The 57,375-nt window shown below is 64.4% G+C and carries 51 protein-coding genes (1 of these 51 only partly in view); 19 read left to right on the forward strand and 32 right to left on the reverse strand.

Annotation, left to right across the window (positions count from 1 at the left end):
- Positions 1-123 precede the first annotated feature (123 nt).
- The 14 genes from GWC77_RS17775 to GWC77_RS17840 all read right to left on the reverse strand — a co-directional run bounded on the left by GWC77_RS17775 (position 124) and on the right by GWC77_RS17840 (position 14,493).
- On the reverse strand, positions 124-480 hold the full coding sequence (locus GWC77_RS17775) for a DUF1493 family protein (protein WP_173259110.1): 357 nt from the start codon (positions 478-480) through the stop codon (positions 124-126).
- Positions 481-912, reverse strand: a complete 432-nt coding sequence (locus tag GWC77_RS17780; protein WP_173259112.1) for an STM2901 family protein — start codon at positions 910-912, stop codon at positions 481-483. It abuts the gene before it with no gap.
- 109 nt (positions 913-1,021) lie between these two features.
- On the reverse strand, positions 1,022-3,385 hold the full coding sequence (locus tag GWC77_RS17785; RefSeq protein WP_173259114.1) for a PAS domain-containing protein: 2,364 nt from the start codon (positions 3,383-3,385) through the stop codon (positions 1,022-1,024).
- A 30-nt stretch (positions 3,386-3,415) separates the two neighbouring features.
- On the reverse strand, positions 3,416-5,053 hold the full coding sequence (locus GWC77_RS17790; protein ID WP_173259116.1) for a hypothetical protein: 1,638 nt from the start codon (positions 5,051-5,053) through the stop codon (positions 3,416-3,418).
- A gap of 213 nt (positions 5,054-5,266) precedes the next feature.
- Entirely contained in the window at positions 5,267-6,211 is a 945-nt protein-coding gene (locus tag GWC77_RS17795; protein WP_254367021.1) for a sensor domain-containing diguanylate cyclase, read from the reverse strand.
- 32 nt (positions 6,212-6,243) lie between these two features.
- Positions 6,244-6,876 (reverse strand): chemotaxis protein CheC, encoded by a 633-nt coding sequence (locus GWC77_RS17800; RefSeq protein WP_173259120.1) that lies wholly within the window; start codon positions 6,874-6,876, stop codon positions 6,244-6,246.
- Entirely contained in the window at positions 6,869-7,237 is a 369-nt protein-coding gene (locus tag GWC77_RS17805; RefSeq protein WP_173259122.1) for a response regulator, read from the reverse strand. Before GWC77_RS17805 ends, GWC77_RS17800 begins: the two co-directional genes overlap by 8 nt.
- Positions 7,238-7,417: 180 nt before the next feature.
- Entirely contained in the window at positions 7,418-8,395 is a 978-nt protein-coding gene (denD, locus tag GWC77_RS17810; RefSeq protein WP_173259124.1) for a D-erythronate dehydrogenase, read from the reverse strand.
- A 72-nt stretch (positions 8,396-8,467) separates the two neighbouring features.
- Positions 8,468-9,247, reverse strand: coding sequence for a 2-oxo-tetronate isomerase (gene otnI / locus GWC77_RS17815; RefSeq protein ID WP_173259126.1), 780 nt, complete (start codon positions 9,245-9,247; stop codon positions 8,468-8,470).
- Positions 9,248-9,330: 83 nt separating this feature from the next.
- The gene (locus tag GWC77_RS17820) at positions 9,331-10,698 is read right to left on the reverse strand and encodes an MFS transporter (protein WP_173259127.1); all 1,368 of its coding nucleotides are present in this window, start codon (positions 10,696-10,698) and stop codon (positions 9,331-9,333) included.
- Positions 10,699-10,795: 97 nt separating this feature from the next.
- Complete coding sequence (locus GWC77_RS17825; protein ID WP_173259129.1) at positions 10,796-11,470, reverse strand: aldolase; 675 nt, start codon at positions 11,468-11,470, stop codon at positions 10,796-10,798.
- Complete coding sequence (gene otnK, locus GWC77_RS17830) at positions 11,467-12,795, reverse strand: 3-oxo-tetronate kinase (RefSeq protein ID WP_173259131.1); 1,329 nt, start codon at positions 12,793-12,795, stop codon at positions 11,467-11,469. Before otnK ends, GWC77_RS17825 begins: the two co-directional genes overlap by 4 nt.
- The gene (gene ltnD / locus GWC77_RS17835; protein ID WP_367949058.1) at positions 12,792-13,901 is read right to left on the reverse strand and encodes an L-threonate dehydrogenase; all 1,110 of its coding nucleotides are present in this window, start codon (positions 13,899-13,901) and stop codon (positions 12,792-12,794) included. Before ltnD ends, otnK begins: the two co-directional genes overlap by 4 nt.
- Positions 13,786-14,493 (reverse strand): FadR/GntR family transcriptional regulator, encoded by a 708-nt coding sequence (locus GWC77_RS17840; protein WP_173259218.1) that lies wholly within the window; start codon positions 14,491-14,493, stop codon positions 13,786-13,788. Before GWC77_RS17840 ends, ltnD begins: the two co-directional genes overlap by 116 nt.
- 646 nt (positions 14,494-15,139) lie before the next feature.
- On the opposite strand from GWC77_RS17840, the gene GWC77_RS17845 reads away from it, so the two are divergent.
- The 3 genes from GWC77_RS17845 (at position 15,140) to GWC77_RS17855 (ending at position 19,647) form a co-directional block, all read left to right on the forward strand.
- Positions 15,140-15,544, forward strand: a complete 405-nt coding sequence (locus GWC77_RS17845; protein WP_173259135.1) for a heme-binding protein — start codon at positions 15,140-15,142, stop codon at positions 15,542-15,544.
- 56 nt (positions 15,545-15,600) lie between these two features.
- Positions 15,601-17,781 carry a malate synthase G gene (locus GWC77_RS17850; RefSeq protein WP_173259137.1) on the forward strand — a complete coding sequence of 727 codons (2,181 nt, stop codon included), beginning with the start codon at positions 15,601-15,603 and terminating at the stop codon, positions 17,779-17,781.
- Positions 17,782-17,994: 213 nt separating this feature from the next.
- Positions 17,995-19,647, forward strand: coding sequence for an L-lactate permease (locus GWC77_RS17855; RefSeq protein ID WP_173259138.1), 1,653 nt, complete (start codon positions 17,995-17,997; stop codon positions 19,645-19,647).
- A gap of 131 nt (positions 19,648-19,778) precedes the next feature.
- Here the strand turns inward: GWC77_RS17855 and GWC77_RS17860 are convergent, their stop codons facing one another.
- Positions 19,779-20,060 carry a hypothetical protein gene (locus tag GWC77_RS17860; protein ID WP_173259140.1) on the reverse strand — a complete coding sequence of 94 codons (282 nt, stop codon included), beginning with the start codon at positions 20,058-20,060 and terminating at the stop codon, positions 19,779-19,781.
- Here GWC77_RS17860 and GWC77_RS17865 point away from each other — a divergent pair.
- The gene (locus tag GWC77_RS17865; protein ID WP_173259142.1) at positions 20,059-21,507 is read left to right on the forward strand and encodes a sialidase family protein; all 1,449 of its coding nucleotides are present in this window, start codon (positions 20,059-20,061) and stop codon (positions 21,505-21,507) included. The genes GWC77_RS17860 and GWC77_RS17865 overlap by 2 nt on opposite strands.
- Before the next feature lie 189 nt (positions 21,508-21,696).
- The gene (locus GWC77_RS17870; RefSeq protein ID WP_173259143.1) at positions 21,697-22,425 is read left to right on the forward strand and encodes a DeoR/GlpR family DNA-binding transcription regulator; all 729 of its coding nucleotides are present in this window, start codon (positions 21,697-21,699) and stop codon (positions 22,423-22,425) included.
- 41 nt (positions 22,426-22,466) lie between these two features.
- Here the strand turns inward: GWC77_RS17870 and GWC77_RS17875 are convergent, their stop codons facing one another.
- The 11 genes from GWC77_RS17875 to GWC77_RS17925 form a co-directional block, all read right to left on the reverse strand.
- Entirely contained in the window at positions 22,467-23,513 is a 1,047-nt protein-coding gene (locus GWC77_RS17875) for an ABC transporter permease (RefSeq protein ID WP_173259145.1), read from the reverse strand.
- Entirely contained in the window at positions 23,510-25,066 is a 1,557-nt protein-coding gene (locus tag GWC77_RS17880; protein ID WP_173259147.1) for a sugar ABC transporter ATP-binding protein, read from the reverse strand. Before GWC77_RS17880 ends, GWC77_RS17875 begins: the two co-directional genes overlap by 4 nt.
- 73 nt (positions 25,067-25,139) lie before the next feature.
- Positions 25,140-26,147 (reverse strand): autoinducer 2 ABC transporter substrate-binding protein, encoded by a 1,008-nt coding sequence (locus GWC77_RS17885; RefSeq protein ID WP_173259149.1) that lies wholly within the window; start codon positions 26,145-26,147, stop codon positions 25,140-25,142.
- A 107-nt stretch (positions 26,148-26,254) separates the two neighbouring features.
- A complete protein-coding gene (locus GWC77_RS17890; RefSeq protein WP_173259151.1) occupies positions 26,255-27,298 on the reverse strand; it encodes an ABC transporter permease in 1,044 nt (347 codons plus the stop codon).
- 92 nt (positions 27,299-27,390) lie between these two features.
- Positions 27,391-28,326, reverse strand: a complete 936-nt coding sequence (rbsK, locus tag GWC77_RS17895) for a ribokinase (RefSeq protein WP_173259153.1) — start codon at positions 28,324-28,326, stop codon at positions 27,391-27,393.
- A complete protein-coding gene (locus tag GWC77_RS17900) occupies positions 28,326-28,793 on the reverse strand; it encodes an RbsD/FucU family protein (protein WP_173259155.1) in 468 nt (155 codons plus the stop codon). The genes rbsK and GWC77_RS17900 overlap by 1 nt, the downstream gene beginning before the upstream one ends.
- Before the next feature lie 81 nt (positions 28,794-28,874).
- On the reverse strand, positions 28,875-31,271 hold the full coding sequence (locus tag GWC77_RS17905; RefSeq protein ID WP_173259157.1) for an aldehyde dehydrogenase family protein: 2,397 nt from the start codon (positions 31,269-31,271) through the stop codon (positions 28,875-28,877).
- Positions 31,272-31,285: 14 nt separating this feature from the next.
- On the reverse strand, positions 31,286-32,290 hold the full coding sequence (gene deoC, locus GWC77_RS17910) for a deoxyribose-phosphate aldolase (protein WP_173259159.1): 1,005 nt from the start codon (positions 32,288-32,290) through the stop codon (positions 31,286-31,288).
- A gap of 105 nt (positions 32,291-32,395) precedes the next feature.
- On the reverse strand, positions 32,396-33,952 hold the full coding sequence (locus tag GWC77_RS17915) for an FGGY-family carbohydrate kinase (RefSeq protein ID WP_173259161.1): 1,557 nt from the start codon (positions 33,950-33,952) through the stop codon (positions 32,396-32,398).
- A gap of 186 nt (positions 33,953-34,138) precedes the next feature.
- Positions 34,139-34,291 carry a DUF6496 domain-containing protein gene (locus tag GWC77_RS17920; RefSeq protein WP_173259163.1) on the reverse strand — a complete coding sequence of 51 codons (153 nt, stop codon included), beginning with the start codon at positions 34,289-34,291 and terminating at the stop codon, positions 34,139-34,141.
- A 120-nt stretch (positions 34,292-34,411) separates the two neighbouring features.
- Positions 34,412-35,092, reverse strand: coding sequence for a FadR/GntR family transcriptional regulator (locus GWC77_RS17925; protein ID WP_173259219.1), 681 nt, complete (start codon positions 35,090-35,092; stop codon positions 34,412-34,414).
- A 244-nt stretch (positions 35,093-35,336) separates the two neighbouring features.
- On the opposite strand from GWC77_RS17925, the gene dgoD reads away from it, so the two are divergent.
- Together dgoD and GWC77_RS17935 are read left to right on the forward strand one after the other, a co-directional pair.
- Complete coding sequence (gene dgoD, locus GWC77_RS17930) at positions 35,337-36,485, forward strand: galactonate dehydratase (protein WP_173259165.1); 1,149 nt, start codon at positions 35,337-35,339, stop codon at positions 36,483-36,485.
- Between the two features lie 244 nt (positions 36,486-36,729).
- Positions 36,730-37,032 (forward strand): hypothetical protein, encoded by a 303-nt coding sequence (locus GWC77_RS17935; RefSeq protein ID WP_173259167.1) that lies wholly within the window; start codon positions 36,730-36,732, stop codon positions 37,030-37,032.
- A 56-nt stretch (positions 37,033-37,088) separates the two neighbouring features.
- Here GWC77_RS17935 and GWC77_RS17940 read toward each other — a convergent pair whose 3' ends face one another.
- Complete coding sequence (locus GWC77_RS17940) at positions 37,089-38,012, reverse strand: CopD family protein (RefSeq protein ID WP_173259169.1); 924 nt, start codon at positions 38,010-38,012, stop codon at positions 37,089-37,091.
- 514 nt (positions 38,013-38,526) lie between these two features.
- On the opposite strand from GWC77_RS17940, the gene GWC77_RS17945 reads away from it, so the two are divergent.
- From GWC77_RS17945 to GWC77_RS17955, 3 genes are all read left to right on the forward strand, one after another.
- Positions 38,527-39,258 carry a cytochrome c gene (locus GWC77_RS17945; RefSeq protein WP_173259170.1) on the forward strand — a complete coding sequence of 244 codons (732 nt, stop codon included), beginning with the start codon at positions 38,527-38,529 and terminating at the stop codon, positions 39,256-39,258.
- Positions 39,259-39,278: 20 nt separating this feature from the next.
- The gene (locus GWC77_RS17950) at positions 39,279-40,574 is read left to right on the forward strand and encodes a cytochrome c (RefSeq protein ID WP_173259172.1); all 1,296 of its coding nucleotides are present in this window, start codon (positions 39,279-39,281) and stop codon (positions 40,572-40,574) included.
- 200 nt (positions 40,575-40,774) lie between these two features.
- Complete coding sequence (locus tag GWC77_RS17955; protein WP_173259174.1) at positions 40,775-42,445, forward strand: DEAD/DEAH box helicase; 1,671 nt, start codon at positions 40,775-40,777, stop codon at positions 42,443-42,445.
- A 28-nt stretch (positions 42,446-42,473) separates the two neighbouring features.
- On the opposite strand, the gene GWC77_RS17960 is transcribed toward GWC77_RS17955, so the two are convergent.
- The 3 genes from GWC77_RS17960 to GWC77_RS17970 all read right to left on the reverse strand — a co-directional run bounded on the left by GWC77_RS17960 (position 42,474) and on the right by GWC77_RS17970 (position 45,795).
- On the reverse strand, positions 42,474-43,040 hold the full coding sequence (locus GWC77_RS17960; protein WP_173259176.1) for a hypothetical protein: 567 nt from the start codon (positions 43,038-43,040) through the stop codon (positions 42,474-42,476).
- Positions 43,041-43,058: 18 nt separating this feature from the next.
- Complete coding sequence (locus GWC77_RS17965) at positions 43,059-43,886, reverse strand: ferritin-like domain-containing protein (protein WP_173259178.1); 828 nt, start codon at positions 43,884-43,886, stop codon at positions 43,059-43,061.
- Positions 43,887-44,154: 268 nt separating this feature from the next.
- Positions 44,155-45,795 carry a gamma-glutamyltransferase family protein gene (locus GWC77_RS17970; protein WP_173259221.1) on the reverse strand — a complete coding sequence of 547 codons (1,641 nt, stop codon included), beginning with the start codon at positions 45,793-45,795 and terminating at the stop codon, positions 44,155-44,157.
- 132 nt (positions 45,796-45,927) lie between these two features.
- Between GWC77_RS17970 and GWC77_RS17975 the strand changes: the two genes are divergently transcribed.
- Positions 45,928-46,713 (forward strand): DeoR/GlpR family DNA-binding transcription regulator, encoded by a 786-nt coding sequence (locus tag GWC77_RS17975; protein ID WP_173259180.1) that lies wholly within the window; start codon positions 45,928-45,930, stop codon positions 46,711-46,713.
- 343 nt (positions 46,714-47,056) lie between these two features.
- Positions 47,057-47,254, forward strand: coding sequence for a hypothetical protein (locus tag GWC77_RS17980; RefSeq protein WP_173259182.1), 198 nt, complete (start codon positions 47,057-47,059; stop codon positions 47,252-47,254).
- Positions 47,255-47,312: 58 nt separating this feature from the next.
- Here GWC77_RS17980 and GWC77_RS17985 read toward each other — a convergent pair whose 3' ends face one another.
- Entirely contained in the window at positions 47,313-47,675 is a 363-nt protein-coding gene (locus tag GWC77_RS17985) for a hypothetical protein (protein ID WP_173259184.1), read from the reverse strand.
- A 202-nt stretch (positions 47,676-47,877) separates the two neighbouring features.
- Here GWC77_RS17985 and glpD point away from each other — a divergent pair, with 202 nt between their 5' ends.
- From glpD to GWC77_RS18000, 3 genes are all read left to right on the forward strand, one after another.
- Positions 47,878-49,431 carry a glycerol-3-phosphate dehydrogenase gene (glpD, locus tag GWC77_RS17990; protein WP_173259223.1) on the forward strand — a complete coding sequence of 518 codons (1,554 nt, stop codon included), beginning with the start codon at positions 47,878-47,880 and terminating at the stop codon, positions 49,429-49,431.
- 124 nt (positions 49,432-49,555) lie between these two features.
- Positions 49,556-51,055 carry a glycerol kinase GlpK gene (gene glpK / locus GWC77_RS17995; protein ID WP_173259185.1) on the forward strand — a complete coding sequence of 500 codons (1,500 nt, stop codon included), beginning with the start codon at positions 49,556-49,558 and terminating at the stop codon, positions 51,053-51,055.
- A 142-nt stretch (positions 51,056-51,197) separates the two neighbouring features.
- Positions 51,198-51,905 (forward strand): MIP/aquaporin family protein, encoded by a 708-nt coding sequence (locus tag GWC77_RS18000; protein ID WP_173259187.1) that lies wholly within the window; start codon positions 51,198-51,200, stop codon positions 51,903-51,905.
- Positions 51,906-51,977: 72 nt separating this feature from the next.
- On the opposite strand, the gene GWC77_RS18005 is transcribed toward GWC77_RS18000, so the two are convergent.
- Positions 51,978-53,159: an MFS transporter gene (locus GWC77_RS18005; RefSeq protein ID WP_173259189.1), complete on the reverse strand. Its 1,182-nt coding sequence runs from the start codon at positions 53,157-53,159 to the stop codon at positions 51,978-51,980.
- Positions 53,160-53,276: 117 nt separating this feature from the next.
- Between GWC77_RS18005 and GWC77_RS18010 the strand changes: the two genes are divergently transcribed.
- The 4 genes from GWC77_RS18010 to ybeY all read left to right on the forward strand — a co-directional run.
- Entirely contained in the window at positions 53,277-54,281 is a 1,005-nt protein-coding gene (locus GWC77_RS18010) for a LysR family transcriptional regulator (RefSeq protein ID WP_173259191.1), read from the forward strand.
- 132 nt (positions 54,282-54,413) lie between these two features.
- The gene (gene miaB / locus GWC77_RS18015) at positions 54,414-55,775 is read left to right on the forward strand and encodes a tRNA (N6-isopentenyl adenosine(37)-C2)-methylthiotransferase MiaB (protein ID WP_173259193.1); all 1,362 of its coding nucleotides are present in this window, start codon (positions 54,414-54,416) and stop codon (positions 55,773-55,775) included.
- 32 nt (positions 55,776-55,807) lie between these two features.
- Entirely contained in the window at positions 55,808-56,872 is a 1,065-nt protein-coding gene (locus tag GWC77_RS18020; RefSeq protein WP_173259195.1) for a PhoH family protein, read from the forward strand.
- Between the two features lie 82 nt (positions 56,873-56,954).
- A protein-coding gene (gene ybeY, locus GWC77_RS18025; protein ID WP_173259197.1) for an rRNA maturation RNase YbeY crosses the window boundary here: on the forward strand, positions 56,955-57,375 show its 5' portion. It continues 47 nt past the right edge of the window; only the first 421 of its 468 coding nucleotides appear in the window; its start codon is at positions 56,955-56,957; its stop codon lies beyond the right edge, outside the window.

Genomic DNA, 57,375 nt, shown 5'->3' on the forward strand with positions numbered 1-57,375 from the left:
GTGAACAACTTCTCGGTGAATGTGTCGCTACCGCGCATGATCTTCAGGAGGCAGACAGGGCTTTCTTATCAACGCTTCGGCCACCTCGTCCGATGACCAGGCGAGTGGTATTTCAGCAAGCTGCTAGGTCACCAGCTTTCCCTTCAGCATTGCCTCCTCCAGCATTCCCATCGTCAACTGCCAGCCACCTAGCGTCTCACGCGCTTCTCGACTAAACGGAGCCTTGAGCACTGTCAAGAAGAACTCCTTCCTATTCAGCTTGCTCGCGGGGTAATAGTGGCCGAGATCAAAGTCACGGGTATCAACGTTGAACTCAGCAGACCATTCACGCAGAACCCGCTCTATCTCGTCAGGCTCCATATCGAGATCATGATAAAGATCTGTATCGCGCGTAAATCGGTTTTTACCGATAACCGGTTTCTCGACTCGCAACTCGAAAAACTCAACGAGCTTCGTCCATGCGTCGTTTTGCTCGAACATTTACAGGCGATCCTCTGCTTTCACGATGCTGTTATAAACGTTGATAGAGCGGAAAACGATTATCGAAACATCGGACGCGAGCAGAACCCATCCGATGCCCGGAATTGCTCGCCCAACGAATACCCCAAGGTTCTGGGTGAACTTTATCCTAAGCAGAACCAAGCTCGTGAATGAAGTAACCGTAGGCAATACTTTGTGTTTGATTTCATAGGGGAGCAACCTCCGCGAAACGACGGACGCAACTGATGTTCCCTTTACCGCACCGTTGAATTTTCCGCGTGTAGGAATGAAGCGCTGCCCGAGCAAGACCATGGAGACACTTACCACGTCCTCGACGCCGGCTTGTTTGCAAGTTTCGTCGAGCACTATCAAGAAAAACAGTTCGGCAGGCGTGAGCCCGTCATGTATGCCATATCGATAAGCGTTGTCCATTTTGGCCCGGTATTTATATGAATAATGTGCCGAAGGATAACGAGAGAGCCGCCTGCGTGCAAGCTCACATGCGAACGGCGCCAACGGGTGTCGAAATGGTAATCGCCCCTCACCGCTCCGCATTGACACTACGCGGTACCACCACCCGTCCGCTCGAGCGCGGTTGGAGCGGCACCATCGCCTCGATCGCCGTCCCTTCCCCCGGCGCACTGACGATAGAGAGCGTGCCGCCCAGCATCGACACGCGCTCCCTCATCCCCGCCAATCCGAAAGACCGTTTGCGGATCGCCACCGGATCGAAGCCGCGCCCGTCATCGCGGACGCGCAACGTGCACGAGCTTGCGTCATGCTCGAGCGTGACGACGACATGTTGCGCGCGTGCGTGCCGGCGAACGTTGGTCAACGCTTCCTGGGCGATGCGAAACAGGGCAACGGCGTGATCCTCGGCCAGCGGCGGCACCTCTTCCGGCATCTGGAGCCTGCACGTCGGCGGTTCGTTGTGCCCGAACTCCGCAACGAGCCATTCGAGCGCCGCCGCGATACCCGCATCGAGCACCGCCGGCCGCAACGACGAAACTACATCGCGAACCACGCGCATCGTCTGATCCGCCAGCGTCACGAGCTTTCGAACATGCTCGGCGAGTTCGGGGTTATCGGTGCCGAAGCGCAGCCGAAGCGTCGACGCGCCCATGCGAAGCGCCGTCAAATGCTGTCCCAGTTCGTCATGCATCTCGCGCGCGATGCGCTTGCGCTCCTCCTCGACCGCCGTTTCGCGCTTGGAGGTCAGCTCGCGCAACAATTCATAGGACTCATGCACACGATGCTCTGCGTCCTTGCGCTCGGTAATGTCTCGCCAAATCGTCAGTACGCCCTGGACCGCACCCGCGGTATCGTACTCGGGCACCGCGTGCACGTACCAACATTCATGTCGGCCATCGTGATCACCCGAAAGCTCGAACTTCGCAGGCCGGCCGTTCACCATGATCTGCTTCAACCTCGCCTTGAACTCGCGCGCGGCGCCGCGCGGAGCGCGCGGCAAGCTCCCGGCGCTGCCGCCAAGCAGCTCGGCGGCTCTGATGCCGCTCGCGCGCTCGAACTCGGGGTTGACATACGTGCGCCGGCAGTTGCGGTCATACCGGGCGATCGGGTCGGGCGCATTTTCGGCGAGCGTCCGAAATGCGCGTTCACTGTCCCGCAGCGCCCGCTCCATGAGGCGCAAACGGGTGATGTCCCGGGCGAGACCCAGCACACTGATGACCTCTCCTCCGGCGCTTTTCTCGGGAATGTAGCGCACCTCGAAAATGCGCTCCCCTTGGAGCGTCGCCCATTGGACTTCGGCCTCGTTCGGCTCTTTGCTGATGAAAGCGTGGTGGACCGCGGCAATGTGGCGCTGCTTCAAGTCCGCGTCGTCGTTCGCGGCGAACTCGAACGGACGCCCGCCGGCCGCTTGCCGCTGCGCACTCCCGAATGCGGCCGAGACGGCCGGATTGGCGTAGATCACTTGCCCGGCGCTGTCGAAGCGCGCAATGAAATCGGGCAGATTCTCGGTCAGCGTGCGAAACAATTGTTCGTTGCGTTTGAGCTCGTCGATATCGCGGCAGATGGCAAGAACGCTTGCCACCGTCCCGTCAGGCGCCAGCTCCGGCACCACGCGCATATGCCCCCAGCGAAGCGCGCCCGAACCGTCGCGAAACCGCATTTCGTCGGTGATCTCGTTTCCTGTTTCGAGAACATATCGGAGCTGCGCCATATATCGGCCGGTATCGACGATGGGCGACAGCTCCGCGGGAGATCGACCGATCACGTTCGGCGCAAAGTTGAGCAACGCCGGGTTGACGTAGGTACGGCGCAAGGCGCGGTCGTAGCGGGCGATATAGTCGGGTGAATGTTCGACGACGGCGCGAAACGCCTGTTCGCTCGCATGCAGTCTTTCTTCGGCATTGCGCCATTCGGTGATATCGCGCCCGAGCGCCAGCGCGCCAATGACCTCTTTCGCGGGCCCGCGCTCGGGAACGATGCGGATATGGTGATGGCGGACGGTCCCGCTCGGATCCGCCAACGACATCCCTAGTTCCTGCGGCGAGCCCGATGCAATTACTTCGGCGAGCCGTTGATGAAGCACCGCGAGCGTTTCTCCCGGATGATGCTCGCTCGGGGTTTTTCCGAGCAGCGTCTCCAGCGGGCGGCCAAGCGTGGCCTGCAAAGCGGAGTTCGCGTAGACGAGGCGGCACTGGAGATCGTAACGGCAGATGACGTCCGGGCTGCACTCGGCGAGCCGGCCAAATTGCGCATCGAGGTCGAGCTGAGTCGAGAGCAGCGATTGCGTCTGCTCCCGCGCCCTCAGTTGCAAGCGCCCATCGAGACTCGTCAGCTGCCGTTCGAGACGATCGGCCCGCTCTTGCAGGGCGGCATTATTTCGTTTCAATTCCTCGAGCAGGTTCGAAACGGGCGAATGGGTGGGGGTTCGGCTCATGCGTCGCTTTCTCCGCGTCCCGACGGATCGCTAACGCATGCAACGGGGAGGCGAGACTGTCTCGATTGAAAGACCCGAGCGCCGGGCCAAGCACCCCTGCGTCCCGCCTACGGCCCGCTTGTACTTTGCGCCGATCGTCGTCATAGCGGAGTGTACACGCGTCGTTAAAACGGGCCGATCCCTCGCGTGAACGTCCGGTTTGCGGCTCGTGCATCTGAACGCCGCGGCACCAGGGCGCTCACGCTTTGGCGCTGACGGCTCCTTCCCCACCCAGTCCTCATACTTCACCGGCATGATCGCTTCGTCGCCAAGCATGGCCGCCATCGATACCTGCATTTGCAAACGCGCTTCCGAAAGCGGTTCGGCGTCAGCGCGCTGCATTGCTTCGAGCAGCAACACCAAGCCTTCCCGCTGCGGATCCTCCGGGGACATCTGCGCGAGCCGCTCGGTCCCGCGGCCGATCAAATTCGCATCGACCGCCCGCGTGCCGATCTCGATCAGTTGTTCGTGCGTCAGCGTGGCGTCCGCCTCGAACGCATTGAATACTGCGATGTTCCCCGCGTAGATTGCGCGGTAGCCCGGCCCTTCGGTCGGGATACGGTCGCGTATGGTCTGGACATCGGGCAGTTTGAATTTTGCCAACGTCGGTTCATCGACCAGCTTGTCTTTCAAAAGGTACTGAATCCCCTCGTCCCAAAACCTTGCATGCCAAGCCGCCGAGCCAATGTCATCGTAATACTCGGGGCCGCACATCTGCGCGGACGTTGCGGGATCGATTCTGGCGAGCGGGGTGTCGTCGCGCTCACCCCATTCCCCCACCAGTAGCGAGAGGCGGACGTAGCTCTGGTGAAACGAGCGAGCGGTAGCAAGAATTTCGTTCTGATCGACGACGGCAAACATCTGACACTGCAAGAGCATTGCGGCTGCCTCCTCGCGGTTCACGTCACCCGCTTTCACGGCATCGCCGAGCAACTTGTACCACTTGGCCCGCACGCGCTCCGACTCATGATGAGCTGTCGCAGCCGTATATATCTTCGCGACCAGACGTTCGAACGGGTCGAAATGCGCATTGCGCGCCGCATGTTCGTAGTGTTGCAGGGTGTGCGGTAAGAACGGAGGTTTGCGGTCGCTGCCCACGTTCCAATCGTGGCGATAGCCCACCGCCTCATAGAAGTCGAGGCCCAAGCGCCCCAGTCGCCCCGGGAAAGGCTCGCCCAGCGCGGCGCAATAAGCCAGGAAATTCGCGCCGGCCCCACGGCCAACCCCCGCATAGTGTTGCGGGTCATGCTGAAAGCCGGGGCCTTCGTACCTCACATCGCTCATGAACGACGCTGCGCATTCCGGTGCCCGCGCAGCAAATCCCGTTGCCCAATGGGCGTCGCCGGTCGTCTTGCGGCCGGTGGATTCGAGCGGCGCCCTGGAGAGCGAAACCTTCGAAGCATAGGCGGCAGGCAGCGGCGGCCGGCCCCCACTCGCAGGAAAAAGATCGATGCGTACCGGTCCCGTAAGCTGGGCACGCCTCGCCAACGCCCCTTGGCTCATACCCCGAAAATGCGGAAGCTCGCTCAGCGCAGCCGGTCGCCCGGCCGGCGATCCCGGTTTGATGACCTCTTTCGAGGCCGTATCGCCGGGAGGCCGATTGACGTTGTTTTCCGGAGTGCCCCCCAAGCCCCGTATCGAAGAGCTCATGTGCCAGATATACCCGTGACGAAGGGAAATCGATGCTATGAGAACGCCGCCGCACGTTTGCGTCGAGAGGCGAAGCAGCGAGAGGCAATACGAAAAAGGGGTTAGTCGCGGCCGACCGTTCGAACGCCGCAGCGCTTATCGGCAACCGGCCGCGTCGAGAGATTTCGCGCCGCGGCAGCGGCCGCGGCTGCGTCAAGCATGCGCCACGGCCACCGCGACACGATTGCGCCCGCCGCGTTTGGCATCGTAGAGCGCGTGATCGGCCTCGTCGACGAGCAGCTCGACGCTCGCCGCGCCCTCGCGCACCGTCGCGCAGCCGACGCTGACGCTCACACTCAGCCGCACATCCGGCAGCACGATCCCATCGCCGGCAATCGCTTGACGAATGCGCTCGCCGGCCGCTCGCGAGCCGGCCGGATCGCAATGCGGAAGGATCACCATGAACTCCTCGCCGCCGAAGCGCGCGAGTACGCCCGTGTCGCCGATCTCATCCGCGACGGTCGCGGCGATCCGCCGCAATACGGCGTCGCCGGCCGGATGGCCGTACGTATCGTTGACGTGTTTGAAGTGGTCGATGTCGAACAGCAACACGGAAAACACCTCGCCGCTCGCCTGCCAGGCGCGATACTCGCCTTCGAGGCGCCGTGTGATGTAGCGCCGATTGAACAGGCCCGTGAGCGCATCGCGCTCGGACGAATCGCGCAGCGCTTCCAGCGCCGCCTCTTTTTCGCGCCAGGCGGCGGCAAGCTCCGTCACATCGGCAATCGTCACGCAGACAGCCACGACCTGGCCGTCTTCCATGAGCGGCATGAACGCGCAATCCTGCTGCATGCGGTCGAACGATCCGGTGATCGGGCAATCGTGTTCGAACGGCAGCAGCCACGGCCTGTGTTGCCACGACGAGAACGAGCCGCTGTGCAGCAGGAACACGGTATCGAACTTGCGCTTGAGCCACGCATGCGGCAGATCGGGAAAGCATTCGAAGATGCTGCGTCCGCGCGCGGCCTCGGCGCAAACGCCGCTGTGCTCGGACATGAAGCGATTCCACATCACGATGCGATAGTCGCGATCGACCGCGAAAATCCCCAGTTGAACCCGCTCGAGCGCTAGCTCGGCAAGCCGGGCGGTATCGGGCATTTCCATTGACTGCCTCTGCCTCGTCTACTTCGTCAGAGATTGGCGAGGAATCCGTCGAGCGCGGCGACCAGCGCCTCGACCGCCTTCGCCGTCATCAGCGTCAGCAGATGCGATCCGAACACGCCATCTTCCGTCTGCAAGGTCACCTCGAGCAGCAACGCCCTGTCCCACGGCAATTTCGACGGGTTGAGGATGTCTTCGAGATCGAGATGCGCGCCCATCACGCGCGGCGGCGTAAATGTCGGCACCTGCCCGATCTGCTCGAACAGGCCCGTCAGGCAGGCCCCTGCGATGAGATTGGCGACATCGGACAACGCTTCGATATCCTGCTCGTCGGCCTCCTCGGGCGACGCGAGTTCAGACTCGTCGGTCCGGAAGACGAACTTCATGTGCGCCGCGCCTCGGCTATCGAACAACGATATGGCTTCACCGGCTATATCGCAGCGAAAGCTTTGACGCAGCGCCGTGACAGGCTCGGTAAAGTCGAGCATGTCGCGCACGGCGGACGGTAACGAAACCGTGTCCACCATGCGGATGCGCGGCACGGAAAGATGAATGAACCGGCCCAGCAATGCCGCCAGTCTCGCCCCGGCCTGCCCCATCCCGATGTTGGCGATCTCCTGAAGCGCGTCGCGCCGGTCGCCGCTCAAGATCGCGTCACTCATAGAGTCCATACTCTTTCAGGATGGGCAACAGCTTTTCACTGGAAACGGGTTTTTCGACGAAGGCGACGGCACCCAGTGCTTTCACACGCACTCGCGCCTCGGGTTGGATATCGGCGGATACGACGATGACGAAGCTGTCGAGTCCTTCTGCACGCACCGTTTCGAGGACATCGAAACCCGTCATGCCCGGCATCGTCAGGTCCAGAAACATGATCGAAGCGCGCCCTTCGCGGTATGCCGCGATGGCGTCGGAGCCGTTCGACGCCTGAGACACATCGATATCCCACGCGTCCGGTAACGCGTTGATCAGCAAACGGCGGGCGAGCGTCGAGTCGTCCACCACGAGTACAGGCAATCCCATGGCCGTCATTCCTTTGTAACTGAAGGCAATAACGGCGGGGTAAATTACTTTCTGAAGTGCTCCATAACCCGATGGCAATAAAAATAATCCGCAAACGATTGCGGCCGTTATCTTCCAACCGTTTAAAACGCACCCCGTTTTTTAATTGATTTAAATCAAATGGGGCCGGCGTTTCGGGTGCTAGGCGCGTGGCGCATCGTCCGCAAGGTATGCCCGGATCACATCGACGAAGTCACGGTCGCCGATAAACCCAAGCGATTCCGCACGTCTCGTGTCCCACCGTCCCGGCCAACTGCCGACGATGCGCTCGATACGTTCGTCACGTCGATAAACGACGCGCCCGGCAGCGGCGTCGCCTGCCACCTCGCGCAGCGCATCGACCATCTGCGCGGCGCTGACGGACAAGCCCGGCAAATTGACGATCGGCCTTTCACCAAGCAGCGACGCATCGAGCGCATAACCGTGCACCAAGGCTTCGATCGCGGCCCGCGGCGAAAGCAGCCACAGGCGCGTTGCCGGGTCGACCGGCAACACGGCGGTCTCGCCGGCCAACGGCTCGCGCACGATACCGCTCGCAAACGAGGACGCTGCGGCATTGGGCCGCCCCGGCCGCACGCTGATGGTCGGCAACCGCAGGACGCGGCCGTCGACGAAGCCGCGGCGGGTGTAATCGGCGAGCAGCAGCTCGGCGACCGCCTTTTGCATTCCGTACGAAGAGCGCGGATCGAGCGCGGTGTCGTCGCGCACGATCTCGGGCAGGGCTCCGCCGTAGACCGCGACCGAGCTCGTGAACACGACGCGCGGACGATGTCCCCGTGCGCGGCAGACCTCGAGCAATTGGCGCGACGCGGCGAGGTTGATCCGCATGCCGAGATCGAAGTCCGCTTCCGCCTGACCGCTCACGATCGCCGCCAGATGAAAAATCGCGCAAGTGTCCGGATCGATCGCGTCTTCGAGCACGTGCCGCTCGGCAATATCGCCGACTACGCTGCGCACGCGCGTATCGCCCGCGCTCGGAGCGGGCACGACATCGAGCAACGTCAATTCGTCGATGGGTTGGGTGCGGCCCTGCGAATCGGGCAGTGCGCCCTCATCGAGCAGCCTGCGCGCGAGCCGCTGACCGAGAAAGCCCGCACCTCCGGTGATCAGTACCTTCATCTGGAATATCCCTCGTCGTCCACTTTCAGTTCGTTTGGCATCCTGACGATTCGTGCCGCTGGGCGATGGCGCCTAGCGCTTGTATGGAGCGAACCAGCCGAGCCCCTCGGACGTGCCCGCGCGCGGCCGATATTCGCAGCCGATCCAGCCGTCGTAACCCAATGCGTCGATGAGCGAAAACAGATACGGATAGTTGAGCTCGCCGATATCCGGCTCGTGCCGCTCGGGAACGCCCGCGATCTGGATATGTCCGATGCCCGCGATGTCGCGCTCGAGCTTGGTTGCGAGGTCGCCCTCGACGATCTGGCAGTGATAGCAATCGAACTGCACCTTCAGATTCGGCGCTCCGATCTCGCGGCAGATCGCCTGGGCGTCGTCTTGCCGGATAAGGAAATAGCCGGGCATATCGCGTGTATTGATCGGCTCGATCAAGATCGTGATGCCGGCGCTGCGCGCCCTGTCAGCGGCGAGCGCGAGATTGCTCAAATAGGTGTCGCGATGACGCGCACGATCGTCCCCGGGGCCGGCTAGCCCGGCCATCACATGGATCTTGTCGTTGCCTAGCACGGCAGCGTACTCGAGCGCACGATCGACGCCCCGGGCGAAGGCTTCCTCCCGCCCGGGCAACGATGCCAAACCGCGCTCGCCCGCTGCCCAGTCGCCGGGCGGCGCATTGAAAAGCGCCTGCACGAGACCGTTGGCGTCGAGCCGGGCTTTCAACTCCTGCGCGGAAAAATCGTAGGGAAACAGGTACTCGACGGCCGCGAACCCGTCCCTCGCCGCGGCGGCGAAGCGATCGGGGAACGCATACTCGTTGTACATCATCGTCAGATTCGCGGCGAAGCGCGGCATGATAGGACTCCTTTCAGTGTCGAGGGGCGCATCGCGTGCAACGTCGCGGCGCTCGCCCGAGCGCGCGCCGCACGCTGCCCGACTCAGCGATTCACGAGCCTCGCGGGCGTCAGCCAGACGGCTAGCGCGCCGAGCACGAGTGTCGCTGCCAGCACATACATGCCCGAGCTCGTGCTGTGCGTGAGATCTTTGAGATAGCCGATCATATAGGGGCTCGCGAATCCGGCCAGATTGCCGACGGAATTGATGATCGCGATACCGGCCGCGGCGGCGGTGCCCGAGAGGAACGCGGTGGGCAGCGACCAGAAAAGCGGCGCGCAGGTCAGCACGCCGCCCGCGGCAAGTGCGAGGAACGTGACGGCCACGACGGTGTTCTGCACATACGAGGCTGCGATGACGAAACCGATAGCGGCCGCCAATGCGGGGACGATCAGATGCCAGCGGCGCTCGCGGCGCTTGTCCGCACTATGCCCGAATACATTCATCACGACGATCGCGAACAGGAAGGGAACCGCGCTGATGAGCCCGATATTGAATGCGCCCGATACGCCGGTCGCCTTCACGAGCGTCGGCATCCAGAACGTCAGACCGTATTGCCCGGTGACGAAGCAGAAGTAGATCAACGACATCCACCACAGACGCGCGTCGCGAAAAACGGCACCGAGCCGATGCGCGCCCGCGTCGCGATGCTGCTGCGGCTGCGCGGCAATTTCGGCTTCGAGCAACGATTTCTCGCGCGCCGAGAGCCATTTTGCATGAGCGATGCCGTTGTCGAGGTACAGGATCGTCGCGACACCGATCGCGAGTGCCGGCAACGCTTCGATGATGAACATCCACTGCCAGCCGCCGAAGCCGTGGGTTCCGTGAAACGTCTGCATGATCCAACCGGACAGCGGATTTCCGAAGATGCCCGACAGCGGGATCGCGGACATGAACACCGCGATGATCCTGGCGCGCCGGTGCGACGGAAACCAGTAGGTCAGGTAAAGGATCACGCCCGGATAAAAGCCGGCCTCGGCCAATCCCAGCGCAAAGCGCAATACATAGAACTGCATCGGCGTCTTCACGAATATGAAGAGACCCGACAGGATCCCCCATGTAATCATGATTCGAGCGATCCAGATTCGTGCGCCGAGCTTATGCATCAGCAAGTTGCTCGGCAGTTCGAAAAGAAAGTAACCGAAGAAAAAGATCCCGGCGCCGAGGCCGAACACGGTCTCGCTGAAACCAAGATCCTGAGACATCTGCAGCTTGGCGAAACCGACATTGACGCGATCGAGATAGGCGACCACGTAGCAAAGCATGAGAAACGGAACGATGCGCCAGAACACGCGGCGGTATGCGCCCTCGAGTTCAGCGCTGGCAGGCGGCAGCGGAGCGGCGAGCGCGCCGGGCGGGACGGCCGGGCTGGCGCCGGATAGCGCCGCATGCGGGGCTTGGGTGATTCCCATCGAATGTCTCCTATATTTGCCTTCGCGGGTCGCGCGGATGCGGGCCGCCGGCTTCGTTGGATCTGTGGTGCTGCACTGCTACGCCGGGTCTGCCGCGCTACCAGCGGGCGCCGAACGTCTGCCGCAATTCGTCGAGCGCCGTTTCGTCGAGCGGTTCCGGGCGCGGCGTCGTCATGAGCCACAGCCGCGCTGTCTCTTCGAATTCCTCGAGCGCATACGAAGCGTGCGAAACGGAACGCTCCCAGACCACGGGCCCCAACCGTTCGAGCAGGACGGCTCGCACGGTTGCCGCCAGCGCGGCGACTTCTCGTGCAACTTCGCTGTCGCCAGGTCGGCGGTAACGGATCAGCGGCGCATGGCCCACTTTCATCACGTAGTACGGCGTGATCGGCGGCAGTACGTCGTCCTCGCGCCATACACCGCCCGCCTCGGGCCGGGCGAGCGTGAGTGCCACGAGCTGCGTCGAATGCGTATGGACGATGCCGCGCGACGCGGGACTCGCCTCATAGATCGCACGATGCAGCGCAAGCGTTTTCGACGGCTTGTCCCCCGAAACGGGGTGCCCGTCCAGATCGACCTTGGCAATGCGCGCCGGATCGAGCCGACCGAGGCATGCGTCGGTCGGCGTGATGAGCCAGCCGTCGTCCAGTCGCGCACTGATGTTCCCCGCCGTGCCGACCGTATAGCCTCGCGCGTAGAGGCTCGCACCGGTCGCGCAAATCTCTTCGCGCGCCGCGGATTCAGCCTGCCGCAAATTGAGCAAGACCGTCATGACGCCGCTCCGCCGAGTTGACGCAGCGCCTTCTCGAAAAAGTCGACGCCGCCGAAGTTGCCCGACTTGAGCGCCAGCGCGAGCGGGGTCGGTCCGATACTCACCGTTGCGGGCACACCCGGATCGATTTGTGCGCCGATGCGCAGCGCGCGCACGCCGAGCGCTTGCACGACGGCGCCGGATGTCTCGCCGCCTGCGACGACGAACCTGCGTACGCCCAGCGCATGAAGCGCGCGGGCGATCGATGCAAGCGCGGCTTCGACGAGTGCTCCGGCGCGCTCGACGCCGAGCTCGTGTTGGGCGGCCCGCACCTCGTCAGGTGTGGCCGTGGCATAGACGAGTACCGGCTCGGGTGCCGATGCATCGAAGTGCTCTCGTGCGAAAGCCACTGCCCGTTCGACGAGCGGCTCGCCGTGGGCCAGCGCGAGCGGATCGATGCGAAAAGCGGGGCGAGACGCCCGCCACGCCGCCACTTGCGCAAGCGTCGCTCTCGATGCACTGCCGGCCAGCACGGCCGCACCGCCATCGACGCGCGGCAATGCCCCCGCATCGCGCGCCGCTGACAGCAACCCCGCGCGACGAAAGTTCTCCGGCAGACCGAGCGCGAGACCCGAGCCGCCCGTCAGGAGCGCCATATCGGCGCATGCCGCGCCCAGCGTGTGCAGATCGCTGTCGGATATCGCATCGGCAATCGCAATGCGCACGCCTTTGGCCTGTTCGGCCGCCAAAGCGGCGCGCACCGCATCGCTGCCGCGCGCAACCGCGTCATAGCGCACGAGCCCGACTGCGCCCTGGGTTTGCCGTTCGAGCACGCGCACGAGATTGGGATCGCGCATCGGCGTGAGCGGATGGTTCTCCATACCCGACTCGTTCAGGAGCGCATCGGCGACGAACAGATGTCCTCGATAAACGGTGCGTCCGTTTTCCGGAAAAGCGGGACAGGCAATGGTCAAACCGCTGCCGGGCAGATCGGCGAGGGCATCGAGGAGCGCCTCGGCCACCGGGCCGATGTTGCCTGCATCGGTCGAATCGAAAGTCGAACAATATTTGAAGAAGAACTGACGGCAACCTTGCGCGCGCAGCCATTCGAGCGCGGCGAGCGACTGAGAGATCGCATCGGCCGCATCGATCGTGCGCGACTTGAGTGCAACCACGAGTGCGTCGTCACCACGTGCGGCCGCGGCAACTTCAGGGGTCTCGGGTACACCGATCGTTTGAACCGTGCGCATGCCGCCGCGCACAAGCATGTTCGCAAGATCGGTCGCACCGGTGAAATCGTCGGCGATGCATCCCAGCAGCGCACGCCCTGGCTGTGCCCCGCTCATTGCGCGGCCTCTTTGTCGTTATTGCGGCCGCCCGCCGGCAGGTCGATGCCTGGGAACACCTTGATCACGGCCGAATCGTCCTCGCCGCCGTGGCCAGCGCTCGATGCCGTCATGAACATCTGATGCGCCGCAGCCGAGAGCGGCAATGGGAATTTGCTCCGCCGCGCGGTGTCGAGCACGAGGCCGAGATCCTTCACGAAGATGTCGACGGCCGACAACGGTGTGAAATCGCCCGCAAGGATGTGCGGCACCCGGTTTTCGAACATCCAGGAGTTGCCGGCGCTATGCGTGATGACCTCGTAGAGCGCCTCGGGGTCCACGCCCTCGCGCAGACCCAGTGCCATGGCCTCGGCCGCCGCGGCAATGTGGACGCCCGCCAGCAACTGATTGACGATCTTGATTTTCGAGCCGATACCGTGCGCCGCGCCCAGCCGATACACTTTTGCGGCGATCGCTTCGAGCACGTCGTTGCAGCCCTCGTACGCGGCGGCCGGCCCCGACGTCATCATCGTCATCTCGCCCGATGCGGCCCGCGCGGCGCCGCCTGACACGGGCGCGTCCAGCATTTGCAGCCCCGCCGCCTCGATACGCTTGCCGAGCGCAACGGCATACTCGGGTGCCACGGTCGCACTCGCGATGACGACACCGCCGCGCGACATCGCCGGTACGGCGCCGTTCTCACCGAAGAGCACTGCATCGGTCTGCGCGGCATTGACGACGAGCGTCAAAACCACCTCGCAACGGCGTCCGAGTTCCGCCGGGTCGGCGCAGGCGACGCCGCCCTGTGCGGCGAACGCATCGAGCACGTCGCGGCGCACGTCGCACCCATGCACGGTGAACCCGGCGCGCAATAACGATCGGGCCACGCCGAGGCCCATGGCACCCAGCCCAATAACACCGACATTTCTCGACATGCTCGACCTCTGCAGATAATAAGGAGTCCTACTGAATTGAAGCGCACGCCGCCCGCTCGACGACGCGCGATGAAGCTCAGCGGCAGATTCCGGCTTCTGCCAGCCGCCGAGCGGCGTTGTACATGTGCGTGCAGGCGGCATTGCGCGCGGCCATCGGGTCGCCAGCACGAATCGCGGCCACGATCGCGGCATGTTCTTCGCGCACCTGGCGCGCAAAGTCGCCGCGCAGCGCCTCGTTGCGACGCGTCACCACAGTGCCCGCTTCCAGGTATTGATTGAGGAACGTCAGCGTCTTGAGGAAGTACGGATTGCCCGTCGCCACGGCGATGGCACGGTGAAACGCAACGTCTTCGGCGACGCCGTCGTCTCCCTCCGCCACCGCCGCGTCGATCTTGGCGAGGGCTGCATCGATAGCCGCCATATCGGCCGCGGTACGGCGCATCGCAGCCTCGGAGGCGACTTCCGCTTCGATCGCGCGCCTCAGTGCGAGGATTTGCACGACGGCGCTCGGCTCCACCGCCTCCGCATAATCGATCCGCAACGGCCGGATGCCGGCCCGCTCGACGATGAACACGCCACTGCCCTGGCGTGGCTCGACCACGCCTTCGTTCTTCAGACGCGACACGGCCTCGCGAATAACGGTTCGGCTCACGCCGAACTCTTGCGCCAGCACGGCTTCCGTCGGAAGTTTCCCGGTTCGCGCGAACGTGCCCTTTTCGATCTGCTTGAGCAATTGCTGCGCGACCGTGTCGCTCAGGGCACGCACGGGAATCTTCTCGAACATGGGGCGGGACATAACAGGCGTCGCTCATCATCAGGTGATGAGGTCATCATACAAGTTTGCCCTGCAGCTCCTAATCAGGACAAACCCGGAGGAGCACTCGCGCATCGATTGGTCGAATTGGGCGCGATTGAGCGCTCGTTTCGACCAATTGAATTGCCGCGCCGGGGCCTACACTTTTTTCCATGGGGCGAGACGTTGGCTCCATCCACACGCTCCCCTCGTGTGGCGATTCAAAGTACCTGAAGGCCAGTTGCACCAACGAAGTTCGTCCGATGTAGTGGTATCGCCGCAGTCGCATCACCGGCAGTTGGCAGTACGCAGTCGCATCACCGTAGCTCGCAGTTCGGATCATCGCAATCAGCAGCACGGGGTTACATCCTGGAACCGGGGGAACGGCGCGGGCACCTGAGTTTCCGCCCAAGGCCGCTTGGCAGCACGCAGTATCTGTACGTAGCAGGTGGTTGAGGCCGCTGACGCTGGAAACAGCATCAGCGGCCTTTGTTCGTCTGCCGCCGCACGAGACGGCGGAGCCGCAACGCACCGGCGCGGGCCGGATCGCGGTACATTGTTCTCTGCACGTTCCAGCGGCACGCCTCTCGCACCGCGAAAACTAGGCTGAACGACGAACCACCAGAGAGCACACGACATGCAAACCAAACCGGTACTCGGTCTTGCCGAAATCGACGACATCCTCGCCGCGGCCCGCAGCGAAGCGCAACGTCACGGCTGGGCCGTCAGCATCGCGCTCGTCGACGACGGCGGCCATCCGCTCGGCCTCGTACGGCTCGACGGCGCATCGCCATCGAGCGCTTACCTCGCCACCGAAAAGGCCCGCACCGCGGCGCTCGGGCGGCGCGAATCGAAGCTCTACGAGGACATGATCAATGGCGGACGCGTCGCTTTTCTCAGCGCGCCGATCAGCGCGACGCTCGAAGGCGGCGTGCCCATCCTCGTGAATGGGCAATGCGTCGGCGCGCTCGGCGTGTCGGGCGTCAAGTCCGACCAGGACGCGCAAGTCGCCAAGGCCGGCGCCGCGCGCGTCGCAGTCTGAGCCGTTTCCTCTTCTCAACGTATCAGCAAGTCAACCCGCATACTGACTGACCGACCATGGACAATCCGATCGACCATCACGGGCTGCGCGTCGCCCCAGCGCTCAGCCGCTTCATCGAAGACGAGGCGATGCCCGGCACGGACCTCGATGCCGCCGCGTTCTGGCAAGGCTTTTCGGCGCTCGTGCACGAGTTGGCGCCGACAAACCGCGCGCTCGTCGCCGAGCGCGAACGCCTTCAGACGGCGCTCGACGAATGGCACCGCACCCACCCGGGCCCCGTGCGCGATCTCGCGGGCTACCGCGCGTTTCTCGAGCAGATCGGCTATCTCGCGCCGCTGCCGCCGCGTTTTCAGATCGGCACAGCAGACGTGGACGCCGAAATCTCGGAACAGGCCGGGCCGCAACTGGTCGTACCCCTCTCGAACGCGCGTTACGCACTGAACGCGGCAAACGCTCGCTGGGGCAGCCTCTACGATGCCCTCTACGGCACCGATGCGCTGCCCGAAGACGGCGGCGCGACGCGCTCGGGTGCTTACAACGCCGTGCGCGGCGCAAAGGTGATCGCGTACGCTCGCACGTTTCTCGATCAAGTGGCGCCGCTCGCGAACGGCTCGCACCGCGATGTGACGCGCTATGCCGTACGGGACGGCCAATTGAGCGTGGAAACGGCCAAGGGCGTCACGTCGCTCGCCGAACCGTCTGGGTTCGTCGGCTATCAGGGCGAGCCCGAATCCCCTTCCGCCATCCTGCTCAAGCACAACGGGCTGCACGTCGAGATCCAGATCGATGCCGACGCACCCATCGGCCGCACGGACCCAGCGCATGTCAAGGACGTCGTACTCGAAGCGGCGGTCACGACGATCATCGATTGCGAGGATTCGGTCGCGGCCGTCGATGCCGAAGACAAAGTCCTGCTCTATCGCAACTGGCTCGGCCTGATGCAAGGCACGCTGACCGAGTCCGTCTCGAAGGGCGGCACCACGTTCACGCGCCGGCTCAATGCGGATCGCAGCTATCGCGCGCCCGATGGCGGCACGCTCGCGCTGCATGGCCGCTCGCTGCTGTTCGTGCGCAACGTCGGCCATCTGATGACGAACGGGGCGGTGCTCGATCGCGACGGCAACGAGATTCCCGAGGGCATCCTCGACGCCGTCGTGACCACGCTGTGCGCGCTGCACGACCGCAGCCGCAAGACGAATTCGCGCACCGGCGCGATATATATCGTCAAGCCGAAGATGCACGGGCCCGCCGAAGTGGCGTTCGCCAACGAGTTGTTCGATCGCGTGGAAGACCTTTACGGTTTGCCGCGTCATACGATCAAGATGGGCATCATGGACGAGGAGCGCCGCACGAGCCTGAATCTCGCCGCGTGCATCGCCGCGGCGAGCGGCCGCGTCGCGTTCATCAACACGGGCTTTCTCGACCGCACGGGCGATGAAATTCATACCGGCATGGAAGCAGGGCCGATGCTGCGCAAGGGCGATATGAAGAATTCGAAGTGGATCGCCGCGTACGAGCGCCATAACGTGCTCGTCGGCATTGCCTGCGGTCTGCGGACTCGCGCGCAAATCGGCAAGGGGATGTGGGCGATGCCCGATCTGATGCACGCCATGCTCGAACAAAAGGCCGCCCAACTGCGCGCGGGTGCGAATACGGCCTGGGTGCCCTCGCCTACCGCCGCGACGCTTCATGCGCTGCACTATCACGAGGTCGATGTGCAGGCCGTCCAGCGATCGCTCGAAGGCATCGATTACGCGAGCGAGCGCGATGCATTGCTCGAAGGGTTGCTGACCGTTCCAGTCGTCGAAAAAGCCGAATGGTCCGAAGACGAGATCCGCAACGAAGTCGAAAACAACGCACAGGGCATCCTGGGCTACGTCGTGCGATGGATCGATCAAGGGGTCGGCTGCTCGAAGGTGCCTGACATCCACAATATTGGTCTGATGGAGGATCGCGCGACGCTGCGCATCTCGAGCCAGCATATTGCGAACTGGCTCCATCATGGCGTCATCGACCGATCGTTCGTCGAGGAAACGTTCCGCCGGATGGCCGTCGTCGTGGACAAGCAAAACGCCGGCGATCCGAACTACCGGCCGATGGCGCCCGAGTATGACGCATCGGTGGCGTTCAAGGCCGCCTGTGCGCTCGCGCTGCAAGGCCGGCAGCAACCGAGCGGGTATACCGAACCGCTGCTGCACAACTTCCGGCTCGAGTACAAACGCAGTTTCAGGCATTGATCAGACCCTCCATCGGTCGGCCTGCCGCCCGCGCCTCGAGATATGGGGCGATGCGCGGGCGCGCAGCGAACGATGCCATGCAAGTCCGATAGCGGACATCCGTCAAGGAGGCGAAGCAAACGTCGTATCGCGAGAAAACGGCTTTCGCGAGCCAGTCGAGCACTCCAGCCGTTACCGAAGAAAAGCCCTCGCGGGCTCAATAAAGGAGACAAAGTGAATACCACTCTGGCCTTACCGCCCGGCACGTTATTCGCGCAGCCGTTGACACCGGTCGGCAACTCGCTGTTATTGTCGTTTCTCGTAGCCGCGGTGCCGATCGCCGTCGCACTCATCATGCTTGGCGTCTTGCGCCGGCCGGCCTGGCAGGCGTCGCTCGCGGCGCTCGTCGCCGGCCTCGCCATCGCAATCGGTATCTGGGGTATGCCGGCCAGCCTCGCGTTCAACGCGGTCGGCGCAGGCATGGCGCTCGCGCTGATCCCCGTCATGTGGATCGTCTTCAACGCGCTGCTGCTGTACAACATCGCCGTGCGCTCCGGGCGCTTCGATCAGTTCCGGCAATGGATGCTCGATCACCTGCCCGACGACCGCCGGCTCGTGCTGCTCGTCGTCGCATTCTCGTTCGGCTGTCTGCTCGAAGGGATTTCCGGCTTCGGCACGCCCGTCGCCATCACGAGCGCCTTGCTGATCGCCCTCGGTTTTCCGGCGCTCGAAGCACTGACCTTCACGCTCATCTTCAACACGGCGCCCGTCGCATTCGGCGCGCTCGGGGTACCGATCACGGTGCTCGGCGCCGTGACGGCGCTGCCCCCGGCTACGCTCGGCGCGATGGTCGGCCGGCAGTTGCCGTTTTTCGCGCTGTTGCTGCCGTTTTACGTCGTCGGCATCTACGGCGGCGCGCGCTCGATCGGCAAACTCTGGCCCGCGCTGCTCGTCTCTGGCGGCAGCTTCGCGCTCGCCCAGTTCGTCACGTCGAACTATCTCGGCTATCAATTGACCGACGTGTTCTCGTCGCTCTCCTCGCTGATCGTGACGATCGGATTCCTCAAAGTATGGAAGCCCGAGCCGGATCCGCGCTTCGCCATCTCGCGCAACGGCGCCGCGGCGATGGTGCGCGCAACCGGACAGGCCCGTATCGGCTGGGGCGGCTGGCTGCCATGGCTCGTCGTGTCGGTCATCGTGATCGTCTGGGTGCATGCGAGCATCGCGGCCATCGGCGACGTCAAGGTCAAATGGCCAGGCTTGCACAATGCCGTCTATATGACGCTCTATCACAAGTCCTACGCGGCGATCTGGGACTTCCAGCCGCTCGGCACGGGTACCGCGATTCTGCTTTCCGCGGTCATCACGGCCGCCTGGACGCGCCTTTCGGTGGCGGATTTCTTCGTGTGCGTCGCCGACACGTGGAGGCAGACGCGCATCGCCATCGCGACGGTCATGCTCATCGTCGGCCTCGCCTACCTGCTCAATTATTCCGGCATGAGCTACACGCTCGGTCTGGGCGTGGCGTCGACCGGTGCGCTGTTCCCGCTCGTCTCCGCGACGCTGGGCTGGGTCGCGGTGTTCCTCTCGGGCAGCGATACCTCCGGCAATGCGCTCTTCGGCAATCTGCAGGTCGTGGCGGCGCGGCAGCTCGGCTTCGATCCCGTCCTGATCGCCGCGACGAACTCGTCGGGCGGGGTGATGGGCAAGATGATCTCACCGCAAAACATCGCGACCGGTGTGTCGACGACCGATCTCAAAGGTCAGGAAGGCGTGGTCTTCGCACGCACGTTCTGGCACAGCGTCTTTCTGACGCTGCTGCTCGGCATACTCGTATTCCTGCAGCAGCACGTGTTGAGCTGGATGATTCCTACGCTGCCGCAATAACCGCGCGCTTACGCATCTTCGTAGTAGGCGGCCCCAGCGGCCGCCTTTTTCTCGCCCCCAAGAATTGTTACAAAAATTTCGCGATGCGGACTCGCGGATTACCTAAAGTGCATTTGCCGTTCCCGGCGAGGTCAGGCTCGCCCGTAAGCGGCAGGTCCGTCCCAGTCGCGGCGCTCATGCCGTGCCTGGACGACGCGGCGACCGACGCGCTGGCGTTTCCAGCGCTTGCGGCCCTGCGGCAGTTGAAGCGGTAGTGTGTTTGGCGAGCAAAAAAGCACAATGACGTGAGGCACGCCGAGGATGCAATCGTCGAAACTCGGACGAACGGGGCGCAAGACTTGCCATGTCATGCGTTTTTGCAGCGGCACCTCCGGCTGGCTGACGCGGGTCGCATCGAAAGGGGTGTCTTCCATGCGACTCAAATACAAGCCTCGTACGTTCATGCGCGCTATTCCGGCTGCGGTAGTGATGGCGGCGGCCTCGGCTGCGGCCACGGCCGCAGCCGTCGATCCGGTGGTGGTATCAGGACCGAGCCCATTCGCCTCCTGCACGATCGGTGGCCCGGGCACTAACTACGTCAACGCGGAAGTGGAACCCTGGGTAGCGGTCAACCCGGCCAATCCGTCGAATGTGATCGGTGCCTGGCAACAGGACCGGTGGTCCAATGGCGGTGCGCACGGCCTCGTGGCCGGCTATTCGTTCGACGGCGGCCAAACCTGGGCCCAGACGAATCTTCCGTTCTCCGCCTGCGCCGGCGGACTTGGCTATGAGCGCGCGTCCGATCCCTGGGTATCCATCGGTCCCGACGGAACGGCTTATAGCGTGTCGATCTCGTTCAATCAATCGAACAACAACAATGCGGTCGCCGCGGCCGTTTCGAAAGATGGCGGAAAGACATGGGGCAATCTGAGCGTGATCATTGCCGATAACGAGCCCTCGCTGCAATTTTTCAACGATAAGGAGTCGGTCACAGCCAATCCGACGAAAGCCGGCGTGGCCTACGCCGTATGGGATCGGCTCGAGCTGCCCAACGGCAATCCGTACGCGAACTTGCATACGACGGCCTATCGCGGGCCAACGCTCTTTTCGAAGACGGTAGACGGTGGGCTCACCTGGAGTTCACCTGCCGAAATCGTAAAAGTGCCGTCGCGGCAACAGACGATAGGCAACCAGATCGTCGTCGATCCACGCAACGGCACGCTCTATGATTTCTTCAATCTGATTACCTCGCCTTCGAACGGGACCCCGTATAACGTCGCGTTCATCAAGTCGACCGACGATGGCGCGACGTGGACGAAGCCCAAACTCATTGCCGATCTGCGCACGGTGGACGTCGTCGATCCGAACACGAACGAGCCGTTGCGCACGGGTGACATCATCCCCGAGCCGGCGATCGATCCGGCGACGGGTCAGCTGTACGTCGTCTGGCAAGACGCGCGCTTCAGCGGCGGGCAGTACGACGAGATCGCGATCTCGACATCGACCGATGGCGGCGCAACATGGAGCGCGCCCGCACGCGTGAATACGGCAACGGGGCGGGTCGCGTTCAACCCGGCGGTCCGCGTCAATTCGTCGGGCACCGTCGCCGTGACATATTACGACTTGCGCAACTTGGCGGCCGGTAACACGACGACGCTACCGACCGACTATTGGCAGACGACGTCGACCAATGGCGGGGCGAGTTTCGGGAATGAAGTGCATCTGGCGGGGTCGTTCGATCTGAAGCTCGCGCCGTTCGCGGAAGGGTATTTCGTGGGCGACTACGAAGGACTCGACGCGCGCGGAACCTCATTCCTGCCGTTCTTCGTCCGGACCAATACGACCACGGCCAATCGCACGGATGTCATCGCAGCGCCCTGAACCGCATATTGACCGGCAGCGGTCGCCGAGATAGCGGCGGCTGCCGGGCGCACAACATCCCCCGCCCCCGCCGCCTGCCAATCCTCGCGCGCAATTGTTATAATCCGCTCATACCGCCGATATAAAAATAACGCCCCTGTTATCGGTGCCCACTACGAAAACGACGGCAGCGGCCAGACCCAAGTTCCTATGCTCAAGACCGAACGCCTGCGCTCGCTCGCCGACGCGCTCGCCAAGCACAACGTCATGCGTCTGCGCGACGCAGCTTCACTGCTCGGCGTTTCCGAAATGACGGTACGTCGCGATATTGCCGCGAATCCCGAGCGCTTTACCTATCTCGGCGGCTATATCGTCAGCGCGGTCAACGTGCCGAACGCGGCGGGCTATTCGCTCGAACAGGAAAAGGACCACTTCGCCCAAGCCAAGGCACAAGCTTCGGCGCATGCGGCCGCGCTGATCGCCGATCACGAGACGATCTTCATCGATTGCGGCACGACACTGACTTCGCTCGCCCGGCTGATACCGGCCACGATGCACATTACCGTCGTCTGCTATTCGCTCAACGTTGCCGAGATTCTGCGGCGCATGCCGAACGTACGCATGATCCTTCTGGGCGGCGTCTACGTGCCCTCCTCCGACTCGTTCACGGGTGACGAAAGTCTGGAGATGCTGCGCCGCATGGGGATCAACAAGGCATTCATTTCGGCAGGCGGCATCGATGAGACGCGCGGGGTCACCTGCTGGAATTTCCACGAAGTGGCATTGAAGCAAGCGGCGATGGATAACGCGGTCGAGCGGCACCTCGTGGCCGATTCGAGCAAATTCGGCGTCGTCAAAGCCGTGCGCTTTTCGCAGCTCGGCGATTTCGATTCGATCATCACCGAAACGGGCCAGACGCTGCGCAAGCGCAAGGCTTGACGCATCGGTGAGCGGGCCGCCGCCCCGCGCACCGCGTCTCGTCAACCGCGCCGGCGCAACACGAATAGTGTCCCGGCGACCAAAATGAACGCGCCGACGATGACTTTCTGCCAAGTGCTCGGCACGCCAATGAGAATCAGCACATTGTTGACGAGCGTCACGAGCACGACGCCGAGCAGCGTCCCGATGACCGTACCGCTGCCCCCGGTGATGCGGGCACCGCCGAGAATGACCGCCGCGATCACATCGAGTTCGGAGCCTACGAGGTCGAACGGATTCGCAATCCGATTGTTCGATACGTGCAGAATGCCGGCGATGCCCGCAAGAAAACCCGTATAGCCGAATACGAACAGATGCACGGCCCGCAGGTTGTAGCCGAGCCGCTCGGCAATGGCGAGACTCCCGCCCATCGCATAGACCGCGCGCCCCATCATCGTCCGGTTGAGCAGCCACCACGTCGCGAGCGCCGCAACGACCAGCGCGATCACCGAGATCGGCAGCACCGCATGCAATCCGTCGGCCGTCCGATAGGCGATGAGCGGTATGCGGCCGAAGCGGTCCATGCTGTGCGGGATGTTCATGAAGAACGTCGTGCCGATGAAAGTCAGCAAGACACCGCGGTAAAGATACTGCGTGCCGATCGTCACGATCAGCGACGGCGCCTTCAACCGATAGACGAGTACGCCGTTGAGCAACCCGAGCAGCACGCCCCCGATAGCACCTGTCGCCAGGATCAACGCAAACGGCGCGTCGGGCCACCATGCAAATACGGCCTTCGTAATGGCGTACATCGTCAGCGCGCCGATGGCGGTGAACGACACGTCGATGCCGCCGGAAGCGAGCACGACGAGCGTGCCGAGCGCGAACAGCGACATCGTCGTCGCCGAATGCAGCATGTCGAACAACGTCGCCCATTGCAAAAAGCGCGGATTGAGCGAGGTCACGACTACACAAGTCACCGCGATCAACGCGGCAGTGAACCACTCGGGGTTGCGCGCGAGCCGTGCACGCCAGCCCGCCGCCCGCGTATTGCGGGACAGCTCCAGTGCGTTCGTGTTCGGGGTACTCATCGTTTGATTGATGCTCATACTGGCTCCGCCTGCGCCGGCCCCGCTTCCGCCAACAGCGCCTGATACAGCGCCGCCTCGGTCAGCCCTTCGGCACGATATTCCCCCGCAATGCGGCCTTTTTTCATCATCAGGATTCGATCGCAATTGAGCAGCAGCTCGGGCAGATCGTCGCTGATCAGCAAGATGCCGATGCCGCGCTGAGAAAGCCGCTGCATGATCCGGTAGATGATGTCCTTCGATCCGACGTCGACGCCAACCGTGGGCCCATGCAGGATCAGCACGTGAGGATCGATCGCAAGCCAGCGGCCGATCAGCACGCGCTGCTGGTTGCCGCCCGAGAGCGACTGCACAGGCTTGTCGATGTCGGGCGTGGCGATCTGGAGTTCCTTCACCGTATCGACGGCCAATGCGCGCGAGCGCTTGCGGTCGATCTGGCCAAAACGGTCGCGCAAGCTCGAAATCATCGCCGTGATGACGTTTTCACGAATCGACTTGTCGAGAAAGAGCCCTTCGCTCAAGCGGTCTTCCGGTACATAGCCGATTCGGTGGCGCTTGGCATCGGCCGGCGTCGAAAGCGTCACGCGCCGACCTTCGAGCGTGACGGTGCCCGTATCGGCGGGACTCACGCCCGCGAGCGCGCGCGCAAGCTCGTTGCGCCCCGAGTCGAGCAAACCGGTCACGCCGAGAATCTCGCCGCGATGCAGCGCGAACGAGACCTGACGAAACTGCTCGCGCCGCCCAAGTTCTCGCACGTCGAGGACCACCTCCGCGTGCGAGCTGGCCGCATCGCGATAGCGCTCTTCCGAAAGCGTGCGCCCCGTCATCAGCTCCGAGAGCTGCGCCTTCGAGTAATCGGCGATCGGGCCTTGCGCGACCTTCTGCCCGTCGCGCATGACGATGACCTCGCCGCCGATCGCAAAACATTCGTCGAGCTTGTGGCTCACGAACAGTACCGTGACGCCTTGCCCGCGCAGCGTGTCGAGCACCTCGATCAGATTGGCGACCTCCTTTTGCGTCAGCGACGTCGTCGGCTCGTCCATGATGACGAACTTCGCTTCGCTCGCGATCGCGCGAGCGATCGCAACGAGCTGGCGCGTCGCGAGCGGGAGCTGCTCGATCAGCGTGCGCTGGAATTCGGCGTCGCTGGGCAGACCCACCGCTTCGAGCGCGCGCCGCGCCGTCGAAAACAGCACGTGCCGGTCGAACGTGCGGGCGAGCCGGCCATCGTGCTCGGCCAGCTCGGCCGTGAGCGCCACGTTCTCTGCGACGCTGAGATTCGGCAGCAGCGAGAGATCCTGATAGACGGTTTCGATACCGGCCGCGAGCGCCTGCAACGGCGAAAGCCGCGCGTACCGCGCGCCTTCGATCACGAGCTCGCCCTCGTCGGGCGGCTGAGCCCCCGAGATGATCTTGATGAGCGTGCTCTTGCCGCAGCCGTTTTCGCCCAACAGGTGATAGATCTGGCCGCGGGCGAACGAAAGCGTCACCCCGCGCAGCGCATGCACACCGGTGAAGCGCTTATGTACGCCTACGACTTGCAACAACGGCTCGCTGGCCTGATGCTCATTCATCGTGATTCCGCTCGCAATCGAAACGAGGAAGCGCGCCCGGCCGGTACTGCCGGGCGCACGACTCACGCGCCGATCAGAAGTTGTATTGCTTGTAGTTGGCCTTGTCGACGCTCACCCAACCCTGGCCGCGTGCGATGAGGCCCTTGCCAGGCCCCTTGCTGAACACGACTTTCTCATAGCCGGGCATGCCGAGATTCAGCGTGTCGCCGACTTTGAACGTCTTGCCATCGACGAGCATCTTCGCGATCTTGTTCATCGCCTCGCCGGCCAGCTTCGGATCCCAGAACGCAATGCCGTTGATCGCGCCGCTTTCGAGGTACTTGCCGGCTTCGCCCGGCAGGCCCGTGCCGAATACGCAGACCTTGCCCTGCAGGCCCGCCTCTTCCACGGCGCGCCCGATGCCGAGCACGTCGAGCGACGACGATCCCTGGAAGCCCTTGATGTCCGGATGCTTGCGCAGCACTTCCTTGGCCACTTCGTAGGCACGCGTGCCGTCGTTGTTGGTCTCGAGGTTGTGCTCGACGAGCTGCATCTTCGGATACTTCGCCTTCGCCTCGGCGATGCCGCCTTCGGCCCATTGCACCTGCGAGCGGCTGCCGAGCGAGCCGACGAGCGTAGCCCACTTGCCCTCGCTCTTCATGCAGCTGGCAAGCCTGTCATTGAGCGCGGCGCCGTACGCTGCGTTATCGAAGGCCTCGAGATCGACCATCGTGTTCTTGGCGTTGTCCGCCTCGTGCGTGACGACCTTGATGCCGCGATCCATCGCTTTTTTCAGCACCGGTTCGAGCGTCGGCGGGTCATAGGGGACGACGGCCAGCGCGCTCACCTTCTTGGCGATCAGGTCTTCGATGATCTTTGCCTGTTGAGCGGCGTCGGCACGGCCGGGACCGGTCTGGTAAGCGTTCACGCCCGTTTCCTTGGCGAATTCCTTGACGCCGTCGTCCATGCGGTTGAACCAGCTGATGCCGGTCACTTTCACGACCGTGACGATCGTCTCGTTCGTCGCCGCCTGCGCCGCGAATACGATGCCGGCGCCGAGTGCGCATGCGGTGAGCGCGAGGCTCAATCGAATCGGTTTCATGCCTTGTGTCTCCTGTGTATTGTTCGCTCGATGCCCCTTGCTACCGCGGCGAACGCCCGAGGCCTTGGTGTTCGCCAACTGCTCGATCCGCTTCGTTCCTGCTGTCTTCATCCTCCGGGGCGAGGCGGCGTCTTGCCGCCGCGCGGCAGCGCGATGCCGAAAATCGCGCGTATTCGTTCGCCGCCCGCAAATGCCAGCGAGAGCAGCAGCAGAAATCCCCACGTACAGTCTCCAAAGAACTGCGACACGTTCATGAGATTGAACAGGCTCGAAAGAAACTGCAGCACCGTCGCGGCGAAAAACACGCAGACGACGCGGCCGTACCCGCCCGCGGGATTCACGCCGCCCATCACCGCGATCAGAATTGCGATCAGCAGGTAAGAGTTGCCGTAGTCCCACTTCGCGCTCATGGTGTGCGTCACGCTCACGAGACCCGCAAGCGAAGCCAGCAGGCCGCATAGCGTATAGGTGGCAATCAACATTCGCGCGTTCGGCACGCCCGCATAGAACGCGGCGCGCTGGTTGGTCCCCATCAGATACAAGCGCAGTCCGAACGGTGTGCGCTTGAGCACCCAGCCCAGCACGAGCGCCGCGGCCAGAAAGATGCAAAACGAGATGGGCACCTGAAAGAACGTGCCGTTGCCAATGTCCGAAAGCGGCTCGATGTAATCGATGTGGACCGACGCGCCGTTGCTCAGTGCCACGGCCAGACCCGTGAAGACGAGCTGCGTGCCGAGCGTGCAAAGGATCGGCGTGAGCTTCAGGCGAGCGATCACCAAGCCGTTCAGAAAGCCCCCCGCAAGCCCCATCGCCACGACGATCGCGCAAAAGAGCGCGGTATAGCGCACCGGGGAATCGTCGCCATTGACGAACTGCGGCACGAGGAGCGCCGCGACCATGCCCGACAGGTTCGCAAGACCCACGCCCGAGAGATCGATGCCGCCGTTGCCCGAGAGCATCGACAGCATGATGCCGAACGCGAGCAGCCCGACTTCGGGCAACTGCGAGCCCATCGACTGCAGGTTGTCGATGCCGACGAACTGCCCGTGCGAAAACCCTACGGCGACAAGCACCACGAGCACGTTGACACTCAATAGAAAGTTGAGCTGCCGGTCGGCGAACCACTGGGCGGGACGGATTGACGGCTTCATGTTGACGACATGCTCCTCCAAAACTTTTGCTTGGACCGTTCGCGTTTGCCGCGCAAAACCTGTTTCACGCGATGTTCGCGTCGTGCTCCGTCTCAGCCCGCGGCCGCAGCCGCATCGAGCAACGCCTCGATTTCAGCGAGTCGCGGCATCGACGGCGCCGTGCCCGGACGCGTGACCGAAAGACCGGCGAGCGCACAGCCGAAGCGTATCGCCTCGACGGGATCGTCGCCGCGCGCGAGCGCAGCCGCGAAGCCGCCCGTGAAACCATCGCCGGCGCCGGCCGTCTCGACGACCGCCCCGCATCGAAACGCCGGCACGAAGACCGAGCGCGCATGCGAGTGCATGAGCGCGCCGGCCTCGCCGAGCGTCACGATGACGGCACCCGCGCCCTTTGCTAGCAGCACGTCGGCCGCCCTGCGCGCATCGTCGCGCGAACGCACTTCGATGCCGGTCAGCGTGGCGGCCTCGGTCTCGTTCGGCGTGACATAGTCGCACAGCGCGAAGATATCGTCGGGCAGTGGCAGCGCCGGAGCCGGATTGAGCACCGTGATCACGCCATGGCGGCGCGCGATCTCGAGGCCGCGACGCGCGGCGTCCACCGGCTGCTCGAGCTGGGTCACGAAGACCTGAGCCGAAGCGATATCGGCTTCGATCGCGTCCGCATCGCCGGCATCCATCGTGCCGGCCGCGCCGGCTGCGACGATGATCGCATTGTGACCCGTTCCCTCTTCGACGAAGATGTGCGCCGCGCCCGTTGCCATGCCCTCGACACTCGTGGCGCGCGCGACGATCCCCTCCGCCTGCCAGGTCGCGCGCGCGATGTCGCCGAACGCGTCGTTGCCCAACCGCGTGCAAAAGACGACCTCGGCACCGGCGCGCGCGGCGGCGACCGCCTGGTTCGAGCCTTTACCGCCCGGACCCATTGCAAACGTCGAGCCGGCAATCGTCTCGCCGATGAGCGGCATGCGTGACGCCCGGAACGCGAGGTCCGTCACGTAGATGCCGAGGATGACGACGCGCCCGCCCATCAACCTACCTTCGGGGCGTCTGGCGCGAGAATCACGCCCTTGGTGAAAACGAAGCAGCCATAGCCGCGCAACTCGCCCGTCGCAATGACGCAATAGGCCTTGCGCGCGCGGGCATAAAAAGCGTGACGCTCGATGGGCGCGAACGGCACGCTGCGCCCCTCGGCGGCGTCGACCTCCGCTTGCGCCTCGCGCTGCACGGCCGGCAGCGCCTGCGGATCGCCGACGACTTCCATGCGCATCGCGGGCGTCTCGACGTACGTGTCGAGCGGCAGGATCGACAGCACCGCGCGAACGGCTTGCGCCGAATCGGCGCCATCCATGCGCAGCAGGCGGCCCAGCTTCGTATCGCGAGCCACTGAATCCGCGGGGAAATTGGCGTCGCAGATCACGACCTCGTCGCCGTGCCCCATTGCACTCAGCGCGTAAAGAACATCGGGGTTCAACAGCGGGCTCAGATTTTTCAGCATCTCGTCTCCTGTCTCCTATCGTCTCTCGATGCGAGGCATTGGCATTGTATTGGGTGCGCGCGTCGAACGCGCCGCCGCGAATCAATCGCCGTAAGGTATCCAAATGTTCTTGACTTGCACAGCCTGGCGCAAGAACGGCAAACCTTCACTCATCGTATCGAACCAATCGATTTGCCGTCCGTAGTCGACAAACGTCCGTTTCAGGTTGCCGACCGATTCGCGCTCGACGAGCGTCGAGTCCGCAGCCGGCCCGAAGCACCAGAGCGCGTCGACGTCGTCGTGCCTGGCCAGCGCGGGCAACAGTGCCGCGCGCGCGCCCGTGACGATGTTCAGCGCGCCGGCCGGCACGTCCGACGTTTCGACGACCTGATAGAAGTCCGTCGCCATCAGCGGGCAAGCCTCGCTCGGCAGCACGACGACGCGATTGCCGAGCGCAAGCGCCGGTGCCACGAGCGAGACGAACGCCGCCAGCGGCGCTTCGTCGGGACACGCTATGCCGATCACCCCGAGCGGCTCATGCATCGCCAGCGCCACGCCGCGCAGCGGCGGTGCATGTACCGCACCGTCGAACTTGTCGGCCCACGCGGCGTAGGTGAAAAGACGCGCGATCGACGTCTCGACTTCGCGCGACGCCTCCTGTCGCCCCGCTCCTGTGCGGCGCACGAGTTGCTGGGCGAACTCGTCGGCACGCACGGCAAGGTTCTCCGCGAGATAGTAGAGCACCTGGGCCCGGCCATGCGCGCTCGTTTGCGACCACTTGCCCGCGCTACGCGCCGCCGCTACCGCATCGCGAATGTCCTTGCGGTTGCCATCGCCGACTTCGCCGACGAACGTACCGTCGGGCGCGTGAACCTCGCGCGAGTAGCCGCTGTCGGGCCGAACCTGCTTGCCGCCGATGTACAGCTTGGCCGTACGGTCGATGCGCGCTACGGTGTCGTCGCGCTGGCTGGCGACCCCAGCCGGCGATGTCGCGCGCGGCGCGGCTTCGGCGCGCACTGGCAATCCGCTCCAACCGGGCGGCTTCACATACTCGTAGATGCCTTCTTTGCCGCCCTCGCGCCCATAGCCCGATTCGCGATAGCCGCCGAAGCCGACGGCCGCATCGAACAGATTCGTCGCATTGACCCACACCACGCCACAAGCAAGACGCGGCGCGATGTCGAGCGCGCGGCCGATGGTCTCGCTCCAGACGCTCGCGGCCAGCCCATAGCGCGAGTTGTTCGCGAGTTCGACCGCTTCGTCCGGCGTACGAAAGCTCATGACCGTCAAGACGGGGCCGAAGATTTCCTCCTGCGCGAGCGTCGACGCCGGTGCGACGCCGGTCACCAGCGTCGGCGCATAAAAGACGCCGTGCACCGGCAGCTCGACCTCTCCCGGCTGCCAGATCGTGCAGCCTTCGCGCCGGCCAGTTTCGACGAGCGCCTCGATGCGCGCGAGCTGCACGCGGTCGACGATCGCGCCCATATCGATGCCCTTGTCGAGCGACGGGCCGACCCGCAGCGTCGCCATGCGGCGCTTGAGCTTGTCGATGAAACGCCGCTCGATGCCTTCTTGCACGAGCAGCCGCGAACCCGCGCAGCAGACTTGCCCCTGATTGAACCAGATCGCGTCGACAACGCCCTCGACGGCACCGTCGAGGTCCGCATCGTCGAAAACGATGAAGGGCGATTTGCCGCCCAGTTCGAGCGTCAGCGACTTGCCGGAGCCCGCCGTGGCGGCGCGAATGAGCCGGCCGACTTCGGTCGAGCCCGTGAAGGCGATCTTGTCGATGTCGCCATGCTCGACGAGGGCGGCACCCGTGCGCCCGTCGCCCGTGACCACATTGAGCACGCCGTCCGGCAATCCTGCCCGCCGGGCGAGCTCGGCGAACAGCAATGCCGTCAGCGGCGTGTATTCGGCCGGTTTCAGCACGACGCAGTTGCCGAGCGCGATGGCGGGTGCGATCTTCCACGCGAGCATCAAAAGCGGGAAGTTCCACGGCACGATCTGGCCGATCACGCCAAGCGGCGTGAAGCCCGCGAATTCGGTGTCTTGCAACTGAGCCCAGCCCGCGTGATGCAGGAAGTGACGCGCGACGAGCGGCACGTCGATATCGCGCGTCTCTCGAATCGGCTTGCCGTTATCGAGCGCTTCGAGCACGGCAAAAAGACGGCTCTCGCGCTGCACCATCCGTGCAAGTGCGTAGAGGTGCCGCGCGCGGCCCGCGCCGCCCAGCGCTTGCCAGCCCGGCTGTGCAGCGCGAGCGGCCGCGACGGCCGCATCGATATCGGCCGCATCGCCCTGAGCCACGCACGCGAGCGTTTCGCCGCTCGCCGGCGCCAGCACATCGAAGGTCTCGCCGGCCGACGGCGCGCGCCAGGCGCCCCCGATGAAATGCCCGAACCGGCCCTCGTGTGCGGCAAGCCATGCACGCGCAGGCTGATCGTCCTCGGGTGCGGGACCGTAATCCATCGAAGCAAAGTACTCGGCTACGCTCATCGCAGTGCGCTCGGTCAGGCTAGAGGGTGTCGGTTGAAAGCGGAATAGCGGCCGCTGACGTGGTGTTCGAGCTGCCGCTCGATATCGGCCAGCAGGCTCGACGCACCGATGCGAAACAGCGCGGGTTCGAGCCAGGGGCGGCCGAGTTCTTCCTTCATCAGGATTTGATACGCAAGTGCCGATTTGGCCGTGGAGACTCCACCTGCCGGCTTGAAGCCGATGGCGAAGCCCGTTCGCTCCCCGTACTCGCGGATCATGCGCGTCATCACGAGCGAAACGTCGAGCGTGGCGTTCACGCCTTCCTTGCCCGTCGACGTCTTGATGAAGTCCGCGCCGGCCATCATGCAGACCATCGACGCCTTCGCTACGTTCGACAGCGTGCGGATGTCGCCCGTCGCCAAAATCGCCTTCAAGTGGGCCGCCCCGCATGCGGCACGAAACTCGCGCACCTCGTCGTAAAGCGCACGCCAGTTGCCGGTCAGCACGTATTCGCGCGTCACGACGATGTCGATTTCCGCCGCGCCGTCGGCTACCGACGCTTCGATTTCCTTGAGCTTGAGCGGGTGCGGGATCAGGCCGGCCGGAAAGCCCGTCGACACGGCCGCAACGGGAATGCCGCTGCCGGCCAGCGCGTCGACAGCGGCCGCGACGAAGCGGTGATAGACGCACACGGCGCCCGTTGTCAGCCGTGCGTCGCCCATGCCAAGCGCCTCGAGGAGGTCGTCGCGAATCGGCCGACGCGCCTTGGCGGCCAGACGCCGCACGCGCGCCTCCGTATCGTCGCCGGCGAGCGTCGTCAGATCGATGCAGGTCACGGCCTTCAGCAGCCATGCTGCCTGGGCGTCCTTCTTGACCGAGCGGCGGGTGCCGAGCGTCGCCGTGCGGCGCGCGACGGCCGATTGATTGACGCGCAGCGTATCGAACCACGCGGCATCGAAGGGCACGCCCGCATTACGCGACGGATGAGGCGGCGCGGCGCCACGCAGCGCGATCACCGCCTGGGATGTAGCTTCTGACATGGAAAGATGCCTGAATGGTGCGCCACACAACGCGGCGTGAGCGCAGATTGGCAACCATCCTATATCAGGCGATACGATCGTGACAAGTGCTTGTGATGATTATCTCTACAAGGCTGTCTGATCGGTCCGCAACGCATGCATCGAATCGCGCAGAGCGGGATAGAGCGCCTTGTAGACCTCGAACCGTTGCGCGTAGATCGCGCGTCTGGCCGCGTCGGGCCGTGCGTGCTCCCGCAGCGTCACCCAGCCGCGTGCGGCGGCCTCTTCGGTCACGATTCCGGTCCCGAGCGCCGCAAGCAGCGCCGCCCCTATGGCGGCCTCGACTTCCTGTTCGATCGTGTAGACGGGGTAGCCCGTCACGTCGGCGATGATCTGCATCCACAGATTCGAATGCGCGGCCCCGCCGACGACGATGAGCCGCTCGTCGAGCGATTGCGCGCCTTGCCGTCCCGCGTCGATGTTGTGCTGCAAGGCGAACGCCACGCCTTCCAGCACGGCACGGTAGAGATGCGCGCGCGTATGGACGAGGTTGAGGCCGACGAATGCACCGCTCGCCTGCGGGTCCCAGATCGGACTGCGCTCCCCCATCAGATAAGGCAGGAACATCACGCCCTCGCAGCCGGCCGGCACTTCAGCGGCGGCGGTTTCGAGCAGTTGGTGCGGGTCGCCGTGCGGGAGCGCGCGCGCCGCTTCGACCTCGGCCTGGCAGAACTGATCGCGATACCAGCTCACGCACGCCCCCGCGCAGCTGGCCCCGCCGAAAATGTAGAGATCGCGGCGACCATTGAGCACGTACGGCATGCTGACCAGGCCATGTCGCGCATCGACGGTCTGGTTGATATAGCCCCAACACATGCTTGTGCCGATCATCGCAACATGCTGGCCGGCCCGCGTGACGCCGGCCGCCAGCGTGGCGATAGCCGCATCGACGCCGCCGGCAACGATCGGCATGCCCGGCGCGAGCCCAAGCTCGGCGGCCCATGACTCTAGCAAGCCGCCCACCGCTTCCGACGATTCGACGAGCCGCTGGGGCATCAGCGCAGCGGGGATGCCCAGCATGGCGAGCGCTTCATCCGACCAGCTTCGGCGCGCGACATCGTAGACGCCGCCGATATTGCCGGCCGAGCTGTGATCGACGGCGAGCTCGCCGGTGAGCCGGTAGGCGATATAAGCGTTCGGGGGAAGAAAGTAGCGCGTCTCGTTCCACACATCGGGCTTGTGCTCTCGCAGCCACAGCATTTTGGTAAAGCCGTAATAGCTGTCGACACCGTTGCCGGTGATGGCCCGCAAACGCTCGACATCGATATGGCGGCGCACCCACTCCACTTGATCGGTTGCGCGCCGGTCCATCCAGATCAGGCAGGGATGAAGCGGGCGAAAATCGTCGTCGACGGGGATGCCCGAGCCGCCGTACAGGCTGCTGATCGCCAACGCTTTGATGTCGCTTGTCGCGATGCCCTTCGCGCGCGCCTCGCGCGTACAGGCCGCGATGCAGAGCACCGCTGCGTCGAACCAGACGTCGGGCCATTGTTCGGCCCACAGCGGTCGGGGCGTGTCGGGCCGGTAGCCGTGCGCATGCTGCGCGACGATGGCGCCGTGCGCGTCGACGAGGACAGCTTTCGTACTTTGCGTGCCGATATCGATGCCGATGACGTAATCCATGGCGCGACGTGTCTCCTTCGTTGTTTTCGCGCGCGACGAGCGCGCACGGTCCGCCCACATGCGAACAGTGCGTTTATAGGCCGATCGTCGGGGCCGTGCAACGTCTGGAGGGGGGAAACCGTCCAGGGCGCGCTCGATGGTGCCGTTCGCGCCCTGGTGCCCATGGCGACATGGACTGTCGGCGCCTTACTTCTCGCTCTTCTTCGGAATCTTGGCGCCGTGCTTGCGCGCCTGATTCAGTGCGATGGCAACGGCTTGTTTCTGCGACTTGCCGTGCTTCATTTCGGTCTTGACGTTCTTCGAAACGTCCTCGCGGGACGTGCCTTTGCGTAGTGGCATGATGTCCTCCTGGATGGGTTGTCGATACTCGCTCGTCATCGCGACGGCTTGCTCGTATACAAGCAACGCTCATTCCACGGACTACCGGCGCGCGCGCCGGGGAAGTGCCGACGGGTAGCTTCAGCCCTCGATGCGCCGACGCGTCGTGCCCAGCAGCTCGGCCATCGCCCGCCGCGCCCCATCGGCGTCGCGCTGCCGGATCGCCTCGAACACCGCCGAGTGCTCGTCGAGCGACGCGTTGAACACCTCCGCGCGTTTCGCATTGAGCAGCAGTTGCGCCTCGAGCGTGCGACCGATCAGCGGCCCCAGCGGCATCAGGAGCTCGTTGCTGCAGGCGGCAAGAATGCCGAGATGAAAACCGAGGTCGGCGCGTACCCATTCGTCGACGGTCCGCGCCGACACCATCGCGGCATGGGCGCGCTCGAGCGCGACGAGCGTCTCGCTCGTATGGGCTCGCGCCGCGAGTTCGGCCGCATAAGGCTCGACCATCTCGCGCATTTCCTGCAGCTTCAACGCGAAACTGAGCGGCGGCGCCACCTGCGAGTACCAATCGAGCAGATCCGCATCGAGCAGGTTCCACGCATGGCGCGGCCGCACACGCGTACCGACTTTCGGTCGCGATTCCACGAGCCCTTTCGATGTCAGCGTGCGCAGCGCTTCACGCAACACAGTCCGGCTCACGCCGAACGAACTCATCAACTCCGCCTCGCGCGGCAGGATCGATTCGGGCGCATAGTCGCCCCGCAAAATGCCTGTCGCCAGCAAGTAGGCGACGCGTCCATGCAGATCGCGCTGGATGATGATTCTCCTTTCGAATGGCTTTCGTCGGCCGTTGCGATTCGCGACCGTCGACCGCGATTATCGCGAGGCCTGCGCAAAGCGCAAGCGGTCGATCCGTGCAGGAAGCCGCCGCACAATAAGTACTATTAATAACACTATAATAAAAATTGATGTAGGATACGGTTTTCGGCGCGATCGGACGGCGCCCGGCTGTCCGCCATCCAGGCTGCCACCGCCCTGCACAGTCAAAGGAGGAGAAGGATCCATGAAAATCACCAAGCTCGAAACGTTCGTCGTGCCGCCGCGCTGGCTGTTTCTGAAGATCGAAACCGACGCAGGTATCGTCGGCTGGGGCGAGCCGGTCGTCGAAGGTCGGGCGCATACGGTTCAGACGGCGGTCGAGGAACTGGCTGATTACCTCGTCGGCAAGGACCCGCTCGCCATCGAAGATCATTGGCAGGTGATGTATCGCGCCGGCTTTTATCGCGGCGGCCCGATCTCGATGAGCGCGATCGCAGGCATCGACCAGGCGCTCTGGGACATCAAAGGCAAGCACCATGGCGTGCCGGTCCACGCCCTGCTGGGCGGCCAGGTGCGAGACCGTATCAAGGTGTATTCGTGGATCGGCGGCGACCGCCCGAGCGATGTGGCGAACAACGCGCGCGCGGTAGTCGAGCGCGGCTTCAAAGCGCTCAAGATGAACGGCTCGGAGGAAGTGCAGATCGTCGATACGTTCGACAAGGTCGAACGCGTCATCGCGAATGTGGCGGCCGTGCGCGAGGCAGTCGGCCCGCACGTCGGCATTGGCGTGGACTTCCACGGTCGTATTCACAAGCCGATGGCGAAGGTGCTCGCGAAAGAGCTCGATCCGTACAAGCTCCTGTTCATCGAAGAGCCGGTGCTCTCGGAAAACGCCGAAGCGCTGCGCGACATCGTGAACCAGACGAACACCCCGATCGCACTCGGTGAGCGGCTCTATTCGCGCTGGGACTTCAAGCAGATTCTGCAAGGCGGCTACGTCGACATTCTCCAGCCGGACGCCTCGCACGCGGGCGGCATCAGCGAGTGCCGCAAGATCGCCACGATGGCCGAGGCCTATGACGTCGCGATTGCGCTGCACTGCCCGCTCGGCCCGATCGCGCTGGCAGCCTGTCTGCAACTCGATGCCGTCAGCTACAACGCATTCATTCAGGAGCAAAGCCTCGGCATCCACTACAACCAGGGCAACGACTTGCTCGATTACATCCGCAACCCCGAAGTCTTCAAGTACGAAGACGGTTTCGTCTCCATCCCGCAAGGGCCTGGACTCGGTGTCGAAGTCGACGAAGCGAAGGTGCGGGAGATGGCGAAAGCAGGACATCGCTGGCGCAACCCGGTTTGGCGCCACGAGGATGGCAGCGTCGCCGAATGGTAAGCACGAAGCGCCGCGCCGAACGGCGGCGCGCCGTGCCGCGTTACGTTCGTCCAACGTTACGCCCGTAACGGCACGCGCGTAACGCCCACCGTTTCGGGCGCACGGGGCCGATCGGGTAATCGCCCCGATCGCAGCCCGATTCGTTGCTGCATAGGGCTTCGCGATGGGCCGCCCCATCGATGCGAACGACTGGCCCGGCTCTTGCGTATCTCCCCGCAAAACGACACATCAGGGAGAAACCGCCATGCATGACTATCTACCGGACTATCTGATCCGGGAACAGATGGCGGTCAGCGCGCTCGTAACGTTCGGCGTGCTGCGCGTTCTGGCCGCGGCGCTGCTCTGGCGCCGCGGCTGGGAAGCTGCATGGGCCGACAAGGCCGGTATCGCCGCGGCGCTGCTTTACTGCGCGCCGCAACTCTTCGGGCTGTTGTCGCACACCTACTTCCTGCCGGGCGCGATGGCCGAACTCGAAGGCAAGATGGCAGGCTGCGCGATCGCACTCTTTGGCGCCCCTATCCTCAGCCATCGCCTCGGCTACGAATGACGGCCTTGCGTCTATCGTCATCGCCGCGGCCCAGGCCGCAACGCGGCTATCGACTATCAAGTATGGCCGGGCGGTGTCAGCCCAAGCACCGCCGCGCTCACGAAGATCGCGATCATCACCAGTGCTTCGAGGTGTAGAACGTTGCGAAAGGTATGCGCATCGAGCGTCGAAGCGCTGCGGCGCAGCCGCGGCAACGCCGACGTACGATTGAGCGCCCCCAGTACGACGGCCAGCAGCACGAGCGCGAGCTTGAGCGTCAGCACGTGTCCCCAGGCAGTCCCGCGCAAGCCCGCAAAGGAGCCTCCCAGTCCACGTTGCGCGCCGATCAGGCCGGAGATCAACACGACGCAAAAAGCCACGAGCGATACGTTCGATACCCGGTCCGCAAGACGGATCAGCGCGATACGCGTGATCGACGTGTCGAGCGCGGGCAGCACCACGAGCCCGCCGGCCAGCACCGCGCCGCCCCATACGGCCGTCGCTAGCACGTGAACGGCCTGCATCGCCCAGCCAAGCGAGGGTATGCCCGCATCGGCGGCATGCCCGATCGCTGCCGTGCCGGCCGCGCTGACGAGCGCGCCGAGCCAGAACATCGCCATTCCGAAGCGCCCGCCGCGAGACAGGAGCGCCGCGACGAGAAGCCAAGCCGCGCCTGCGAATGCAACGCACCAGGCATGTCCGACATGGGTCGTGCCGACGACATCGGGCAAAGCCGCCAAGCCGCCCGCTACGCCGGCACCCGTCATCGCACCGGCTTCATACAGCAACCAGCCGCCCTCCGCCAGCACGAGCGCGAACGCGGCGGCCATCATCGACGCGCGCGACCGATGCCAGGCGGCATGCGACGGCGCGGTCCGCGCGAGCGCACCGTCCGCGGCAAGCCATCGCTCGAAAAGCGTCGAGCCGATGGCAAATGCAAAGGCGACATGAACGAGCGCGGCCAGCGCGACTTGTCCGATCAGCAGGCCGGAAGCGTTCATCGCGACTGACGCTCCACGAACGCGAGGGGACCATGGGGACGCCGGTCGGCAACTCGATTGGAACGGCGGGATCGGGTCATACGGGAACTCGGGAGGAATCGCTTCATCGGCAGGCAGGGACAAACGAGGGGCTAACGAGAAAACCGAGGCGGCCGGCACGCACGCGCCACGCAAAGCGCGAATCCGTGGGCCGCGCCGGTCCGACGCAGCCGAGAGTGTACGCGAGCCGTGCGCATAGCGAACGGAACGGGATCTTGGCGTAGCCGAACGGTCGATGCCGGGCAAGCCGGAGCACATCGAATATGCGCGTCAAATTGTCGCGCCGCCGCATCGGGACGGATTTGCGTCGCCTGAGGCAAATAGCTCGTGACAGGCATCGATGATAGAATGCTGCGTCGCAACGCCGCGGGTCGCCGCTGCAAGTGTGGCAAACCCGAATAATTCGCCTCGAGCTGTAGGCCAGCTCGCAGCGCCGCACCGGGCCGATCGAAGTCCGGCAGGTCCCCGAATAACGATGGAGTTACGCGTGTCTTCCAGACGCATTTTCCGCCCGCTACTCGCCCTCTTGCTGATCGGCGGTGCTGGCGTCGCAACGAGCGCACAAGCGCAAACCCAGCCGAAGGCCCCGGATACGATGGAACAGCGCGTGCAAGGCTGCACGGCGTGCCACGGCAGCCACGGGCAGGGCACCGATAACGACTACTTCCCGCGCCTCGCGGGCAAGCCGGCCGAGTATCTGTTCAATCAATTGCAAAATTTCCGCGAGGGCCGGCGCAAGTATCCGCCGATGAACTACCTCGTCACGTATCTCTCGGACGATTACCTGCACGACATCGCCGATTACTTCTCGAAGCAGCGCCCGCCCTACCCGGCGCCCGCCAAGCCGACGGTCTCGCCCGAGACGCTTGCGCGCGGCAAGCAGATCGTGCTCAACGGCGACGCATCGAAGAACATTCCCGCCTGCGCCGCCTGCCACGGCAAGAGCTTGACCGGCATGGAGCCGGCGATTCCGGGTCTCGTCGGGCTGCACCAGGACTACATCAGCGCGCAGCTGGGCGCCTGGCGCACGGGCACGCGCCACGCCAAAGCGCCCGATTGTATGCATGAGATCGCGACGCGCCTGACCGATGACGACGTCAACGCCGTCGCCGCCTGGCTTTCGACTCAGCCCGCCCCGAAAAACCCCGTTCCGGCTCCGGCCCGCTCGATGAAGACTCCGCTTGCCTGCGGCAGCGAACCGCAATAAGCGCGAGGAGAGACATACCCATGAAACGCAAGTCACTGTTCGCGCTGTCGGCTGTCGTCCTGGCGGCCGCCGCGCTCGGCTCCGTCCTCTGGACGGGCAGCGATAACCTGCACAACGGCTCGGCCCAGGCAGCCACGCCGGCCGACCAGGCTGCGCTCGTGAAGCGCGGCGAATATCTTGCCCGCGCCGGCGATTGCATCGCATGCCACACCGTACGCGGCGGTCAGCAATTCGCGGGCGGCCTGCCGATGGCCACGCCGTTCGGCACCCTCTATACGCCGAACATCACTCCCGACGATCAATACGGTATCGGCAAATGGTCGTCGGACGATTTCTATCGCGCCATGCACACGGGCCGCTCGAAGGACGGCAGCCTGCTCTACCCGGCTTTCCCGTTCGCGAGCTACACGAAGGTGACGCGCGAGGATTCGGACGCGATCTACGCCTACTTGCGTTCGGTGCCGCCGGCCTCCGTCCCGAGCCGTCCGCATGAACTGCGCTTCCCGTTCAACAATCGCAACCTGCTGATCGGCTGGCGTACGCTGTTTTTCCGCGAAGGCGTCTACAAGGACGATCCGACGAAGTCGGTCGAATGGAACCGCGGCGCGTATCTCGTCGAAGGTCTTGGCCACTGCTCGATGTGCCATACGTCGATCAACATGATGGGCGGGCCCGTCAATTCGGCCGCGTTCGCCGGCGGTCTGATTCCGCTGCAGAACTGGTACGCGCCGTCGCTGACCTCGAACAAGGAAGCAGGTCTCGGCGACTGGGACATCACGGACATCGCCAATCTGCTCAAGAACGGCGTGTCGCAGCGCGGCGCCGTGTTCGGTCCGATGGCAGAGGTCGTCCACAACAGTCTGCAGTACTTGTCGGACGAAGACGTTCGTGCGATGGCCACGTATCTGAAGACCATTCCGCAGAAGAAGGAAGCGCCCGAGACGATGCAGTACGAGACGTCGGAGAAGTTTGGCGGCGAACTGTTCGAGCTGGGCAAGAAGGTCTACGGCGACAAATGCGCGACCTGCCATGCCGAAAACGGGCTCGGCAAGCCGCCGGCATACCCGCCGCTCGCGAACAATCAATCGATCCAGATGCCGTCGGCGGTCAATCCGATCCGCATGGTGCTCAATGGTGGTTACCCGCCGAGCACGGGTGCCAACCCGAAACCGTACGGTATGCCGCCGTTCGCGCAAGCGCTGACGAATCAGGAAGTCGCAGCCGTCGTGACGTACATCCGTCAGTCGTGGGGCAACAAGGGCTCTGCGATTTCGCCACAGCAAGTGACGGATCTTCGCTCGGCGCCGCTCGATTGAGCACATGAACCACAAAGGGCGCGGCCATGCGGATTACCGCGGCCGCGCCCTTCGCATTTCCGGCGAAGCCAACCGGCCCCGCCGGAACCCAGGCTGGCCGGCGCCAACAGCGCCGCGCTCGCACGTTCGCCGCACGGCCGCCTTCGCGGCACGCGGCATGCGTGACGGACAGCCGTCATCCCGCATTTGAAGAAAAATCTATGTCCTTCGATTCCCTCGGCCTGTCCGAACCGCTGGTACGGGCTGTTCATGAGCTCGGCTACACCTCGCCCACCCCGATCCAGAAGCAGGCCATCCCCGCCGTGCTCGCCGGTGGCGACCTGCTTGCCGGCGCGCAGACCGGCACCGGCAAGACAGCCGGCTTCACGTTGCCGATCCTGCAGCGGCTCGCCTTGCCGCGCGCCGGGCAGGCTTCCGGCACGCGCCGCCCGCATACCGTGCGCGCGTTGATCCTGACGCCGACGCGCGAGCTCGCCGCTCAGGTCGAAGAAAGCGTGCGTGCCTACGGCAAGTACTTGCCGCTGAAGTCGACCGTGCTGTTCGGCGGCGTAGGCATCAATCCGCAAATCGATGCGCTCAAGCGCGGAGTGGACATCGTCGTCGCGACCCCGGGCCGGCTGCTCGACCATATGCAGCAAAAGACGATCGACGTCTCGCATCTCGACATCCTCGTGCTCGATGAAGCGGACCGCATGCTCGACATGGGCTTCATCCACGATATTCGCCGCGTGCTCGCAAAGCTGCCGCCCAAGCGTCAGAACCTGCTCTTTTCGGCGACGTTCTCGGAGGAGATCAAAGCGCTTGCCGACAATTTGCTCGACGCGCCGGCGCTTATCGAAGTCGCACGCCGCAACACGACGACCGAGCTCGTCACGCAGCGCGTGTACAGCGTCGATCGCGATCGCAAGCGCGAACTGCTCACGCATCTGATCCGAGAAAACACCTGGTTCCAGGTGCTCGTGTTCACGCGCACGAAGCATGGCGCCAATCGGCTGGCCGAGCAACTGACGAAAGACGGCATCAGCGCGCTGGCCATCCACGGCAACAAGAGCCAATCGGCCCGCACGCGCGCGCTCGCGGAGTTCAAGGACGGCACGCTGCAGGTGCTCGTCGCAACGGACATCGCGGCGCGCGGCATCGACATCGATCAATTGCCGCACGTGGTCAACTTCGATCTGCCGAACGTTCCCGAAGACTACGTTCACCGGATCGGCCGGACCGGCCGTGCAGGCTCGACCGGTGAGGCGATTTCGCTCGTGTGTGTCGACGAGCGCCAACTGCTGAAGGACATCGAAAAGCTGACCCGGCAGACATTGCCGCAAGAGGTGATTCCGGGCTTCGAGCCGGACCCGAACGTCAAACCCGAGCCGATCCAGCAGCGCCGCGGTCAAGGTGGCGCAGCGCGCCAGCCACGCGCGCAAGCGCCGCGGCGCGAGACGGCCCAAAGCGCCAAAGCGCCGGCTGCGCCCGCGGCTCAAGCTTCACGCCGCGAAAGCGGCGCGGGCAAGAGCGGCGCAGCAGGCCATGCGAAAGGCAACGGCAGCGGCAGGGGCAAGGGCGGCCTCAATGACAGCGCTCATGGCAGCAGCGCCAAAGGCCGCAGCGGTACCGCGACGCCCAAAGCGAGCGATGGATCGCGGCCTGCCGGTGCTCCGCCGCCGAAGAGCGGGCAACGTTCGCCCGCGCGCGGCGCCGCCAAACCCGAATCGGCCGCGCGGCGCGAGCCAGCTGCTCAGGCCGCTCCGCCCGCCGGTGCGAAGGGCGACGCGGGACGCGGCACGCGAGTGCGCTCGGGAGATCCCGGCGCGCTGCTAGGCGGCAAGCCGCGCTCACCTGCCGGCCCCGCTGGCGACAGAGCGCGCCGCCGCTGACCCCGACGCGAGCGGCTCGTCGCGACATTCAAGGACTTGCCGCTCCCCCGTCCGCTTGCGACCTCGATGCCACAGCACGACGCAAGCGCTCGATCTGCTGCTGCCAGCGATCCATCACCGCCTGCCTTTGCTGCGACTGCAACTCGAACGTAATGCCGGACGTGAGCTTCGCGTAGCCGACTTGCTGCGAATCGCCCGAGTCGATCGACGCGATGAAGCACGCGAGCGGTCCGCCCTTCCCTACCTCGAGCGCGTCCACCCGCAGCTGCACCTGATAGAAAGCACCCTCGTGAACGAACGTGAGCGCGGCTCGCCCGCGCCCACGGCGCGCGGCCGCGTCCAGCATGCGTGCTGCACGCGCGGCGGGCCACAGGGCGAAGGCCAGCGAGCGCGAATCGGGCGCATAGAGCTCGCCCGCGCTCAATAGCGAAGTGCGCAGCGGGCTGTTGGCATCGGCATCCGCGACGACCAGACAAGCCGTAAAGCCCTCCTTGCCGGCAAGCCCGGTGCCATCGAAGAGCGCGCGAAGCACGGGCGGCCATTCATCGAACGCCTGCACTGCGAGCGCACGTTCGCGCGAGGAGGAATCGGACATCGGGTGCGCGCGATCGGCTCAGCGGAAGAAGACGTGCTGCGCCATCTTCGCGAGCGGGTAATGGACACCTGGCTGGATGCGCGCCGGAATGTCGAGTGGCTTGAGCAGCATTTTCACGCACATGTCGGCCGAGAGATTGCGGCGCACGAGCGAGCTGATCCGCGCGGTACGCGCACGGTTGTACTCGGTATCGTTCGCGCGCTCGGGATAGCGGGTGGCAAAGACGTGACGCAGCGCGATCTCCGAATCCTCGCTCTTGATTTCGATGACCCGGCGCAGCAGCGCACCCAGGACGGCCAGGCGGCCATTCCCCTCGATCACGTTGTACTTCTTGAAGTATTTGAAAAAGTGCTTGTAATGGCGCACTTCGTCCGTTCGGATGTGATCGGTGATCTCCTTGAGCACCGGTTCGTCGGAGCATTCGTTGATGGCACGATAGAGCGTGGCCGTACCGGTTTCGACGACGCAGCGGGCCACCATTTCGAGTGCCCGCGTTTTCTCGAACTCCTCGACCGAGCAAGTCCTCGAGTATTCCTCGAAGAAGTTGCGAAATGACGTATCCCAGTCGAACTCGGGCCAGACGTGATTGATATAGGCTTTCAGCGCGCGCCCATGCTGCAGCTCTTCAGGTTCCCACTCGTCGTTGAGCCATGCGGAGACCTCGGGATCTCCGTCGAAATAGGCGGTGAGGTTGCTCGTATAGAGGTCCGTGCCGCTCTCGATGAATGACGCCGCGCACAAGAGCAACAGCAGATCTTCGTTCGTCGCGGCGCGTCGACGATCGATCCGCGTCAGATCGATATCCTCGATACGCCAAGGCAGTGCGTGCTTGGAATCGGTGTACATTGCGTTGCGCTCCCAGAGCCGCGTCCCTCGAGCCGATCGCGACCGGCGATCGGCCCGGCGCGAAGCCCTCGCTTCGAGCCGGTTCATCGGATGCGGCGTTTTGACTTTTCGATCCGTTTTCCCGGCATGTTAGCCGGACTTGTCCGTTACTGCTTCGACACAGACAGTGACCGCACAGTCATCTTCCGGTTCCGGCCCTGAGGCCGCCATAGAACCTTTGGACGATTCGCTCATCTTTCGCCGTATTACAGACAATCGGCCCGTCGGCTCAAAATCCGGCCGCGAGCCCATCGCGCCGGCTGTCGCTGGCGGCCACATAGCCGCGCTCCGCGTTGCCATGCTCGAGCTTCCAGATGTACTGGCCGGAGCCGAAATCCATGTACGGATCGTCGAACGCCGCGATCCGATGGCCGCGCGCCTCCAAGGCGCGTGCCACATCGGGCTCGAACGTCGACTCCAGATCGATCGAGAAATCGCGATTGACCTTCCAGCGCGGGGCATCGCAGGCCGCCTGCGGCTGCTGGCCATAATCGAGCATGCGTACGATCGATTGCAGATGGCCTTGCGGCTGCATATCGCCGCCCATGACGCCAAAGCTCATCACGGGCCAGACGTGAGCGCCCTCGCGCTGCGTAACGAACGCCGGAATGATCGTGTGAAACGGACGCTTGCCGCCTGCCACGGCATTGGGCGAGCGCGGATCCATCGAAAAACCGCAGCCGCGGTTTTGCAGAGCGATGCCCGCGCCCGGCACGACGACGCCCGAGCCGAATCCCATATAGTTCGACTGGATGAAACTCACCATCATCCCACGCTCGTCAGCAGCCGAAAGATAGATGGTGCCGCCCGCGCGCGGCATCCCGAAAGCGGGATGCGTGGCGCGGCGCGGATCGATGCATGCCGCGCGCGCGGCGAGATAGGCATCGTCGAGCAACTCGGCCGGTGAAATCTCCATTGCTCGCGGGTCCGCGACGTAGCGGTAGACATCCGCGAACGCAAGCTTCATCGCCTCGATCTGCATATGCTGCGAATCCACGCCGTCGCGCGCGAGCGCTTTCAGGTCGAAGCGCGCCAGTATGCCGAGCGCGATGAGTGCCGCGATGCCCTGGCCGTTCGGCGGAATTTCATGCACGGTGTAGCCGCGATAGTCTTTAGCGATGGGCTCGACCCATTCGACACGGTAATCGCGCAAATCGGCCGCCGTCAGCGCGCCGCCGCCATCGCGCGCGAACGCGGCGATTCGCTCGGCCGGCTCGCCTTCGTAGAACGCACGCGGGCCCGATTCGGCCAACTCGCGCAGCGTGCGCGCATGACCTGCGAAGCGCACGAGCTCGCTTGGCGACGGCGCGCGCCCATGCGGCATGAACGTTTCGGCAAACCCTGGCTGGCCCTGGAGTTCGGGCACGGCCGCCGCCCACTTTCCTGCCACGATGTTCGCGACGGCGTGCCCTCGCTCGGCGATCTCGATGGCGGGCGCCATGATGTCCGAAAAGGAGAGCTCACCGAATTTCTCGCTTAGCGCTTCCCAGCCGGCCACCACGCCGGGGACCGTGACGGTGTCCCAGCCGCGCTTGGGCTGCGCCGCTATGCCTCGCGCGCTTTCGCCATGACGGCGCCTGAAATAATCGATGCTCCAGGCTGCCGGTGCCACGCCCGAAGCATTGAGCCCATGAAGCGCTTCGCCGTCCCAGACGAGCGCGAACGCGTCGCCACCTAGCCCGCACGATACGGGCTCGACAATCGTCAGCACGGCGGCGGCCGCCAATGCGGCATCGACGGCGTTGCCGCCCTGCCAGATCATGCGCAGCCCCGCCTGGGCGGCAAGCGGATGCGAACTCGCCACGACATTACGGGCGAACACGGGCAGACGCGGTGTCGGGTACGGGTTGTGCCAGTCGAAATGCGTCATCTTGGGTTTTCCGGAATCTGCGTTCATCTCGATCGATCCGCTGCAGCCGGCCAGTACGCTCGAGAGGGCCCTGTAACCGGCGCGAACAGGCCCTACAATACCCGCTCTTCAATCGCCGCGCTCAGCCACGCCATGACCCGAGACCCTCGCTTAAGCCTGAACGCCCGCCAGCAGGAACTGCTCGACTGGGTGCAGCGCGATGGCTTCGTCACCGTCGAGGACCTCGCCGCGCATTTCAACGTGACGCCTCAGACGATCCGTCGCGACGTGAACTGGCTCTCCGACATGAACCTGCTGCGTCGCTACCACGGCGGAGCAAGCTTGCCCACGAGCTCGGAAAACGTCTCCTACACGGCGCGGCAACGCATGTTCCATGAGGAAAAACGCCGCATCGCCGCGTTGCTCGCCTCTCATATCCCCGACCAGGCCTCGCTTTTCATCAACCTCGGCACCACCACCGAGGAGGTCGCACGGGCGTTGAATCGACATCGCGGGCTGCGCGTCATTACGAACAATCTGAACGTGGCCAACATGATGAGCGGCTATCCCGACTGCGAAGTGCTCGTCACCGGGGGAATCGTCCGGCCATGGGACAAGGGCATCGTCGGCGAACTCGCGATCGATTTCATCCGCCAGTTCAAGGTCGATTTCGCGGTCATCGGCACCTCGAGCATCGAGCCCGACGGTACGTTGCGCGACTTCGACACGCGTGAGGTGCGCGTGGCCGAAGCAATCATCCAGCAGGCGCGTACGACACTGCTGGCCGCCGACCACTCCAAATTCGGCCGCCCGGCCCTCGTTCGCCAAGGGCACCTGAGTCAGATTCACGCGCTGTTCACCGATGCCCCACCGCCGCCCGAAATGGCGGAAACGATTTCGGCCGCAGGTACGCAAGTCTATGTCGCCGCGGATGAATGAGCAAAGGCTCGCGGCGTGAGCCAAGGCTCTTATGGCGCGCCCGCCCTGAATGTCGAGCGTCCGCCTACACAGAACGCGTCGGTCCATGCTGCGACGCACGCGAAACTTGAAGTAATTTCGCGAAATAACGGGCGCGGGTGAACCGCTTCCGGCCCGGGCAATTGTCAAACAGAATATTTTGAGGGGATGATTTGGAGAAGAACGGGCGCTTGACTACACTCCAGTTCCCCGACGCGCTATGGCTGCGCGGTCCGGGTACCACCTGACCTGCTCCCGATAGGTTGAGCACGCCGGCAGCCGAACGCCGGTTGCCGAGGCAATTCGATTGCCCATGGAGAGAACGATGCTGAGTCCGCATGAATTCGCCACGTTGCTGCTCGTCAAGGATGCTCCCAACCAAGTCGATATGGCCCGAGAAGAGCTCGATGCACTGCTCGAACAACAACTGGTGCGGCTCGAAAGTCTCGCGTCGGGTCTTCAGGAATGGCGCCTGACCGAGTCGGGCGACTCGGCCATCAAAGCCATCAAACGCTTCTCCTAGTGCACCCGCAGTGCCGCGCGGCGCGCGGCACGGGTCGCCGCATTTTCGTCTTTCGACATCAGCCACGCAATGTCGGGTCCACCGCGGCGCGCCAACTGAGCGCCTTGGCGCGCGCGTCGTTGATGAAATCGGCCCAGCCGGTGGAGGCGCTCGCGCCGCCTGCGGCCAACGTCGCGTGCTCGCGGGCGATCGACGTCTGGAAGCCGCAGTACTCGTTTTGCGACAGCCTGCCATGGCGGTAGGCCACATAAGCGTCCAGTAGGGCCGGATAGACGGTCGCCGTCTGCGCGCCGTAATCGGCCGATGCGCCGCACACCTGCTCGAGCGCGCCCAGCGACGGCGCGCTGAATCCGCCCCACCCCGCGCAGCCAGTCAAGAGCACGGCCGTCACCGCCGCGCCGCGTCGAATCCGTTCAAGCATCGTCCACCTCTTCGTCTGTTTCCCGTGATGGTAGCCTCCCCGCGCGCGGCGCACATCGGCAACCCGACATGTTCAATTCGAGACCGAATACCGCACTTTACTTTTTCGATAATGTTCGATAGATTTCGCAAACGAACACGATAGGTTCGTTTCGTTTTCAATCGGAGTCGCAATGGCCGCTGAGGGCACGAGAGCACGGCAACTGACGCAAGGCAGCCCATACGATCTGCTCGTCGTGGGGGGCGGGATCAACGGCGCGGGGATCGCGCGCGACGCCGCCGGGCGCGGGCTCAGAGTCGCGCTCGTCGAGCAGGACGATCTTGCGGGGCACACGTCGTCGTCGAGCACCAAGCTCATTCACGGCGGGCTGCGCTACCTCGAATACAGGGAATTCGGGCTCGTGCGCAAGGCCCTGCAAGAGCGGGAGACGCTGTTGCGTTCGGCGCCCCATATCATTCGGCCGCTGCGCTTCGTCATGCCCCATATGCCGAATCTGCGTCCGGCGTGGCTCATTCGCGCGGGGCTCTTCCTCTACGATCATCTCGCACGGCGCGAGCTGCTGGCGGGCTCGCGGGGCATCGTCATGCGTCGGCACCCGGCCGGCGCGCCGCTCGTGGATTCGATCGAACGCGGCTTCGTCTACTCGGACGGGTGGGTCGATGACGCGAGGCTCGTCGTACTCAATGCGGTGGATGCGGCCGAGCACGGCGCGGCCGTCGCGACGCGTACACGGCTCGTCAAGGCGGTGCGTTCAGGCAGCGAATGGGATGCCGAACTCGTGGGCGCCGACGGCACACCGTTCACGGTACGCGCGCGCGCGCTCGCGAATGCGGCCGGACCTTGGGTCGGCACGCTGCTGCACGACGCGCTCGGCCGCGCGGCGCATCATACGGTGCGGCTCGTCAAAGGAAGCCACATCGTCACGCGGCGCCTGTTCGATCACGATCACGCTTATATCTTTCAGAACCCGGACAAGCGGATCATTTTCGCCATTCCGTACGAGCACGAGTTCACGTTGATCGGCACGACTGACGTCGAATACCACGGCGACCCGGCGCGCGTGTCGATCGACGAGGACGAAACACGCTATCTGTGCGAATCGATCAACCGCTACTTCAAACGCAAGATCTCGCCCGCCGATGTTTGCTGGACTTACTCCGGCGTGCGGCCCCTGCTCGAGGAGGAGGGGGCGGACAATCCATCGGCCGTGACGCGCGACTATCGGCTGGAGCTCGATGCGCGAGAAGGTGAAGCTCCGCTGCTGTCGGTCTTCGGCGGCAAGATCACGACCTTTCGCAAGCTCGCCGAAGAAGCGGTCGACCGGCTCGCCGATGCGCTCGGCCGGTCGGCACCGGCATGGACGGCCGGCGCGCCGCTGCCGGGTGGCGACATCCCCGGCGCGCAATTCGAACGGTTCGCCACGCGGTTCGCAAGCGAACATCCGTGGCTGCCGGCTGAGCTCGCGCGCCGCTATGCGCATGCGTACGGCACGCGCGCGGTGCGCATGCTCGGCGAAGCGCGCTCGCTCGCGGAACTCGGCCAGCCGCTCGTCCCCGGCTTGTTCGAGTGCGAGTTGCGATACCTGCACGACACCGAATGGGCACGCTGCGCAGACGACGTGCTGTGGCGCCGCTCCAAGCTCGGCCTGCATCTTCCGGCGGACACGCTGACCGAAGCGAGCGCATCGATCGACGCATGGTTCGCACGCGAGCCGGCCGCGGCGCCAGCCACGCTGACGCCGGCGCAGCAGCACTGATCAGCGCGCCAAGGCCCGACAGAGGCTCCAACCGGCGCTGCAATGAACGTTTCACCCGAGGGCCCGCCGCAAGCGCGTTATCCGCGGCGCATCAAAATCTATGACAACACATGGAGAAGAGACGATGCAGGACCAATACATTCTCGCGCTCGATCAGGGCACGACGAGTTCCCGTGCGATGCTGTTCGATCGCCACGGCAACATCGTATCGGCCGCCCAGAAGGAGTTCCGCCAGATCTATCCGCAGCCGGGCTGGGTGGAACACGATCCACAGGAAATCTGGTCGACTCAGGCCGGTGTCGCCGCCGAAGCCGTCACGCGCGCCGGCTTGAACGGAACATCGATTGCCGCCATCGGCATCACGAATCAACGCGAAACGACGATCGTCTGGGACCGCGAAACCGGTCAGCCCGTTCATAACGCCATCGTCTGGCAGGACCGGCGCACTGCGGCATTTTGCGACTCGCTCAAGCAGCAAGGACTCGAACAAACCGTGCGGGCGAAGACCGGGCTGCCGATCGACGCCTACTTTTCGGCGACCAAGATACGCTGGATTCTCGACAACGTCCCCGGGGCACGCGAGAAAGCGAAGCGCGGCCAACTCGCGTTCGGCACCGTCGATAGTTGGCTCGTCTGGAATTTTACGAAGCATGCGCTGCATATCACGGATGTGACGAACGCCTCGCGCACGATGCTGTTCAACATTCACACGCTGCAATGGGACGCGGACCTGCTCGAGGCGCTCGACATTCCGCGCAGCATGCTGCCTGAAGTGCGCGACTCATCGGAAGTCTATGGGCCGACCGTGACGACCGTATTCGCGTCGAAAATTCCGCTCGCCGGCATTGCGGGCGATCAGCATGCGGCGCTCTTCGGACAGATGTGCACGCGCTCGGGCATGGTGAAGAACACCTACGGTACCGGGTGCTTTCTCGTCATGAACACCGGCGACAAGCCGATCGAGTCGAAGAACAACCTCGTCACGACGCTCGCCTGGAAGATCGGCGAGCGCGTCGACTACGCGCTCGAGGGCAGCATCTTCATCGCGGGTGCCGTCGTGCAATGGCTGCGCGATGGCCTCGGCATCATTCAGCGCGCCGCCGATATCGAAGCACTGGCGGCCAGCGTGCCGCATTGCGACGGCGTCTACCTCGTACCCGCGTTCGCGGGGCTCGGCGCACCGCACTGGAATCCGCGGGCACGCGGCACGCTCTTTGGCCTCACGCGCGGGACCACGAGCGCGCATATCGCGCGCGCCGCACTCGATTCGATCGCGTATCAATCCGTCGATGTGCTCAAGGCAATGGAAGCCGACTCCGGCATTCGCATCGGCGAGCTGCGCGTGGACGGCGGTGCCTGCGCCAACAATCTGCTCATGCAGTTCCAGGCCGACATGCTCGGCGTGGCAGCCGTGCGGCCCCGCATCAGCGAGACGACGGCGCTCGGGGCCGCTTACCTCGCCGGCCTCGCGGTCGGCTACTGGGGCGGTATCGACGAGCTGCAAAGCCAGTGGCAGCTCGACCGGCGGTTCTCGCCCGCCATGGATGCGCGCGCCGCCGAGGTCTGCCTCGCGGGCTGGCAGCGCGCCGTCACGGCGGCCAAGGCCTGGGCCGACGCGAGCTGAGCACGCTCGAACGCGCGGGCCGTGCGTTCGAGAACGTTTTGACGTCTTCATAGCCGCAGCGCGGACAGCCGCTCGATGCTCGAGCAGGCGTTACCGCGCGCAACGTCAACACCGTCAATCTAGCCATTCCGGAGTAACAACCATGTCTCCTCTCATCGCTGAATTCCTCGGCACGGCATTGCTCGTGCTGCTTGGCAATGGCGCCGTAGCCAACGTGCTGCTCGCGCGCACGAAAGGCAAGGGCGCCGATCTGATCGTCATCGTCTGGGGCTGGGCGATGGCGGTTTTCGTCGCCGTCTACGTCACCGCGTCGTTCAGCGGCGCGCATCTGAATCCGGTCGTGACCATCAGCCTCGCGCTCGCCGGCAAGTTCGCCTGGTCGAAGGTGGCGGGCTACGTGATCGCTCAGATGCTGGGCGGCATGGCCGGCGCGCTGCTCGTGTGGCTGGCCTATCGGCAGCATTTCTCTACGACCGACGACCCCGATATCAAGCTCGCCTGCTTTTGCACGGCACCGGCGATTCGCAGTGTCGGTCACAACGTGCTGACCGAGACGATCTGCACGTTCGTGCTCATTCTCGGTGTGCTCTACCTCGCCTCGCCCCAGGTGGGGCTCGGCGCGCTCGACGCGCTGCCGGTCGGTCTGCTCGTACTCGGCATCGGCATTTCGCTCGGCGGCCCGACCGGCTATGCGATGAGTCCGGCCCGCGACCTCGCGCCCCGGCTCATGCATGCGATCCTGCCGATCCCCGGCAAGCGCAACAGCGACTGGCGCTACGCCTGGATTCCCGTTTGCGGACCGCTGGCCGGCGGCGCCATGGCGTCATTCGTCTACATGCACGCGCATTGACTGACGACACCGGATGCGGCAAGAGCGGCCCGGGCGGTCGCCGTATCGGGCCCGCTTTCGCACGATGCGTCGTCAGCAAACCCGCTCGGGCGCACGTTGCGGTTGCGCCGCACGTCTTCCGTCCAACCGGTGCGCGACTACCGTCACGACGAGCGCCGCACCCGTAACTGCCGCGGCCACCCACGGCAACGCATCGAGCGCGAACCCGTGCGAGAGCGCCATACCGCCGAGCCACGCACCGCCCGCATTGCCGACGTTGAACGCGCCGATATTGAGCGTCGAGGCTAGATGGGGCGCATGACGCGCTTTTTCGACCACCCGCATCTGCAGTGGCGGTACCGTGGCAAAAGCAGCCACGCCCCAGACGAATACCGTCAGCACGGCAAGGACGGGCGTGTGGCTCGTCCGCGCAAAGGTAGCCATGACGAGCGCGAGCACGATGAGGATACCCATCAGCGAGGGCATCAGCGCCCGGTCGGCGAGCTTGCCGCCCACCGCGTTGCCAAGCGTGAGCCCCGCGCCGAACACCACGAGCACGAGGGTGACGGCACGCGGCGAGAAACCTGTCACCGACTCGAGAATGGGCGCGATATAAGTGAAAACGACGAACACGCCACCAAATCCGAGCACAGTCATCGCCAGCGCGAGCCAGACCTGCGGCTCCCTGAGCACCCGGACCTCGCGCGCAAGTCCGGCGGCCCCTGCCCCCTTGCTCTTCGGCACGAGAGCCGCGATGCCGGCGAACGAGAGCACACCGAGCCCCGCGACGATCCAAAACGAAGTACGCCAGCCGAAGTTTTGTCCGATGAAGGTACCGAACGGCACGCCGAGAACGTTGGCGAGCGTAAGGCCCGTGAACATCAGCGCGATGGCGCTCGCCTGCTTCTCGCGCGGCACGAGCGAGGCGGCCACGACGGCGCCGATCCCGAAGAACGATCCGTGGGCGAACGACGTCACGACGCGGGCAATCATCAGCATGCGGTAGTCGGGCGCCATCGCGCACAAGGCGTTGCCGAGAACGAAGACCCCCATCAGCCATTGCAAGGCGGCCTTGCTGGGCAGTCGGCTCGTCAGGACAGCGAGTATCGGCGCGCCGACGGCAACGCCGAGCGCATAGCCCGAGACGAGGAGACCGGCGCGTGGAATGGACACGGCAAGTTCACGTGCGACATCGGGCAAGAGGCCCATGATGACGAACTCGGTCGTGCCGATGGCAAAGGCGCTCAGCGCGAGCGCGAACAAAGGTAGAGGCATGGCTATCCTGAAAACGCGGCAATGCGTAGGGCTGGAACGCCGTATTCTCCGTAGTCGTCATTCATTTGATAATTGGGCTATCGTTTGAAGGATTTTCAAACGGAATCGAATAAAGTCATGGACAGACTCGGCGACATCCGGCTTTTCGTGGAGGCGGCGCAAAGCGGCGGAATCTCGGCGGCAGGACGCAGGCTGGGGCTGACGCCCGCCGCCGCGAGCGCCCGGCTCGCGAAGCTTGAAGCAGCGCTCGCGGCGCGGCTTTTCGAGCGCACGACCCGGCAGTTGCGCCTGACCGAGGAAGGGCGCCTCTACTTGCGCCACGCCACGCAAGCGCTGCAAGCGCTCGATGACGCCCAGGCGGCGCTCGCCGCCGGGCGCAACGTCGTGAGCGGCAAGATCCGCATTTCGACGACGTCCGACTTCGGACGCAACCTGTTGATGGGCTGGCTCGACGCATTCAACGCATTGCACCCCGATGTCACGTTCGCGCTCTCGCTCGCCGATTCGGTCTCCAATCTGCTGCAAGACGACATCGACATGGCGATTCGCTTCGGCGCGCCGCGCGAGGACTGCTCGCTCGTCGCCCGGCGGCTGGCCACGAACCGGCGCGTGCTGGTCGCTTCGCCCGATTATCTGGCGCGGCATGGAACGCCTGCCTCGCCTGCGGACCTCGCGCGCTTCGACTGCATCGTGCTCGTGATCGCCTCCGGGCCGCTCAACGAGTGGCGATTCGTGCGCGGCGCGCAAACCGAAAGCTACACGGTCCCGCTCGACACTTCGCGCGAAACCAACGACGGCGCGGTCACGCGAACGTGGGCGCTCAGCGGTCATGGAATCGTATTGAAGTCGCTCTGGGATATCGACGCCGAATTGCGCGCCGGCAGCCTTCAGGTGGTCCTGCCCGAATGGCACTACGCGGCGGACTCGCCCATCACGGCGCTTTTCCATCGCAACCGGTACCGGCCGGCGCGCGTACAGGCCTTACTGGAATTTCTGGTAGAACGTTTTGCGCAGGCCGAGGCGGCCTGGGCCGATCTGCCGATGCTCGGCTCGCAGGCGCCGACGGGTCGGGGCCAGACCGGCGACGCCGCCGCCCGGAGCGGCAATCGTGAAACGCTATAATACCGAGCTATGCGGACCGCTTCGGCGGGCCTCGTTTCACGGGCGGCGCCCGACAGCGCTCGCGCCGTCATTCCTTCGATCTCGACTTCGAATTTACCGCCCCCAGGTCAACCACTGCGAACGGCGAGCTTCATGACAAAGAAAGTGTATGTAAAGACCTTCGGCTGCCAGATGAACGAGTACGACTCCGACAAAATGGTCGATGTGCTCGGGCAAGCGGAAGGACTCGTCAAGACGGACACCCCCGAAGACGCGGATGTCATCCTCTTCAATACCTGCTCAGTACGCGAAAAAGCGCAGGAAAAGGTATTTTCCGACCTGGGCCGCGTGCGCGAGCTCAAAGAAGCGAAGCCCGGACTGCTGATCGGCGTCGGCGGCTGCGTGGCGAGCCAGGAAGGCGCGGCGATCGTCGCGCGCGCCCCCTATGTGGACCTCGTCTTCGGCCCTCAGACACTGCACCGGCTGCCGCAGATGATCGACGCGCGCCGCGCGAGCGGCCGCGCTCAGGTCGATATCTCGTTCCCTGAAATCGAAAAATTCGATCACCTGCCGCCGGCACGCGTGGAAGGTCCGAGCGCTTTCGTCTCGATCATGGAAGGCTGCAGCAAGTACTGCAGCTACTGCGTCGTGCCCTACACGCGCGGCGAGGAAGTTTCGCGCCCGCTCGATGACGTGCTGACCGAAATTGCCGGCCTCGCCGATCAGGGTGTGCGCGAAGTCACGCTGCTCGGACAGAACGTCAATGCCTATCGCGGGCCGATTACGGCGGGGGCGGCGGAGATCGCCGATTTCGCCACGCTCATCGAATACGTCGCCGAGATACCCGGCATCGAACGCATCCGCTATACGACGTCGCATCCGAAGGAGTTCACGCAGCGGCTCATCGATACCTACGCGAAGGTCGACAAGCTCGTTTCGCATCTGCACCTTCCCGTGCAGCACGGTTCGGACCGCATCCTGATGGCGATGAAGCGCGGCTATACGGTACTCGAGTACAAGTCCGTGATCCGCCGGCTGCGTGCCATCCGCCCCGATCTGTCGCTGTCGACCGATATCATCGTCGGCTTTCCCGGCGAAACGGAAGAGGACTTCGAGAAAACCATGGCGCTCGTCGACGAGATGAGCTACGACACGAGTTTTTCGTTCATCTTCAGCCCGCGGCCCGGCACGCCGGCCGCCAATCTGCACGACGATACGCCGCGTGAAATCAAGTTGCAGCGCCTGCAGCATCTGCAGGCGACGATCGATGCGAACGTCGTGCGCATCAGCGAAGCGATGGTCGGCAACATCGAGCGCATCCTCGTGGAAGGACCGTCGCGCAAGGATCCGAGCGAACTCGCCGGACGCACGGCGAATAACCGCGTCGTGAACTTCCCGGCGCCGCTCGCCGTACATTCGAGGCTCATCGGCCAAATGATCGATGTGCGCATCAACCACGCTTATCCGCATTCGCTGCGCGGCGAGCTCGTGCTCGCCGATGCCGCGGTGCATTGAGCGCTTACCCGGACTAAGGATCGCCCTTCGCCTTGAAGACTGCCCAACCGCTGGAGTTCACCGCACCGCGCGACGACAACGCCCGCCTGGCCAATCTGTGCGGCCCCCTCGACGAGAACCTGCGTCAGATCGAGCAGGCGCTCGACGTCACACTGCAGCGGCGCGGCCATCGCATTGCCATCCGTGGGCGCGGCGCCAAGCTGGCACTCGGTGCGCTCGAAACGTTCTACAACCGCGCGCGCGAGCCGCTTTCCGTCGACGACATCCAGCTCGCGCTCGTCGAATCGCGTCATCTGAGCAACCGCTCGGGCCCGCCCGAGGAAGAACGCAGCGAGTCCGGCGCACGCTACGACCCCGATCACCCGTTCGACGAACCGGCCGGTCTCGACGACGAGAACCTCGAGGAACTTGGGCCTAAGCTTTATACGCGCCGCGCCGACTTGCGCGGACGCACGCGCGCGCAGCGCGAGTACCTGAAGCAGATCGTCTCGCACGACGTGACGTTCGGCGTCGGCCCGGCCGGCACGGGCAAAACCTATCTCGCCGTGGCCTGCGCGGTGGATGCGCTCGAGCGCGATCACGTCAAGCGCATCGTGCTGACGCGCCCGGCCGTCGAGGCAGGCGAACGCCTGGGCTTTTTGCCCGGCGACCTCGCACAGAAAGTCGACCCCTATCTGCGGCCGCTGTACGACGCCCTCTACGATCTGCTCGGCTTCGACAAGACGGCCAAGATGTTCGAGCGCCAGATGATAGAAATCGCCCCGCTCGCCTATATGCGCGGACGCACGCTCAATCACGCCTTCATCATTCTCGACGAAGCGCAAAACACCACGCCCGAGCAGATGAAGATGTTTCTCACGCGCATCGGCTTCGGCTCGAAAGCCGTCGTGACGGGCGACACGACACAGATCGACTTGCCGCGCGGCGCCAAGAGCGGCCTCATCGAAGCCGAGCATGTGCTGGCCAATGTGCGCGGCATCGCGCTCACGCGCTTCACGAGCGCCGATGTCGTGCGCCACCCGCTCGTCGCGCGCATCGTCGACGCCTATGACCAGCACATGAAGAAAGAGGACGGTCACGCGTCCGACGCCCGGTGATGAGCGAGTCCGGCACGAAGCGCTGCGCGAGCCGCCACCGCCCGAGCCCGCGGCATGAGGTGAGCGGCACGGGGGCACGCGCATGAATCGCGCTCCCCGCCTGGCGCTCTCGCTGCAATTTCCGGCCGCCGGCGCCTACCCTGAACACAAGACCCTGCTGACGCGCGCGCGCGTCACGAGCTGGGTGAAGGCGGCGCTTTTCGCCGATGGCGAACTCACGCTGCGCTTCGTCGACACCGAGGAAGGACGCCTGCTGAACCGCACCTATCGCGGCAAGGATTACGCGACGAACGTACTGACGTTCGCGTATGCCGAAACCGAAGACGATCCGGTCTCGGGCGACATCATCGTGTGCTGCCCCGTCATCGAAAAAGAAGCCGCCGAGCAACGCAAGCCGCTCGAAGCGCACTACGCGCATATGATCGTGCACGGCACGCTGCACGCGCAGGGCTACGATCACGAGACCGAAGACGAAGCGCACGAAATGGAGACGCTCGAGACCG

Origin of the sequence: Paraburkholderia sp. NMBU_R16, assembly GCF_013282575.1 — a bacterium.
In the GTDB taxonomy this organism is placed as follows: Bacteria; Pseudomonadota; Gammaproteobacteria; order Burkholderiales; family Burkholderiaceae; genus Trinickia.

Coding starts and splice junctions, on each gene's coding strand:
- GWC77_RS17775 (WP_173259110.1), bottom strand. CDS start 480: ATGTTCGAGCAAAACGACGCATGGACGAAGCTCGTTGAGTTTTTCGAG.
- GWC77_RS17780 (WP_173259112.1), bottom strand. CDS start 912: ATGGACAACGCTTATCGATATGGCATACATGACGGGCTCACGCCTGCC.
- GWC77_RS17785 (WP_173259114.1), bottom strand. CDS start 3,385: ATGAGCCGAACCCCCACCCATTCGCCCGTTTCGAACCTGCTCGAGGAA.
- GWC77_RS17795 (WP_254367021.1), bottom strand. CDS start 6,211: ATGCCCGATACCGCCCGGCTTGCCGAGCTAGCGCTCGAGCGGGTTCAA.
- GWC77_RS17800 (WP_173259120.1), bottom strand. CDS start 6,876: ATGAGTGACGCGATCTTGAGCGGCGACCGGCGCGACGCGCTTCAGGAG.
- GWC77_RS17805 (WP_173259122.1), bottom strand. CDS start 7,237: ATGGGATTGCCTGTACTCGTGGTGGACGACTCGACGCTCGCCCGCCGT.
- denD (WP_173259124.1), bottom strand. CDS start 8,395: ATGAAGGTACTGATCACCGGAGGTGCGGGCTTTCTCGGTCAGCGGCTC.
- otnI (WP_173259126.1), bottom strand. CDS start 9,247: ATGCCGCGCTTCGCCGCGAATCTGACGATGATGTACAACGAGTATGCG.
- GWC77_RS17820 (WP_173259127.1), bottom strand. CDS start 10,698: ATGGGAATCACCCAAGCCCCGCATGCGGCGCTATCCGGCGCCAGCCCG.
- GWC77_RS17825 (WP_173259129.1), bottom strand. CDS start 11,470: ATGACGGTCTTGCTCAATTTGCGGCAGGCTGAATCCGCGGCGCGCGAA.
- otnK (WP_173259131.1), bottom strand. CDS start 12,795: ATGAGCGGGGCACAGCCAGGGCGTGCGCTGCTGGGATGCATCGCCGAC.
- ltnD (WP_367949058.1), bottom strand. CDS start 13,901: ATGCCGCGATCGTGGCCGCGATTCGTGCTGGCGACCCGATGGCCGCGC.
- GWC77_RS17840 (WP_173259218.1), bottom strand. CDS start 14,493: ATGTTCGAGAAGATTCCCGTGCGTGCCCTGAGCGACACGGTCGCGCAG.
- GWC77_RS17845 (WP_173259135.1), top strand. CDS start 15,140: ATGCAAACCAAACCGGTACTCGGTCTTGCCGAAATCGACGACATCCTC.
- GWC77_RS17850 (WP_173259137.1), top strand. CDS start 15,601: ATGGACAATCCGATCGACCATCACGGGCTGCGCGTCGCCCCAGCGCTC.
- GWC77_RS17865 (WP_173259142.1), top strand. CDS start 20,059: ATGCGACTCAAATACAAGCCTCGTACGTTCATGCGCGCTATTCCGGCT.
- GWC77_RS17860 (WP_173259140.1), bottom strand. CDS start 20,060: ATGGAAGACACCCCTTTCGATGCGACCCGCGTCAGCCAGCCGGAGGTG.
- GWC77_RS17870 (WP_173259143.1), top strand. CDS start 21,697: ATGCTCAAGACCGAACGCCTGCGCTCGCTCGCCGACGCGCTCGCCAAG.
- GWC77_RS17875 (WP_173259145.1), bottom strand. CDS start 23,513: ATGAGCATCAATCAAACGATGAGTACCCCGAACACGAACGCACTGGAG.
- GWC77_RS17880 (WP_173259147.1), bottom strand. CDS start 25,066: ATGAATGAGCATCAGGCCAGCGAGCCGTTGTTGCAAGTCGTAGGCGTA.
- GWC77_RS17885 (WP_173259149.1), bottom strand. CDS start 26,147: ATGAAACCGATTCGATTGAGCCTCGCGCTCACCGCATGCGCACTCGGC.
- GWC77_RS17890 (WP_173259151.1), bottom strand. CDS start 27,298: ATGAAGCCGTCAATCCGTCCCGCCCAGTGGTTCGCCGACCGGCAGCTC.
- rbsK (WP_173259153.1), bottom strand. CDS start 28,326: ATGGGCGGGCGCGTCGTCATCCTCGGCATCTACGTGACGGACCTCGCG.
- GWC77_RS17900 (WP_173259155.1), bottom strand. CDS start 28,793: ATGCTGAAAAATCTGAGCCCGCTGTTGAACCCCGATGTTCTTTACGCG.
- GWC77_RS17905 (WP_173259157.1), bottom strand. CDS start 31,271: ATGAGCGTAGCCGAGTACTTTGCTTCGATGGATTACGGTCCCGCACCC.
- deoC (WP_173259159.1), bottom strand. CDS start 32,290: ATGTCAGAAGCTACATCCCAGGCGGTGATCGCGCTGCGTGGCGCCGCG.
- GWC77_RS17915 (WP_173259161.1), bottom strand. CDS start 33,952: ATGGATTACGTCATCGGCATCGATATCGGCACGCAAAGTACGAAAGCT.
- GWC77_RS17920 (WP_173259163.1), bottom strand. CDS start 34,291: ATGCCACTACGCAAAGGCACGTCCCGCGAGGACGTTTCGAAGAACGTC.
- dgoD (WP_173259165.1), top strand. CDS start 35,337: ATGAAAATCACCAAGCTCGAAACGTTCGTCGTGCCGCCGCGCTGGCTG.
- GWC77_RS17935 (WP_173259167.1), top strand. CDS start 36,730: ATGCATGACTATCTACCGGACTATCTGATCCGGGAACAGATGGCGGTC.
- GWC77_RS17940 (WP_173259169.1), bottom strand. CDS start 38,012: ATGAACGCTTCCGGCCTGCTGATCGGACAAGTCGCGCTGGCCGCGCTC.
- GWC77_RS17945 (WP_173259170.1), top strand. CDS start 38,527: ATGGAGTTACGCGTGTCTTCCAGACGCATTTTCCGCCCGCTACTCGCC.
- GWC77_RS17950 (WP_173259172.1), top strand. CDS start 39,279: ATGAAACGCAAGTCACTGTTCGCGCTGTCGGCTGTCGTCCTGGCGGCC.
- GWC77_RS17955 (WP_173259174.1), top strand. CDS start 40,775: ATGTCCTTCGATTCCCTCGGCCTGTCCGAACCGCTGGTACGGGCTGTT.
- GWC77_RS17960 (WP_173259176.1), bottom strand. CDS start 43,040: ATGTCCGATTCCTCCTCGCGCGAACGTGCGCTCGCAGTGCAGGCGTTC.
- GWC77_RS17965 (WP_173259178.1), bottom strand. CDS start 43,886: ATGTACACCGATTCCAAGCACGCACTGCCTTGGCGTATCGAGGATATC.
- GWC77_RS17970 (WP_173259221.1), bottom strand. CDS start 45,795: ATGACGCATTTCGACTGGCACAACCCGTACCCGACACCGCGTCTGCCC.
- GWC77_RS17975 (WP_173259180.1), top strand. CDS start 45,928: ATGACCCGAGACCCTCGCTTAAGCCTGAACGCCCGCCAGCAGGAACTG.
- GWC77_RS17980 (WP_173259182.1), top strand. CDS start 47,057: ATGCTGAGTCCGCATGAATTCGCCACGTTGCTGCTCGTCAAGGATGCT.
- GWC77_RS17985 (WP_173259184.1), bottom strand. CDS start 47,675: ATGCTTGAACGGATTCGACGCGGCGCGGCGGTGACGGCCGTGCTCTTG.
- glpK (WP_173259185.1), top strand. CDS start 49,556: ATGCAGGACCAATACATTCTCGCGCTCGATCAGGGCACGACGAGTTCC.
- GWC77_RS18000 (WP_173259187.1), top strand. CDS start 51,198: ATGTCTCCTCTCATCGCTGAATTCCTCGGCACGGCATTGCTCGTGCTG.
- GWC77_RS18005 (WP_173259189.1), bottom strand. CDS start 53,159: ATGCCTCTACCTTTGTTCGCGCTCGCGCTGAGCGCCTTTGCCATCGGC.
- GWC77_RS18010 (WP_173259191.1), top strand. CDS start 53,277: ATGGACAGACTCGGCGACATCCGGCTTTTCGTGGAGGCGGCGCAAAGC.
- miaB (WP_173259193.1), top strand. CDS start 54,414: ATGACAAAGAAAGTGTATGTAAAGACCTTCGGCTGCCAGATGAACGAG.